Source organism: Nocardia arizonensis, from assembly GCF_001310275.1.
In the GTDB taxonomy this organism is placed as follows: domain Bacteria; phylum Actinomycetota; class Actinomycetes; order Mycobacteriales; family Mycobacteriaceae; genus Nocardia; species Nocardia arizonensis.
Genome location: NZ_LGYZ01000068.1, coordinates 56,422 through 112,612, shown reverse-complemented (window position 1 = coordinate 112,612; position 56,191 = coordinate 56,422). Strand labels below are relative to the sequence as shown.

Sequence of the window (56,191 nt, the reverse complement as noted above, 5' to 3'; positions counted from 1 at the left end):
TCATGCGCGAACTCGTCCGCGCCGGCTACATCGTCCCCGGAAACACCGACGAGAGTCCGTTCTTCGAACTGCTGCGCCCCACCGGACCGATGTTCCGCGTCTTCACCGACGAGGAGATTCGCATCTGGGAGGACTGGACCCGGTCACTTGCCGATCCGCACACGCCGTCGGAACCGGAAACCGCTGTCACCGCGCTGATGGTGCGAATGGTCGACACCATGCGCTCGCGGCAACGCGGCGCGGCGGGACATCGCGGGATCAGGCTGACCGGGGCCACACCCGAAGGCACGATCACCGCATCCGTCGCCGACTGGTTCGACCGGCCGACACCGCAACTGCTCGCCGCCCTCGCCGATCCACGCAACGGCTGGATCACACCGGGTGAGCCGGCTGCCAGCCGATTCGTCACCGAACTCGCCAGCGGCGACCACCCGATGGCACGCGCGCTCGGCGACGTGGCCCCCGGCACCGCCCACCGCACCTGGCGCGGCATCGTGGTCGACTGGATCGCCGCGGGCTGTCCGCTGCCCGCCCCTGCACCCAAAAGGGTTACCGCGGTCGTGCCGGAACCCGAAGCGCGGCCCGCGATCCGGGCGGGCGCGCCCGCGAGCGCCATCACCGCGAGCCTGCGCGAGGACAGCCGGACACGTCCCCGGATACCCGTGCTCGGACTGTTCCGTAACGAGACATGGACCGACGAATTCGACGGTGTGCCGGTGTACGGCAACGGTGCGCTGCACTGAAAGGATTTCGGCGACAACGGCATCGATGACGTCGACGCCGTTGTCGCCGTCGCGGATCGCCGCCCGCCCCGGTGTGGCGGACACGGCGTGTGCTCGAATGTTGCGATCACGATGATGTTTGGTCCCGACGTCGGGAAAACCGCCGTCGGGAGCGGATCGAGTCCGCCGCGCGAACCGACGGTGAGTGCGGGCGATCCAGCGGCAATGGTAGGAAAGGGGACGTGTCCGTTACAGGCGAAGGATCCGGGACGATCGGCAGCAGGTCTCGTGCGGTAAACGAGGTCGTGGATCTGGTCAGCAAGCTGATCAGATTCGACACCTCCAATACCGGCGATCCGGCGACGACCAAGGGTGAGCGCGAATGCGCGCAATGGGTGGCCGAGCGCCTCCACGAGGTCGGCTACACCACCGAATACGTCGAATCCGGCGCGCCGGGGCGGGGCAATGTGTTCGCCCGGCTGAAGGGGGCGGACCCGAACCGGGGCGCGTTGCTGATGCACGGGCACCTCGACGTGGTGCCCGCCGAGGCCGCCGACTGGAGCGTGCACCCGTTCTCCGGCGCCGTCCGCGACGGCTACGTATGGGGCCGCGGCGCCATCGATATGAAGGATATGGTCGGCATGATGCTGGCCGTCGCGCGTCAGTTCAAGGTCGAGGGCACCGTGCCACCGCGCGATATCGTCTTCGCTTTCCTCGCCGACGAGGAGGCGGGCGGCACCTGGGGTTCGCAGTGGCTGGCCGACAACAGGCCCGAACTGTTCGACGGCATCACCGAGGCGGTCGGGGAGGTCGGCGGCTTCTCGCTGACCGTGCCGCGCCCGGACGGCACCGAACGCAGGCTGTATCTGGTGGAAACCGCGGAGAAGGGGCTCGGCTGGATGCGGCTGCGCGCCAAGGCCCGCGCCGGTCACGGATCGTTCCTGCACGAGGACAACGCCGTCACCATCCTCGCAGACGCCGTGGCGCGCCTCGGCAAGCACACCTTCCCGCTGGTGCTGTCGGATTCGGTGGCCGAATTCCTCGCCGCGGTCTCGGAGGAGACCGGACTGCGCTTCGATCCGCACAGTCCCGATATCGAAGGACAGCTCGCCAAACTCGGCACCATCGCACGCATCATCGGCGCGACCCTGCGCGACACCGCGAATCCGACCATGTTGCGGGCGGGCTACAAGGCCAATGTCATACCGCAGACCGCGGAGGCGGTGGTGGACTGCCGGGTGGTGCCGGGCAGGCGCGCGGCCTTCGAACGCGAGGTCGACGAACTGATCGGCCCCGACGTGGAGCGGGAATGGATCACCGCACTGGACTCCTACGAGACCACCTTCGACGGTGATCTGGTCGAGGCGATGAACGCCGCGATACTCGCCAACGACCCGCGCGGCCGCACCGTGCCCTATATGCTGTCCGGCGGCACGGACGCAAAGGCGTTCGCCCGCTTGGGGATTCGCTGCTTCGGTTTCGCACCGCTGCGACTGCCGCCGGACCTGGACTTCACTGCGCTGTTCCACGGTGTGGACGAGCGGGTGCCGGTGGACGCCCTCGAGTTCGGCACCCGGGTTCTGGAACACTTCCTGCTGCACAGCTGATCCGTTCATCCCCCGTCCGTTACCCGACTTCCGGAAGGAAACGATGACCAACAACCCCTACGACGCGCTCCCGGAGGTTCCGGGGTTCACCGTCACCTCCGACGACCTCACCGACGGCGCGACACTGAAGAACGAACAGGTCAGTGGCGTGTTCGGCGCGGGAGGCAAGGATGTCTCCCCGCAACTGTCGTGGCACGGATTCCCCGCGGAGACCAAGAGTTTCGCCGTCACCGTCTACGATCCCGACGCCCCGACCGCCTCGGGTTTCTGGCACTGGGCGGTCGCCGACATACCGGCCTCGGTGACCTCGCTGCCTGCGGGCGCGGGCACCGCGGGTGAGGGTTCCGAGGGCGGTGCGCTGCCCACCGGTGCGATCGAGTTGAAGAACGACGCGGGCTACGCGGGCTACGTCGGCGCGGCGCCGCCCCCCGGCCACGGACCGCACCGCTACTTCATCGTCGTGCACGCGGTGGATGTGGAGAGCCTCGGCATCGACACGTCCGCGACGCCCGCCGTTCTCGGCTTCAACCTCTTCTCCCACACCCTGGCCCGCGCGGTCATCGTCGGCACCTACGAACAGTAGGCATCCGAACGCGGTGGTCCCGAGTCCGCCGGGCTCGGGACCACCGCCGTTCTCCCGGTCTCAGACGTTGACGACGGTGTCGGGCACCGGATCGGCGTAGAGGGACACGATCTGTTCGGAGTACTTGGCCGCGATCGGATTGCGCTTGAGCTTCATCGTCGGGGTCAACTCGTCGCCGCCGGGCTCCCACGGCGCGCCAACCACGGTGAACCGCTTGATCTGCTCGACTCGCGAGAGCTTCTTGTTGCCGGCCACGACCGCGGCCAGCACCTCGTCGAGGATCTCCTTGCGCGTGGAGAGCGCGGCCAGATCGTCCGCGGGGGCGTCGAGTTCCTTGGCGCGGAGGGCCGCGGTGTCGGGATCGAGCACGATGAGCGCCGAGATGTAGGGCCTGGCCTCGCCGATGGCGACCACCTGACCGATCAGCGAGGACGCGGCCTTGACCGCGTTCTCGATATTGGTCGGTGACACGTTCTTGCCCGACTCGTTGATGATCAGTTCCTTCTTGCGGTCCACGATGCGCACGTAGCCGTCGGCGTCGATGGTCGCGACGTCGCCGGTGGCGAGCCAGCCGTCGGAATCGAGCGCCTCCTTGGTCTTGTCGGGCTGCTTGCGGTAGCCGGGCGTGACGATCGGACCGCGCACGAGCAGTTCACCGTCCTCACCGAGCCGCAGTTCCAGTCCCTCGACCGCGCGGCCCACCGAACCCGGTCGCGGCTTGTCGAGTTCGGTATAGGTCGCCACGCCGGTGGTCTCCGACATGCCCCACACCTCGCTGACCGTGAAGCCGAGGCCGAGGAAGTACTCCAGCGTCTCGGCGGGAATCGCCGCCGCGCCGGAGGCCGCCACCCGCAGATCCTGAAGGCCGAGTGCCGCACGCAGTTTCGACAGCACCATGGCATCGGCGAGCTTGTGCTGCACACCGAGCAGCGGATTGCCGCCCTTGCCCGCGAGATCGGCGCGCGCCTTGGCGATTCCGGTCTCGATCGCCCAGTTGGCCAGCGCCTTCTTCACCGGACTGGTCTCGGTGGCGAGTTTGCCGTCGATACCCGCCTTGATCTTCTGCCACACCCGCGGCACGCCGAAGAAGATGGTGGGACGCGCATCCGGCAGCGCCGCGGCGATTTCGCGCGGATCGGGGACGCAGGTGATGAGGATGCCGGTCAACAGGCTGATGGCGTGGCCGGAGATCCGGTCGGCGACGTGCGCGGCGGGCAGGTACGAGATCGCGCGATCGTCGAAGCCGACGGCGAGCGGACCCTTCACCAGCGCGATGATCTGGGCCACGACGTTGCGTTGGGTGATCTCCACGCCCTTGGACGGGCCGGTGGTGCCCGAGGTGTAGATCAGGGTCGCCAGATCGTCGGCGGTGACGGCCTTCCAGGCGGCCTCGAAGTCGAAGTCGAAATCGGCCGCGGGCGTGGCTTCGAGGTCGGCCAGGCCGATGGTGCCCTCGGCCTGGCCGTCCACCAGGATGATGTGATCGACGGGAACGTCGGCGCCCTTGATCGCGTCGAGGAAGGCGGTCTCGGTGACGACAACCTTGTTGCCCGCGTTGGTGAACAAGTGGGTGATCTGTTCGGGGGAACTGGTGTTGTAGATCGAGAAGGGGACAGCGCCGAGGTGCAGGATCGCGGTGTCGACCAGGTTGAATTCGGGGCGGTTGGTGAGCATGAGGCCGACCGTGTCGCCGTGGCCGACACCGAGTGCCGCGAAGCCCGCGGCCAGCGCCTCGACCCGTTCGGCGTACTGCTTCCAGGTGATCTCCAGCGTGCCGCCGACGGTGCGCAGCGCGACCTGGTCCGGTCGCAGCCGAACGGTTTCCTGGAATGCCTCCGGCACGGTGTACACCGTCTTGCCGGATTCGTGGGCGAAACCTATCTCTGTTGTGCTCATCATCCCTGTTCCCGATATCTGTGTCGTGCGCTCACTCGATGGCCCGCGATCACGATAAAATGTGGCGCAACTTGTGTCATCGTCCCACGGTTCGCATGCCATCGAGTGGCGCGGCTCACTCATCCTAGCCAGATGCCGCTTGGCGGATGTCCGATACTTGCCAATTGTCGGTTTCGGTGCACAGGGGACAACCCGAAACGATCAGCAGTCCTCCCCGCCGCGTTGTCCACTCCGGGCGTTCCGAGGCCGTCGCGATCGTGATTTCCCGCGCGCGGACCCGTCGACGGACTCCTCCGACCACGAGGCGTCGATCGGCAGTATCGGCATGGGCAGGGTGGTCTCGGGCGAGGGCAGCTCACTCGCCCAAGGAGTCACCGAAGACGTTGGCAGCCAATGTCTTCCGTCTTCGCGTTTGGTGCGCAGATAGGCGCGGGCGCGGGCGCTGCGCGGGCGGGTCAGCAACGGTTCCACCACGACTCGGATACCCTCGGACTCCACTGCGCGCGCTTTGGCCGGATTGTTGGTCAGCAAGCGCACCCGGCGCAGTCCGAGTGCGGTGAGTCCGGCGGCGGCGTTGGCGTAGGAACGCGAATCGCGGGGGAAACCGAGGCGGTCGTAGCTGGTGAAGGTGTCCACATCGTGGCGTTCGCTCTCGCGCAGGCCGAGCGCCTTGGCGATGAGACCCGCGCCGCGCCCCTCCTGCTCGAGGTAGATCAGCACACCGGAGTCCTCCTGCTGGATGCGGTCCATGGCGAGGTCGAGCTCGGGACCGCAATCGCAGTCGTCGGATTGCAGTGCGTCGCCGTATAGGCAGCGCGAATGAATCCTGACCAGGCAGTCGTCGGCGATCCCACCGAAGATCAGCATATGGCCGCCGTCACGGCCATCGGGTAATTCCCCCACTCGCACCCGCAGCTCCCGGCCTTTTCGGGTCAGCCGGTGTTCGGTCTCGGCGAGATTCGACGAGGGTGTGGTCAATGCTCCTCCGCGCGAGGTGAGTGGGACGGACATCCGAACGATCCGACGAGACGATAGCGCCACCGCGCCTCGTCGTCGTGTCGACCCGGACCGGAGCGCCGACGGCGCGTCGCCTCAGTTCGCCGTTCTGTCGAACTTCACGATCCGATCGATCTCGGCGGCCTCGGGCATGGCCTCGGCGATATCGCCGAACGACTGTGTCGCGGTCATCGCCGCGGTGGCCCAATAGAAGTCCGCGAATTCGGCGGGATCACCGCGGGTCACCAGCCGCCGGGTCAGCGCGGCCATGAAAGCCGCACGCGCGCCGATGGATTCGTGCAATTGCGCGGCGTCCAGTCGCGGGATGTCGATGACGGTCTCGTCGGCGGCGCGTACCTGGCATTCGAGACCCTCGACGCGGCACACGGTGTCGATGCCGAGTGCCAGCAGTTGTCTGGCGAGATCGGGTTCGGCGTCGGAATCCGGTCGCGTGGTGAGCAATCCGCGCAATTCCGCGCGGCTGCCGATGACGTAGTCGATGCGGCGGAAGTACTCGTACAGGTACTGCGGCGTGTCGAGCGGCGGGGTCGGGTGTACCAGCAGCCAGGGCCGGTCGGCGACGTCGCGCAGGAGACGCAGTGCGCGGCGGATCACGTCGAGTGGCTGTTCGAAGGTCACGAGCACCGCGTCGGCCTCCAGGATCGCACTACGGGCGGCCGGGGTGTCGAGATCCTCGGGGCGCAGGTGCACCGCCTGATCCATATCGCCGATGGTCGCGTTCGCGCCGCTGCCGGTGACGATGACCGCCGCGACCGGCGTGGGTTCGTTCGGCACGATCTTGACCAGTTCGGTGTCCACGCCCGCCGCGCGCAGCTGGTGCAGGATCTGCCTGCCTGCGTCGTCGTCGCCGACCGCGGCGATGAGCCGGACCCGGAATCCGAGCCGGGCGGCCGCGACCGCCCTGTTCAGGCCCTTACCGCCGATATGGCGGGTGAACCGGCCGCGCGCCGGTCTACCGTCGGCGGTGGGAATCAGGTCGGTGGTGTAGTGGTGGTCGATGACGGCCGCGCCGAGCACGGTGACCACGCCGATCGCCGCGCGCGGTTCGGGCGGCGCGGGTTCCGGGTCGGCGGCGAGCAGTTCGGCCAGCGCGGTGAAGGCCCGCCGCTCCGGGCCCGCGCGCAGCGTCCGCGCCGTCGGAGCATTGGGAATCGTTGTGCCGCCGAGGAATTCGTGCAGCGTGTGCCAGTGCGCGGCGAGGTACTCGCGGCGTGCGCCGAGTTCGGGAGCGTAGAGGTGGTCGATATCGATGCCCGCGGGCGGATCGTCGCGCAGCAGGCCGAGCGACAGTGCGGCATCGGCGATGAGCCGGTCGGTGGGATCGAGTCGGCGCGCGGTCTCGCGGACCACCGAGACCACCGCCTGCCGTGGTTCGAGGCCGTCGCGATCGGCGCGATCCCGGACGATCCGCAGATCGAGCAGCGGTGCGATATCCACCTGGGTGTTGCGCAACCGGTCGGCCCCCGCCGCCAGTCCACGGTGTTTGCCCAGTCCGGTCAGGGTATTGCGCACGGCGGCCATGACCGAATCATGCGGCGCCATAGGCCGATCCACCCCTCCGCACGGCCGATATCGATATCTCCTCGCCCACGATAGGCGGTGGCGGCGGCGTTTAGCCACCCGTTTCCGGGTTAATCCCATCGATGTCATGCCAAATGACGAAGGTGAGGCGTCAATTGGCAGACCGGTAGTAGCGAAGTCACGCCGAACCAGGGACACTGGTAGCAGGCCGTGGGGTCGCCCACCAGGGACTCGGGAGGGTCTGGTGATGAGAGTAGTGCTCGTGCAGTGCGGTATCCGCCGACGCGGGGCAGTTCTCGCCGAGATCGTCAGCACCCAGTGTTATCGGCCGCCGAGCGATGCACGCACGGCGCCGGGCAGATGCGGAAATCCGCTGGAGCAGCGAGAGCTGTAGTACCGGAGGTCGCCATGACCGTATACACCACCTTTTGGACGATGACCAGTGATCTCACCCCCGAATACGCCTACCGGGGAACCGATTCGGGAGTGCGGAACTGGCGGCTGAGCTGGCTCGGCGACCGTCCGCTGACCGTGGAACAGGCGCGGGCGGGCCTGGAACTGGACGAACTGATCAGCAATCCCGCGCTCATCGACGAACCGGTCGCCCACGCGGCCATCGCCGAGCGATCCGAGGTGCTCGGCCTCGACTGGCGCGATGCGGTGCGCATGCTCGCCAGAGGCATGCTCGCCCGTTGCGACGGCGGCCCGGAAGATCCGGCACCGTCCGCAGATATGGTCGGCCCCGGCCTGTCCGCCCGCTGAGCCGCCCGGTCGCGCGTGGGCTGCCGGGCCACTTGACAGATTCGTGAAACCGATTCCGACGTGCGGATTCGAGGTTGCGCGAACGGTAGCCGGCGGAAACCGGGTGGCGAGGGAGGGCCGGGCGCGACAGACTTGGTGACGGGCGCCACGCCCACCGGTCAGGGAGGGCCGGTTCCACGATGATCCCATGCGATCGCAGCGCCCCGGCGCGTGCACATCGACGTGCGAATTCGCGGTCGATTCGCAGTTTCGTCCCGATGATTCGGCGGCGTGGCGTCATCCGCCGACGCGACGCACCGGATCGGCGGCCGATCGACCAGGCATTCATCCGAGCACACTTGCTCCCGGCGAAAGCACCCCTGTGGCTATATACACCACCGAAACGACCATGACCAGCGACATCAGCCCGGAAACCGCCCGCAGGGACAGCGGCGCGTGGCGGCTGAGTTGGCTGCCCGACCGCGCGCTGACCCGCGCCCAGGCGCGCGCGGGCATGGATGTCGACGAACTGCTGAGCGATCCGCGGCGGGTCGACGATCCGGCCGTGCACCAAGCCGTGGACGAGGTCGCCGCGCAGATCGGCCTGGCCGGCGAACAGATCGTCCTGCTGCTGGCCACCCGGATACTCGGCCGCACCGCCGCGGAACTCGAATCGGCGGCGCGGCGGCGACAGTCCGCGGTCACCGGCCACGGCCGCGGCGGTCACCGGCGCGTCATCCACCCGCCCCGGGTACTCGGATAGGACGGTTCAGGCGCGGGTGGCGTGTTCGGCGCCGATCGCCTCGGCGATCGAACCGAATCCCTGGTCGCGCAGTCGCTGGGCGAGACCGCGGTGGATGTGACGGGTCCAGAACAGGCCGCCGTAGATGAAGCCGGTGTAGCCCTGGAGAAGGGTGGCCCCCGCCAGGATGCGTTCGAACGCCTGGGCGGGGGTCTCGATCCCGCCGACCGAGATCAACACCACGCGGTCGCCGACGCGGCGGTACAGGCGGCGCAGCACCTCGAGAGAGCGACGCGCGACCGGCGGGCCCGACAGGCCGCCCGGGCCGATCGCGGCGACCTCGGCCGCGTCGGTGCGCAGACCGCTGCGCCCGATCGTGGTGTTGGTCGCGACGATGCCCGCGAGTCCGAGTTCGACGGCGAGATCGGCCACCGCGTCGATGTCCTCATCGGACAGGTCGGGGGCGATCTTCACCAGCACCGGCACCGACACCTCGTCGAGGACGGCCTCGAGCACCGGCCGCAGCGATTCGACCGCTTGCAGGTCGCGCAGACCGGGAGTGTTGGGGGAGCTGACGTTCACCACGACGAAATCGGCCAGCGGCCCGAGCAGTGCCGCGCTGGTCGCGTAGTCGGCGGGAGCGTCGGCGGGTTCGACCACTTTGGTCTTGCCGATATTGGCGCCGATGGGCACCGTGCTGCGACGCACGTGCAACTGTTCGGCGGCGCGGGCCGCGCCGCGGTTGTTGAAGCCCATGCGATTGATGAGGGCGCGGTCGGCGGGAAGCCGGAACAGCCGCGGCGCGGGATTGCCGGGCTGCGGCCGCGCGGTGACGGTGCCGACCTCGGCGAAACCCCACCCCAGCGGACCCCATACATCGACACCGTCGGCGTTCTTGTCGAATCCGGCGGCCAAACCGAGCGGCGTCGGGAACTCGACGCCGAACGCGGTGTTGCGCAGAATCGGATCGTCGACGACGAGCAGCCTCGTCAGCAACGCGCGTGTCGGCGCGAAACGCGCGACCGCGCGCATCGCGGCGAAGGCGAGGTGATGGATCCGCTCCGGCGGAACCAGGAACATCAGGCGCAGCACCAAGGCGTACATCGGCGGCGTCACATCCCCGGTTCGGGTTGGGGTGCGTGGGCGGACTTCCGTCTGCGTAACAGCACGCGGCGACTGCCGTCGGTGTAGGCGCGCACGCGCGACAGTTCCCAGCCGCCGAATTCGGCCTGGATGGCCAGCCGCATCGACGCGGTCACCCGACTGACGTCCTTCGGTAGTCGCAGCGGCACGTACTCGTAGTCCTCGCTGGTGGTGTCCCAGCTCGCCGGTAGTGCCCCGCGGGAGGTGTTCGGCGCCATCTACTGCCCTCTCTTCCGCTCGTCCGCGGGAATCCGCTGGATACCGTCCCCGGTCGCGGATCCGACGAACAGATCACCGGTACGGTCGTCGACGGTCACCGAATCGGGTTGGCGCACGGTGGCGAAGCGACCCACTTCCTTCGGTATACCGGTCGACAGATCGAATCCGAGGACCTCGTTGCTCTGCGTGCACGTCACCCATACGGTCTCGGACCGTCGATCATAGGCGAGCGCGTAAGGCGAAGATCCTACCGGGAATCGTTGACGCAACACGAGCGGTTCGGTCGTGTACACCAGCAACTCGTCGCCGTCGGTGTCGGTGACGATGACCCGCCCGAAGTGATCGGCGATCATCCGGGCCGCGCCGTCGCCCGCGCGCAGGGCGAGTCCGAGGCGGTCCCGGGCGGGGTCGATCTCGGTGATCGAGGTCTGGCGGCGGTCGAGGACGGTGAGCCGCCCGGGGGTCGTGGCGAGCGCGTCGGCCGAGACGAGCCCCGACACGGTGCCCAGCACCGCACCGGTCGCCGACAGCGTGCGGACCCGGCCGTCGGCGGTGCCGACGACGAGCGCGCCGTCGCGGCCGTTGGTCGCGGATACGGCGTCGCCGTCCACGGGCAGCGCGGTGACCGTACCGGAGGGGATCGCGATACGCAGCAGGCGGCCGCGGGCAGGGACGAGGACCTCACCGGGTCCGCCCTGGACGACTGTGGCGCCGGGCGCGGGCAGGACGACGGTGGTCGCGGCGAGACCGGCATCGGGGCGCGCGGATGCGGTGTCGATGACCGACAGGGCGGTGCCGTCGGCGCTCAGTGCGACCAGTTTCCCGCTGTCCGATTCGACCAGCAGTTCGCCGACCGCGGCGAACGGGGCCACCGTCCCGGAGGGACGCGCGGTCGGGGCGGGCGCGACCGCGGCGGTGACGGGTTCGCGGGTGGCGACATCGGGCGCGCCGTCATCGGCCGAACATCCGGCGAGCAATGCCAGCGCCGCCGCGCTCGCGAGCACGTGGGCGACCGAGCCGCGAGGGCGCATGCGGCGAACTCCTTCTACCGACGACCTGTGTCCCCATCATCTGACCATGTCGGGACGCCACCGCGGCGGACCGGGGTGCGGCGGCACGGCATGTCGGTGATACGGACTACCTTAGAATTGGATGAATGACCAACTCAGGGAGATCCGGATGAAAGCCGACCATCCATCGGGATTTGCCGTCGACGACATTACCGTTGGTCCGTTCGCTCACGGGTTCGGCACGACGGCGGACGGCAAACCGTATGCCTTCCGAACGGTCCGGTCGACCCTGGTCGTCGAAATCTACCGCGCCGACCTGGATGTCGAGGTACCCGGACCGGACGACGTGGTCGCGGTCGCCCGGGCGCGGGTCACCGACGTCGATCTCGATGACGAGCGCAGTGTGGTGGCCCTGGTTCGGGATATGATCCCGGACGCCGTGCCGGTCGAGGCCGCCGCGGACCGGGACGTCACGGCCGTGCGCGCCCTGCTGGGGCGGATCACCTCCGTCATCGATGGTATGTAGGAAGTGATGCAACCCATACGACTGGTCCGTATCGGCGCCATCGCCGTCGGCCTGCTGCTCGCCGTGTCGGCCTGCGGTCGGGATACGGACGAGGCCGCCGTCGACGCCGCGCGCTCGCGCGCGAACGCGTCGCTGTCCTCGTCGGTCGCCGCCTCGTCGAGCGCCGCGCACCGGCCGCTGCCGACCGCCGCCGAACTCGACGCCCAGATCAAGCGGGCGCTGGACCCGGGGCTGCCCGACAGCGAACGTACCGACCTCATCGAGGACGGTGACGCCTTCAAGACCGCCATTCCCGACATGTATCGGGCGTTGCAGGACAATCCGCACGCGATCTACGGCGTCACCGATCCGGTCTTCGACAACCGTGACGGCACCCTGACCGCGACCATGCGGCTGGACAAGGACGGCACCGGCACCGCGGTGCGCACGACGGTCGTGCACTTCGTGCTGCTCGACGGCAAGTGGAAGATCTCGCGCACCGATCTGTGCGGCATCCTGCGCTCGGCCGACTACCGTACCCCGGCCTGCGGATAGGCCGCGGCCGTGGTGAATCTTCGGGTGCCGCCCCGAACCCCCCGGCACCCGTCGCGCGGCCATTCCGCCTCGCTGCGCTGGGGACGGTTCGTCTACCGGCACCGCTACCTGGTGCTGTGTGTGTCGGCGCTGGCGGTGCTGCTGTCGGGCTGGTACGGGCGCGACCTGACCGGGCGATTGACCCAGGAGGGCTGGTTCGACGAGAGCAGTGAATCGGTCGCGGCCTCCGAACTCGCCGACGCAACCTTCGGCCGCGACACCGACAGCGATCTGATCCTGCTCTACACCGTCCCCGAGGGCCACACCGTGGACGATCCGCAGGTGCGCTCCGCCGTGACCGGCGCGCTCACCGATCTGCGCGCGCGGTTCCCCGACCGCATCCTCAAGATCGACAGCTATTGGGACAGTCCCTTTGCCGCCGATGCCACCGACGGCACCCGCACCCACGCCTTCGCCAGCGTGGGACTGCGCGGCGAAGGCACCGCCACCGTGGAGAACTACGCCGCCATCAAGGACGATCTCGGACTGGGCCCGCCGGGCTCGGGGCCGGGCGGCACCACGGTACAGGCCGCCGGACTGCAACCGATCCTCGCGGGTCTGAACACCGGTATGCAGGAGGACATCCACCGCGCCGAACTGATCGCGCTGCCGCTGGTCGCGCTGCTGCTGTATTTCGTCTTCGGCGGCGTGGTCGGCGCGCTGCTGCCGGTGCTCATCGGCGGCATGACGATCATGGGCACCGCGGGCATCATGCGCGGGCTCACCGGGTTCATCGATGTGAACGTATTCGCGAGCACGGTGATGACGCTGGTCAGCCTCGGCCTGGCCATCGACTACGGATTGTTCACTGTGACCAGGTTCCGGGAGGAGATCGCCGCCGGGCGCGACATCGAGGACGCCACCGCGCGCACGGTGGCGACCGCGGGCCGCACCGTGATGTTCTCCGCGGCCATCATCGCGCTCAGTCTGGGCGCGCTGTTCATCTTCCCCAACGGGGTGCTGCGTTCGGTGCCCTACGGCGGTATCAGTTCGGTGCTGCTGGCCGCGGTGCTGTCGGTGACCGCACTGCCCGCGGCTCTGAGTATCGCCGGACGCAATATCGACTTCCTCGGCTGGAAGCGGTTCTCCCGCACCAAGACCGAGGAACAGATCGACGCCGGATTCTTCTCCCGGTTGGCCCGCTGGTCGATGGCGCGGCCATGGGCGGTGGCGGTTACGATCGTGCTCGCGCTGCTGGCACTGGCGATCCCGTTCCGGCACATCGAATTCGGCGGCATCAGCGAGAAATACCTGGCGGCGGAGAATCCGGCGCGCATCGCCCAGGAGCGATTCGACGAACTGTTCCCCAGCTTCCGCACCGAACCGCTGAAACTCGTGGTGGTGGGCGCGGATCCGCGACAGCTGAGCGATATCCGCTACGAGGCCAATCAGATTCCCGGACTCACCGGCCGATTCGAACCCGGCGCGCCGACCAAGGACGGCGTGAACGTGCTCGCCGCCGGACTCGCCGACAAACGCGACGCCGACCGGGTCATCGCCGCGCTGCGCTCGATTACCGAACCGCCGGGCGTGCGGATCATGGTGGCGGGCGTGCCCGCCCTCGAGCGCGACAGCATCAACGGGTTGCTCGCGGGTCTGCCGCTGCTCGTGGTCCTGCTCGCTGTGGCCGCGGCGCTGCTGATGTACCTCGCGTTCGGGTCCATCGTGCTGGCGCTCAAGGCGGTGGTGATGAGCGCGCTCAGCCTTGTCGCCACCTTGGGCGTGCTGACCTGGATCTTCGTCGAGGGACACGGTGCGGGCCTGTTCCACTTCACACCCGGACCGCTCATGTTCGCCGTCTTGGCGCTCATCGTCACCGTGGTGTTCGGTCTGTCCACCGACTACGAGGTGTTCCTGCTGTCGCGGGTCGCCGAGGCGCGTGCCGCGGGCGCCGACCCGCCCGAGGCGATTCGCTACGGCGTCGCGCACACCGGCGGGGTGATCACCTCCGCCGCGGCGATCCTCATCGTGGTGACCGGCGCGTTCGGCTTCTCGGACCTGGTGCTTATGAAGTACATCGCCTACGGCATGATCGCCGCCCTGGTCCTGGACGCCACCGTCATCCGCATGCTCCTGACTCCGGCGGTGCTCAAATTGATCTGGCGCTGACCCGAGACCGAGGATGTGGCCGCTTCGATCGCGAAGCCGCCCCGTTGTCGACGTTCCCGCCCGAATTCGGATCGGCGCCGCGTCGCCGTGCGGGTGGTCGCCCTCCGACACCCGATCACCGACGTACCGGCAGAACCAGTTGCGCACCGGTGACCGGATGATCGAACACCTCGACCGGATGTCGGTAGACCCGACTGAGCAGGTCGGTGGTCAGCACCTCGCGCGGTGGGCCGTCCGCGGCGATCCGTCCGGCATCGAGCACGGCGACCCGGTCCGCGTAGGCGGCCGCGATACCGAGGTCGTGCAGCACCACGACGACGGCGGCCCCGGCCGCGGCGCGTTCGATGGCGAGTGCGAGCACCGCCTCCTGGTGGCCGAGATCGAGCGCGGCGGTGGGTTCGTCCAATAGCAGGGTCGTGGTGTCCTGGGCGAGCACCCGCGCGAGCGCCACGCGGGCGCGTTCGCCGCCGGACAGGGTCGGGAACGGGCGTGCGGCCAGATGTCCCACATCGGCGGCGGTGAGCGCGGCGTCGACGATCTCGTCGTCGCGATCGGCGAGATCGGTGCGCGCCCAGGGCGCGCGGCCCATTTCGACCACCTCGCGGGCGGTGAAGGGGAATCCGACGGTGTGACTCTGCGGCAGCACGGCCCGGCGGCGCGCCATATCCAGCGGTGTCCACCGATCCAGTGGAATCCCGTCGAGTTCGACGATGCCCTCGCGGGGCGGCAGCTCACCGGCGAGCGCGGCCAGCAGGGTCGACTTGCCCGCGCCGTTGGGCCCGACCAGGGCGACGACCTGACCCGCGACGACATCGAAGTCGACCGCGTCGAGCACCCGGCGCCCGGTGGCAGCGGATGCGCCGCGGCGTCGGATGCCGAGTCCGCGTGCGCGCAGCGTCACCGCACCGGGTGCGACGACATCGGGCAGCGCGTGCGCGTGACCGAGCGATGCGCCGAGTCCGCGCACGAACCCGATCACCGCGACCTCCTGCCGCCGTGGTCGCACCTCATGCCCAGCCTCCCGCGCGGGCCCGGGTCCGGCGCAGCAGCCAGAAGAAGAACGGCCCGCCGATGAGCGAGGTCAGCATGCCGAGCGGGAGGTCGGCATTGTCGACCAGCGAGCGCGCGGCCACGTCGGCGATGAGCAGCACCACCGCGCCGAGTACGGCGCTGAGCGGGATGAGCACGCGATGCGCCGGTCCGACGAGCATGCGCACCACATGCGGCACCGTCAGGCCGACGAACAGGATGATGCCGGTGAACGCGACCCCCGCCGTGGTCAGCACCGCGACGATGACGATGACCGTGCGCCGCAATCGCTCCACGTCGACGCCGAGGTGGCGGGCCGCCGATTCGCCGAGGGCGAGCAGGTCCAGCCGCGCGGCGACCAGTACGGCCGCGGCGATGCCGAGCACGGCGAGGGGAACGACCACCGCCACCGACTGCCAGGTCGCGCCGTTGAGACTGCCCAACTGCCAGAACACGATCTGATCGCGGGCCGCCGGAGAGGCCACGAAGAGCAGGAAGGCGATGAGTCCGCCCGCGAAGGCGTTGATCGCGACACCGGTGAGCACCAGGGTCACGACCTCGGTGCGGCCGTTGGCACGCGAGAGCAGATACACCAGCGCGGTGGTGAGCAGACCCGCGACGAAGGCGGCGGCGGCCACCGACCAGGCGGCGACGAAGGCGCCGCCGACCACGATGACCGTGCCCGCCCCGACCGCGGCCCCCGCCGACACACCGATGACGCCGGGTTCGGCGAGCGGATTGGCGAATACGCCCTGCAGGAGCGCGCCCGCGGTGGCCAGTGCCGCGCCGACGACGATGGCGAGCAGCACCCGCGGGAACCGTACCTCCCACAGCGCCACCTCACCCGCGGGATGGGCGGGCATCGGACCCCAGTCGAGTCCGATGCGGTGCAGCACGCTGCCCGCGACCTCGGCGGGCGTGGTCGGTATCTGACCGATCGCCGCCGAGACCAGCGCCGATAGCACCAGCGCGGTCACCGCGACGGCGAAGACGATCGTGACGCGCGAGCGGGTGCGGGATCTCGGTGGCGGACGGTGCGGATCGGGCGCGGCCGAGCCGGCTCCGGCGGGGGAGGTCGATTCGGCCGCGGTGGATTCGATCATGCCGGGCGGGTCCCGTACACGGCCTTGCTCAGCGCCTCGATGACGCGGCCGGTATTGGGACCGAAACTGAGCAGCACCGCATCGGACATGTCGACCACGCGCTTGTTGCGACCGGCGGGGGTCTGCGCGACACCGGGCACCTTCTCGAGTCCGTCGACGCCGCCGATGGACTGCAAACCGTTGGTCATGACCAGCAGCACATCGGGCGCCGCGCCGATCATGGCCTCGGAGGTGATGGCGGTGAAGGGTTCCGTCAATCCGGCGACCGTGCCCGCGTCACGCGCGCCAAGAGCCGCGATGAGCGCATCGGCGCCGGAACCCGGTCCGGCCATCATGGTGATCGCGGTGCTGCGCAGATAGAGGAAGGCGATGGTCGGCCGCGGATCCTGTGACGGCACCGCGGCGGTGGCGGCGGCGATCTCGTCGCGGGTGCGCTGGGCAAGCGCCCGACCGGCCGACGGCACCCCGAGAGCGCCCGCCACCGCTTCGATCTGCGGCGCGACGGCGTCCATCGTGCGTTTCGGATCGAAGTAGACCACGGTGACGCCCGCGGCGCGCAGTTGTTCGCGCACGGCGGGAGCGGCGCTGGTGGTGTCGGTCAGGAAGACGGTGGGGCGCAACGCGAGAATGGATTCCACGCTGAGCGACCCGTTGCCGCCGGTGACATTCGGCAGGTGCGCGGCGGCGGGAAACGATGCGGCGGTGCTGCGGCCGACGAGTTTCGGGCCGAGTCCGAGCGCCCACACGGTCTGGGCGAGGGTGCCGTAGCGGTCGGCGGCGATGATGCGATCGGCCGAGGTGACCGTGACGTCGGCGCCGTCGAAGGAGCGGACGGTGACGGGCAGCGCGGGCCTCGGTTCCGGGCCTATGGGCGCCGGATCCAGATTCTGGAGCACCGCGCCGGCCGGACCGGTCTGCTGGGTTCTCGTCGTCCCGGCGCCCGTGCCGCACGCGGTGGATCCGACGAGCAGTACGAGGATGAACATGGCGAGCAGGGGACGAATCGCTCCGGTTCGGGCGTGGGGTCGCCACCGCCTGATGCCGTATGAGACGCCGTACCTCGCACCGATCATGTAGGTAAGCCTAATCCGTGTCATTCCACGCGTGCGCTGACGTCGTCCAGCGCCGCCGCGATGGCACGCGGCAGTTCCAGGGTCTCGGCGGCGATGACGCCGGTGAGCTGGCCGATGTCGCGGGCGCCGACCACCATGCTCGCGATACCGGGTCGGTCGCGGATCCATGCCAGCGCCACCGCCAGCGGCGAGGTGCCGAGTCCGTCGGCGGCGGTGACCAGGGCCTCGACCACGCGGGTGGCGCGTTCGTCGAGTCGGTGACTGATCTCCTCGGCGGTGGCCTCGTCCGCGCCGCGCGAATCCGCGGGCACACCGTCGCGGTATTTGCCGGTGAGGATGCCGCCCGCCAGCGGCGCGGTGGCGATGATCCCGACACCGTGATGGGCGGCGGCGGGAACGAAATCCTCCTCCGCGCCCCGGGCCAACAGGGAGTACTGGGTCTGGGCGACCACGATCGGGGTGATCGCGGCCATGCTCGCCAACTGCCACGCACCGTATCCGCGGACCCCGGTGTAGCGCACCCGGCCCGAGCGCACGGCGTGGTCGAGGGTGGCCGCGATCTCGTCGAGCGGGGTGCGTGGATCCCAGGCGGCCACCATCCAGATGTCGAGGTGGTCGGTGCCCAGTTCCAGCAGCGTGCGGTCGAGCTGGCGCAGCAGGGTCCGGCGCGAGGCGTCCACCATCGCGCGCGCGGGGGCCGGCACACCGGATTCCTCGTCGGCGGGGAATGTGACGACGCCGGCGCTGACGCACAGGACGAACTCGTCGCGGGCGACGATGTCGCCGAGCAGATCGGCCAGTATGCGCTGGGCCGCGCCGCCGGAATAGGCCGGGGACGTCTCCACCAGGGTGCCGCCTGCCTCGGCGAAGGCGACGAGCTGACCCGCCGCGTCGTCGGGGTCGGTCTGGGAACCCCAGGTGTGGGTCGCCAGGCCGATCCGGGACACCCGTAGGCCGCTGCGGCCGACCGTCCGCTGTTCCATCACCGAGTCCGCGCATTCGTCACGGCGCAAGCGTAGTGTGCGGGCCCTACCGAAGTCCGTCTCCCGGGCCGGAAATGCCGACCGCGCGCGCGGCGGTCGCGAGGAACCCCGGGCGGGCGGTGCGATCGACCGATTCCGATCCGCCGCCGGGGCGCGATCGCGCGCGAGCCTGTACTGTCGCTGCGGGATTGCGGTGATGTCCGTGTCGAACGCTTCGACGCGGGGCCAATTGCGCACTCGGAACGGATATTTCGGGCACGTGTAGTACGTGTGCGGTACGCCGCGCCCCGGCGGCGCGCCGCATGGAATGGAGGAGAGTCAGTGGGCGAGTCGATGACCTGGATACAGGCGCTGGTACTAGGTCTGGTGCAGGGACTCACCGAGTTTCTCCCGGTCTCCTCCTCGGCGCATCTGCGTATCGTGTCCGCGGTGTTCTTCGGCGACGACGCGGGCGCGTCGTTCACCGCGGTCACGCAGTTGGGCACCGAGGCCGCGGTCCTGGTGTATTTCGCCAAGGACATCGCGCGCATCGTGCGCGCGTGGTTCGTCACCCTCGTGCTGCGCGTCCGCGAACGGTCAGGACACACCGTGCCGCTGGCCGAACAGCCGACCAGGAAACTGCCCGTGATCACCGGCGACTACGCCGCCGACCTACGAGGCGACGAGGACGCCCAACGCGAACTCGACTACCGCATCGGCTGGTACGTGATCATCGCCACCATTCCCATCGGCGTACTCGGATTCCTGTTCAAGGACCAGATCCGCACGGGCGCGCGCAATCTGTGGCTTGTGTCGTTCATGCTGATCGCCTTCGCGTTCGTCATAGCCGCCGCGGAATACTACGGCCGCAAAACCCGTCCGCTGGAGCAGATCACCACGCGCGACGGCCTGATCATGGGCTTCGCCCAGTGTCTCGCGCTGGTCCCGGGCGTGTCGCGGTCCGGCGCCACCTCGGCGGCGGGTCTGTTCCTCGGGTTGGAACGCGAAGCGGCGGTGCGATTCTCGTTCCTGCTCGCGATCCCGGCGGTCACCGCGTCGGGATTGTTCAGTCTGCCCGACGCGTTCGAACCCGCGGGCGAGGGGCTCAACGCCAGCGGCCCGCAGTTGCTGGTCGCCACCGTGATCGCCTTCGTCGTCGGCTATGCCTCGGTGGCGTGGCTGTTGAAATTCGTGGCGCGCCATTCGCTGGACTGGTTCGTGGGCTATCGCGTCCTGCTCGGCCTGACCATCATGGGTCTGCTGGCGACCGGATGGGTCAGCGCGACGTGAGCGGCGCCACGGCGGGCGCACCGCTGTCGGTGGCGGGGATTAGGCTGGTCCGATGACGGTGATCCTGTTGCGGCATGGGGTGTCCACCTCGAACACCGCCCGGACTCTGGCGGGCCGCAGCGTCGGCGTCGATCTGACCGAACGGGGCGCCGAACAGGCGCGCGCGGTCGCCGACCGACTCTCCGAACTGCCCGTGGAATACATCGTGCACTCGCCGCTGTTGCGCTGTCAGCGCACGATCGCGCCGCTTGCCGAGAAGTTCGGACTCGACCCGGAGTACGACGACCGGCTCGTCGAGGTCGACTACGGCGACTGGACCGGCAAGCCGATCGCCGATCTGCTCACCGAACCCCTGTGGAAGGTGGTGCAGCGTCACGCCTCGGGCGCGGTGTTCCCCGGGGGCGAGGGGCTGGCCCAGGTGCAGGCGCGGGCGGTCGCGGCGATCCGTGAACACGAGCGCGCCTTCGCCGAACGGCACGGTCGTGACGTGCTGTGGGTGGCGTGCACGCACGGCGATGTCATCAAATCCATCCTCGCCGACGCCCTCGGCATCCACCTCGACGGATTCCAGCGCATCGTGGTGGAACCCGCGTCGCTGAGCGTGATCCGCTACACCCCGACAGCGCCCTACGTGTGGCGGCTCAACGACACCGGCTCGGATCTGAGCGCGCTGATACCGACCCCGCGGCACGCGGGTGAGGGCGCGTCGTCCGCGCCGAGCGGCCCGGTTCCCGGCGGGGAGGTCACCGGTACCGGGAGTGCGGATAATGGGAATGCGGAGCGTTGAGATTCCTTGTGAACGAACGTTGTGTCATGGCGTGTCGGACTCCGGGCGTCGTGGGTAGTCGATCAGGTCACGTATCAGGAGGTGCAGATGGCACGAGCAATCCATGTATTTCGCACCCCCGATCGTTTCGTCGCCGGGACCGTCGGTGAGCCGGGCGATCGCGCGTTCTATCTGCAAGCCGTGCAGGAACCTCGGGTGGTCAGCGTGCTGCTGGAAAAGCAGCAGGTGAAGGTACTCGCCGACCGCATGGGCCTGCTCTTGGACGAGGTCGCGCGTCGATTCGGCGCTCCCGTGCCGCCACAGGCCGAGGACGTGAGCGACACAGCTCCGCTGCTTACCCCGATCGACGCCGAATTCCGGGTCGGCACCATGGGTCTGGGCTGGGACGCCGACGCGGGCGCGGTCGTGGTGGAACTGTTGGCCATCACCGAGACCGAGGTCGACGAGTCGGTCGTGCTCGACGACACCGAGGAGGGCCCCGACGCGGTGCGCGTATTCCTCACCCCGGTCCAGGCGCGCGAGTTCGCCCTGCGCTCGACCCGGGTGATCGCCGCGGGCCGCCCGCCGTGTCCGCTGTGCGGTGAGCCGCTCTCGGCGCGCGGGCACATGTGCGTGCGCACGAACGGATACAAGCGGGGCGAGATCTTCGGTACGGCCGAGTCAGAGGAGTGATGGGTGGCCGGCGGGCAGGAGCGCGAAGACAGCGACGATGCCGACGCGCAACGGTTGCGAACCGGTGAGCTGACCGTGTTCGGACGGGTGAACGTCGCGAGCAACGTCACCCTGGTCTGCGATATCGGCGACGGCCCCGACCCGCTGCGCCCGCTGCGGGTGGTGTACAAGCCGGTGCGCGGGGAGCGGCCGCTGTGGGATTTCCCGGACGGCACCCTTGCGGGTCGCGAGGTGGCCTCCTATCTGGTGTCCGAGGCGATCGGATGGGGCGTGATACCGGAGACGATCCTGCGCGAGGGTCCCTACGGGCCGGGCATGGTGCAGCGGTGGGTGGATTCGGTGGATCACCACACCGAGCCGCCCGAGCGACTCGACCTGGTCGACCTGTGCCCTCCCGGTGCGGTGCCCGACGGGTTCACCGAGGTGTTGCGCGCCCTCGACGGGTCGGGTGCGGAGATATCCCTCGTCCACGCCGACGATCCGCGACTGCGGCGCATGGCGGTGCTCGACGTGCTGCTCAACAACGCCGACCGCAAGGGCGGTCACGCGCTCGAAGGCGTCGACGGCCGGGTCTACGGGGTCGATCACGGCATTTGCCTGCATCGGGAGTACAAGCTGCGCACGGTGCTGTGGGGCTGGGCGGGGCAGCCGGTGGGCGAGGATCTGGTCGCCGATATCGAGACCTTCGCCGACGCGCTGCCCGGATCGGTGGCCGATGATCTGGCTCCGCACATCACCGACGCCGAGATCGACGCGCTGATCGCGCGGACCAAGGATCTGCTCGATCATCGGGTGATGCCGCTGCCGCAGGGGTCGCGCCCGATTCCGTGGCCCGCGTTCTGACGGTCGCCGTCGGATTCGCGGTAGCCGTCTGTGTCCGCGTGCGCGCCGCCGGACGTGGTGGATTCCGAAGCGCGGGCGAGCGAGCGCCACGTCGACGAACCGGTCCGCCGTTCTTCGATTCTCGTCGACGATAACGGTCGACTTTCTCGGCATACGGCGACGACGCAGGTACGCAAGGGTGTCCCGGGGCAAGTACGGCCGGTCGGAGCCGGGGCGGCGGCTCGCTATGTCGACCACACCTTTACCCTCGAATCATGCAGTCCTGGTCCGACACCGCCCTACCGGCCATTCCCGGAGCAGGGCCACCGTTGCGGTTGTTCGACACCGCCGACCGGCAGATCCGCCCGGTCTCCCCGGGGGCGACGGCCACCATGTACGTCTGCGGGATCACCCCCTACGACGCCACACATCTGGGGCACGCGGCCACCTATCTCACCTTCGACCTGATCAACCGGCTGTGGCGCGATGCCGGTCACGAGGTGCACTACGTGCAGAACGTGACCGATGTCGACGATCCGCTGTTCGAACGCGCCGAACGCGACGGCGTCGACTGGCGTGATCTCGGCAGCCGCGAAATCGACCTGTTCCGCGAGGACATGACCGCCCTGCGGGTGCTGGCTCCGCGCGACTACGTCGGCGCGGTCGAATCGGTCGACGAGGTCGTCGAACTGGTCGAGAAGCTGCTGGCGGCGGGCGCGGCGTATGTCGTCGATGATCCCGAATACCCGGACGTCTACTACCGGGCCGACGCCACCGAACAGTTCGGCTACGAGTCGGGGTACGACCGGGCCACCATGGAGAAGTTGTTCGCCGAACGCGGCGGCGACCCGGACCGCCCCGGCAAACGCGACATCATCGACGCCCTGTTGTGGCGTGCCGCCCGTCCCGGTGAACCGTCGTGGCACGCCCCGTTCGGGGACGGTAGGCCCGGTTGGCACATCGAATGCGCGGCCATCGCCCTCAATCGGATCGGTTTCGGCTTCGACGTACAGGGCGGCGGCAGCGATCTGATCTACCCGCATCACGAGTACTCGGCCGCGCACGCCGAGGCATTGGAGATCGGCCGTCGTTTCGCCCGGCACTTCGTGCACGCCGGACTCATCGGACTCGACGGCGAGAAGATGTCGAAGTCGCGCGGCAACCTCGTGCTGGTGTCGAATCTGCGCCGTGCAGGCACCGATCCGAACGCGATCCGACTCGGCCTGTTCGCCGGTCACTATCGCGCCGACCGCATGTGGACCGAGTCGCTGCTCACCGACGCCGAACGCAGACTCGACCTGTGGCGGCGCGCGGCCGCGCTGGAGTCGGGTCCGGTCGCCGAGGACACCGTGGCGCGGCTGCGACAGCACCTCGCCGACGACCTGGACACCCCGAAGGCGCTGGCCGCCGTGGACAACTGGGCCGCGCAGGCGCTCGAGTACGGCGGACCCGACCGGGCCGCGCCGGGCGCGGTGGCCGCGGCCGTCGACGCGCTGCTCGGCATCCGTCTCTGACGGGGCCTTGCGTCGCGATGTCGGAGGTGTTTCGGTGCTCGGGTGTGTGAGTTCTCTGTGCGCGGACTGATCGGGCGGCTGCCGGGTGCCGGGCGGCTCCCCGAGATCCGGCCGCTACGAAGTCCGGGCGAGCACGGATCGGAATCGACCGTCCTGGCCCGCCGCCGCTTCTTCGGCGCCGACGCGGTCGACGCCGGAACCGGCGCGCTGCGGCCCGATCGGGTGGTGCTGTCCTGGGTGGGCTGCACCACCTACGCGCTGGCCATCGCCGGTTCGGTGCTGCTGCTCGACGCATGGGTGCCGCGACTGACGAGTGCCGGGTACGTGCCCGCGACACCGCAGGATCTGGCGGATCTGATGCCCGAGGCGATTCTCATCGGGCACGGCCACTTCGACCACGCGGGCGATGCGGGCCGTATCGCGCAAGCGAGTGGCGCGGTGGTGTACGGCACCGCCGAACACTGCGCCTCGATCAGCGCCCAGGTGCCGGATTCGACCTTCGGGACCGTCGCGCTCGGCGACGCGGACACCGCGCCGGGCCAACGCCACGAATTCGTCATCGGCCCGATCGCGGTGACCGCCGTTCGCCACCTGCACTCGGCTCGCACCGCGCGCGATCGCGAGGACCCGGCCCGGCCCTTCTTCCCCGCGCCGCGGCTGTCGCCGATCCTGCGCCATCCGCCGCGACTCGGGTCGGTGCTCGAGACACTGCCGCGCCTGCGCGATGCGGAGGGCGGCGTACTGCTGTACCAACTGCGGGTGCCGGGATTCGCGCTGACTTGGCACGATTCGTCGGGTCCGTTGACCGAGCGGGCCCCGCACGTGCTCGAGGTGCTCGCCGGTCTGGCGCCGACGGATGTCCACATCGGGGCGGTTCACGGATACAACCAGCTCACCAATGGTCTGCGTGACCCGCGCCGCTATATCGAGGCGCTCGCGCCGTCGCTGTTCGTGCCGACCCACCACGACAACTGGCTGCCGGGACTCACCGCCCCGGCCGCCACCTACGATCGGGCACTGCGCGAGGAACTCTCCCGCGTCCCCGACCGGCCGGAATTGCGGGCACTGCACGATCGCGCCGACTATCTGCGCCCGGAGCGCCTCACTTTCCGACTCGGAGCGGGGTCGGACAACCCCGTTTCGTAGCCGTGGCGATATCGGGATGAGCGTGGTGATCGCCCTGAACGTGGTGTCGCCGAAGCGATTTCGGCGGTCATCGGAGTCCGGGCGCCGGATCGTGTGTGAGTGGTGTCGGGCAGGCCCGGTAGGCTGCTCGGCATCGCGCGAGAGGGGGAGGCACGTGGGGAACGAATATGGCAGGCCGAGCGGTGTCACGGCGATCGCGGCGGCGGTGCTCGCGGTGATCGCGGGAATCGGGTTCGCCGCGGGCGCGGTGTGGGGGCTACGGATGGCCGCCGATGCGGGGCACCGCCCCGCGGTCGACAGCGATCTGCCCGATCTGAGCGCCGTTGTCGTGGTGTTGGGTGTCGCCGTGGCCGCGGTCGCGGGTGTGCTGGCGGTGCTGTTCGTCATCGGCGCGGCTCTGCTCTTCGCGCGCCGGACCGCGGGGCAGGTGCTGATCGTCGTCGCGGCCGTACTGGCTGCGCCGAGTTCGGTGTTCGGCTTCGGCCGTAACGCGGTGGCGGAGCTGGCCGGGATATTCGCGCTGTGCGTGGTGATGGTGGTCCTGGCGGTCGTCCCCGCCACCGGGCGATGGGTGGCCGCCCGCTCCCGACCGGTGCGCCCGCCCGGTTATCGGTGATGCGCTGTCCGGCTCACGGCTGAGGCGGTTCGACCTGCGCCGGAGTCTTGTCCGGCCGCAGTCCGCGCCAGGTCGGATGGCGCAGAACGCCGTCCCGGGTCCATTCGCTGAAGGCGACCTCGCCCACCAGCCGCGGTTCGACCCACCTGACCCCGGAGAGTCCCGCGGCGTTCACCGGCGGCGTATCACGGTGCAGCGGAGCCAGTTTCGCCTGGAGGTCGGCCAGGGCGGCGCTGCTGAATCCGGTGCCGACATTGCCGATGTAGACCAGTTCGCCCGTGGTGTCGGGTGCGGCGAGCAGCAGTGACCCGATTCGGCCGCTGCGACTGCCCGCGCCGGGCTTCCAGCCGACGATCACGCCTTCCTGGTGGGTGACGTTCTTGACCTTGGTCCACAGCGGGCTGCGCCGTCCGGGCAGGTAGCCGCCGTCGAGCCGTTTGGCGATGAGACCCTCGAGGCCGAGGCGGCGGGTTTCGTCCAGTAGGTCCGGGCCGTGACCGCGCAGCCGTGGCGAGATGCGCCAGTGCGGCCCGTGCGGGTCGATCTGTTCGAGAAGTCCGCGCCGCCGCACATAGGGCAGACCGATGAGGGGGCGTTCACCGATGTGTAGGAGATCGAAGATGACGTAGGTGGCGGGGGTGGCCGTCGACATGGCGCGGATCTCGGCCGGATGGCGTTGGTGCATACGCGGTTGCAGTGCCTCGAAGGACGGCCTGCCCTTGTCGTCGAAGACGACGATCTCGCCGTCGAGGACACAGGGCGGGTCGATGGGAGCGAGTCCGGCCAGCTCCGGCCAGGCCACGGTGATGTCGTTGCCGTTGCGCGAGAGCAGCCGCAGCGTGTCCGTCACGTAGGCGATGGCCCGGATTCCGTCGAATTTCACTTCGTAGGCCCAGCGGTCATCGTCGCTGGGCAGCGGCCCGGGCGCCGCCAGCATCGCCGCGTAGCGCGGCAGTCCGGTCACCGGTGCGTCGCCGCCATCGCCGGTCCCTTCGTCGAGACGGTGCCGATTCGCATAGCTGGCAAATCTCTAGCATCGTACCGACCGGTCGGCGATATTCGGAAGTCTCCGCGGATCCCTCACCACACGAGACGGCCCGCGTGGCGGGCGGTCTCGAATGGCGAGGCCGCGAATCCGGGGCGGTCCCCGGTCGGGGGTGTCGAGTGTCGGCGCACGGCATCTACCTCCTTTCCGGTCGTGGGGGCGATATCAGCTGTAGAGCCGGGTGACGAAGGTGTCCATGTTCTCGTTCACGCGCGCGATCTTGGCCTCGACGGTGAGGTCCTCTCGATAGCGATTGCCGAGGGCGGGTCGGCGTATTCCGCGCGCGTAGAGCGAGCAGGCCAGGTCGGTGCACATGTAGGCGCCGACCGTATTGCCGCGGCGGCCGGAGTCACCGGCCTTGTTCGCGGTGAGCAGCGAGACACCGTATCCGCTGTGGTTGGTCAGGCAGATCGCGCACATCTGCGTGCGACCGGACCCGCCGGTCTCGTAGCGCAGCGCGATCCCGGCGAGTCCGTCGGCGCGCGGAGTGACCAGATAGCAACGACCGGGCAGCGACGGATCGCTCCAGCCGAGGAAGTCCAGATCCGCCCATGGGCGATCGTCGAGGTCGCGCGGTACGGGCAGTCGCCGGGCATCGCCCTTGGAACAATTGATGAACGACGACCTGATGTCGCGTTCGGTGACGGGGTCCATGACGGTCGATTCCTTTCGTCGTGGTGGGCAAACCCACCGGACGTTACGGATGTCGACGGCGTCGGACAATCAATTTTCGGGTCGGTCGTCCGAGGTGAGCGCGGCGATCGCGGGTGCGAACATCGTCTTCTTGATCTCGGCCATGGTGGCCGGATCCTTGGCGCCGAGCGGGGCGAGCATGGCGATGGCCGCGGTGGCGACCATGCCTTCGGCGGCGGTCGCGTCGACGATGTCGGCGGCCGAGGCGTCGACGCCGCCGTAGCGCCGCCCGGTCGTCATCGCTTCCACCGCTGCCTTCGGACTCAGTTTGGCCTGGATCAGCGCCGCCATCCCGGTGGTGAACGGTATGCGGATATCGACTTCGGGGAAGCAGAAGTAGCCGCGGTCGGCGCGCATCACCCGGTAGTCGTGGGCGATGGCGAGCATGGCGCCTGCGCCGAAGGCGTGGCCGGGCAGCGCCGCGGCCGTCGGCATCGGCAGGGTCAGCACCCGGGCGAAGAGTGCGTGCACGCGCCCGACGTACCAGGGCATGCGCTCGGCGTTTGCCGACAGCCAGTCCAGGTCGAGACCGTTGGAGTAGAACTTGCCGCTCGCCGTGGTCACCAGCGCGTGCGCGCCGTCGGCGACGACGGTGTCGAGACGGTCGTTCACCTCGTCGAGATAGTCCGGGGAGAAGCGGTTCTCGCCGTCGCCGAGGTCGAGTACGGCGATCGAGTCGTGATAGTTGAGTGTCGGCATCCGGGAATCCTGATCAGTTCGGTTGGGGATGGGGGTTGGGGTTGGGGCCGACCGCGAGGACGGCACGTACGGCGGCGCGCAGGTGTTCGCGGGCCAGGGGATCGGTGATGCGGTCGCGGCGCAGCAGGATGGCGGTGGGCAGGTCGACCAGGCAGGTGGTCATGACCTCGACCGCACGCCGGTCTCCGCGCCCCCACAGTCGCCGGGCCAGCCGGACCATCAGCCGCACCAGCGCCCGGTCGGCGTCGGCCAGTTCCTCGGCGAGCGTCGCGGGCAGCTTCTCGCCGATCAGCTGATCCCGCGACACGGTGAGCAGTAGCCGGGAGGAATACGGAAACCGCTCGGTGAACACCCCGGGCGCGTCGGCCGCGGCGACGATCGCCGCGACGGCGAGATCGTGATCCTCGCGCGGAAACGGTTCGGCCCGATCGGATTTCGGCGGATCGTCGGGGGCGGGCGCGGGATGGGCGTCGACCAGGCCGGTCTGGACATCGAGGAATCGCCGTGCGGCGCGTAACCAGGTACGCCCCAGCAACTCCGCACGCGAGCCGAAGGTGTGGTAGAGCGCGCCGTTGGAGAGGCCGGTGGCCTGCGCGACGGCGCGGATGGTGACCGCCGCCGGACCCGACCGCGCGGCGATGGCCTCGGCCGCGTCGAGCGCGGCGTCGGGATCGTGGGTCCGGGGTCTCGGCATGAACCGATAATAACAGAGCAACCGCTCTGTTATACAAATCGAGCCGTGTTGTCCACGCGCGCCGGGTATTTCGATCGGTTACGCACACTTGGCGGACTCGCCGAAGCGACCGTGTGGATTCGGTCGGGATCCCGAGTCCGCGCACCACGATCGGGTACTGTTCTGGGCTCTACCTCTGCCCGCCCGACAGAACGGCGCCCGAATGTCACGAGTGGTCACCAAGGAGCAGTACTTCGACACCGCGCTCGCGGTGCTGGCCGAACTCGGTTTCAAGGGCCTCAATATCGGCGTGCTGTGCCGTCGGCTCGGGGTTACCAGCGGTTCGTTCTACCACCACTTCGGCAGCTGGCAGGGCTTCGTGGACGTGCTGCTCGAGCACTGGGAGAACCGGCAGGTGCTCATCCTGCGCACGCTGAAGTTCAATCAGGGCAATCCCGACGACGACATCCGCGCCATGTCGGATCTCGCGGCCGGACTGCACCACCGCGCCGAGGCGGCCATCCGCGCGTGGGCGGGCAACGACGAAGCGGTGAACCTCGCGCTCAAACGGGTGGACGAATCGCGCCGCCGCACCGTGTACAAGGCGGTCAAAGGCGTTGTGGGCGAGGATGAGACCACCGCCGAGGTCACCGCGCTCGGTATGGCGATGCTCATCGGATATCAGCAGATCGCCGGCGGCGGCGAAGACCTTTCACTGAACCGGCTGCTCGCCCAGTACGCCCGGCTGATCTACTCGTACGCGACCGCCGAGTCTCAGCCGAGCAGTTCGTCCACGTAACACCAGCGCCATGCCTCGCCCGGCTCCACACTGCGCATGACCGGATGGCCGGTGGCCCGGAAGTGACCGGTGGCGTGATTGCCCGGCGAGGAATCGCAGCAGGCGATCTGCCCGCAGGTCAGACACATCCGCAAATGGACCCAGGTCAAGCCCTCGGCGATACATTCGTCGCAGCGGTCGGGCGCGTCCGGTTCGCGCAACAGCGGCGCGGCGCGCAGGTGACCGCAGCCTTCGGCCGATCCGGGCGTGGCGAGTGTCTCGGCGCGATCGTCCTCGGTCTCGTCGAAGCGGTCGATCATGGACTCCTCGAGATCGAGCCTGGCCAATACGCTCTGTAGGATCTCGTAGTCCACCCCACCCGAATCCCGCACGCGCAGCACGATTTCGCGCTCCGCGCGCAACATTGCCAGGCGCAGTCTGCGATATTCGGCGGTCGGGGTCGCCTGTTCGGATTCGGGCCTGCCCAATCGCTCCCAGGCCGCGTTGGTCTGCCAGGTGACCCGGTCGCGCAGGGATTGCACGACCGCCTCGGGCGTGTCGGGGGTGATCCTGATGTCCAGCTCGGCCAGACCCGCGGATACGGCCTGTTGCAGCAGGCTCGCCTCGAGCAGGGCGTCCTCGGCGCGACTCGGTCCGCGCAGTTTCAGCAGGCGCACCAGCCACGGCAGGGAGGTGCCCTGTAGCAGCAGTGTTCCCGCGACGACGACCAGGGCGAGCAGCTCGAGCACCGGCAGCTGCGGGGTCGTGTCGGGCAGCAGCAGGACCGCGGCGAGGGTGACCACGCCCCGCATACCCGCCCACGACACCACCGCGGGTTCGGTGAGCGGGGTGTCCTCGCGACCGAGTACCCGGAATACGAAGGTCCAGGGGAAGATCCACACCGGCCGGATCAGCACGACCGTCGCCAGGACCGCGACGGCGGTGAGCGCGAGTGTGTCGTGGCCGAGTCCGCTGCGCCACGCGCCGTCGACGATGGCGCGCACCTGGAGTCCGATGATGAGGAACACCGAGGATTCCAGGATGAACTGGATGGTGCGCCAGTTGGTGCGCTCGGCGATGCGCGAGGCCGCGCTCTGCCATTTCGGCGCGCCGTGGCCGAGGATGATGCCGCAGGTGACCACCGCGATGACGCCGGAGGCGCCGATCTCCTCGGCCGGCAGGTAGGCCACGAACGGGGCCAGGAACGACAGCGTGGTGTCGAGCACCGGATCGGTGATGCGCCGCCGCAGCGTCGCCAGCGCGACCGCGACCACGACGCCCACCAGCGCGCCACCGCCCGCGGCGACCAGGAAGTCCAGTCCGGCTCGCCACAGTTCGTAGGTGCCCGCCATGGCGGCGATGGCGGTGCGCAGGGTGACGAGCGCCGTGGCGTCGTTGCACAGCGATTCGCCCTCCAGAATGGTGACGATGCGGCGCGGCATACCGACTCGCCGCGCGATCGCGGTCGCCGCGACGGCATCAGGCGGCGCGACCACCGCGCCGAGGGCCACGGCCACCGCGAACGGCACCGGCAGCATCCACCACACGACCGCCGCGACCGCGAAGGTGCTGAACAGCACGAGTCCGACCGACAGGAGGGCGATGCCGCGGACATTGGCGCGGAAGTCCACCAGCGATGTACGGATGGCGGCGGTGTACAGCAACGGGGGCAGCAGGCCGAGCAGCACGATCTCCGGGTCGAGTTGGATCTCGGGCACGTACGGCAGATAGGACGCGCCGACACCGGCCAGCGTCAGTACGAGGGGTTCGGACACCCCGAACCGACGGGCCAGTGCGGCCAGTGCGGTCGCCGAGGCGACCAGGACTACCAACTCGATCGCGACGTGCACCGGTCGCATTCTTCCGCATCGGACGATCTTGGTCGCGGCGGTCGGAGGTTGGTCCGGCAACCTGCGGGTATACGGCCGGCGCACTCTCGATCGGTGGACGACACGCGCCCGGTCCTCGCGTTCGCCCGTGCGTGCGCGGGAAGAGGCGCATGCTGGTCGCCACACGAAGGAGGTAGGAGTCATGGAGGAATTCGCAGCGTGGCGGGCCGGCGGGCGACGGTTCACCCATCGTTCCCATCAGATCTTCTGGCAGGACGGAGGTAGCGGCGGCGACGGCGACACCCTGCTGTGTATCCACGGGTTCCCGACGGCGTCCTGGGATTGGCATGCGATCTGGCCCGGTCTGTCCGCCGATTTCGCGCGGGTGATCGCACCGGACATGATCGGTTTCGGCTGGTCGGCGAAACCGCGTCACTACGACTACACAATCGCCGACCAGGCCGATCTGCACGAGCAACTCCTGAGCGAACAGGGGGTTGGTCGGGTGCACATTCTCGCCCACGACTACGGGGACACCGTCGCGCAGGAACTGCTCGCCCGCGCGGAGGAGCGGGCGCGGACCGGGACGCCGGGCCTGTCGATCGAATCGGTGTGCCTGCTCAACGGGGGACTGTTCCCGGAGGCGCACCATCCGCGTCCGATACAGCGACTGCTGGCCGGTCCGCTCGGACCGCTCGTTGGCCGCCTCGGCGGTGAGCGCACCTTCGCGCGCAGTCTGTCGTCGGTGTTCGGCCCGAATACGAAGCCCGATGCCCGGGCCATGCGTCAGTTCTGGATCCTGTGGTGCAGCAAGCACGGGAAACGCAACGGCCACAAGCTGATCGGATATATGGCCGAGCGGCGGCGGCACCGCGAGCGGTGGGTGGGGGCGCTGCGCTCGGCCGCCGTGCCGCTGCGGCTGGTCGATGGTCTGCTCGATCCGGTGTCGGGTGCGCGTATGGTGCGGCGCTACCGGGAGTTGATTCCCCGGGCCGACGTGGTCGAATTGCCGGAGGTCGGTCACTATCCGCAACTGGAGGCGCCCGAGCAGACCTTGCGCGCGGTCCTGGATTTCCACGGCAGTCACGTCCGGTAGCGCGAGCGTACGGGCCCGCCGTCCGGTCCGTCTCGGCTACCGGGTCACGGTGCCGACGATGTGAGTTCGGCGGCGGGTGCGGCGCTCACGGTCACCCAGGTGCTGTTGACCGCCGCATTGCCGGACATGGTGTCGACCACCGTCGGGTCGTGCAGCAGATTCACATTGGCCCCCGGCTGTGCCGCCGCCACCGTCCAGCCGACCCCGGGTTCGTTGTGACCCCACCCGTGCGGCACGGCGACCGTGCCGCGCCGGATGTCGTCGCTGATCTCGAGCGGTACCACGATGGAGCCGTTCTTGGAGGTGACGGTGACCGGCGCGCCGTCGTCGAGTCCGCGGTCGGCGGCGTCTCCGGGATGCATGAGCGCGGTGCATCGCGGCTTGCCCTTGACCATGGTCGGCAGATTGTGCAGCCAGGAGTTGTTGCTGCGCAGGTGACGGCGCCCGATGAGGCGCAGGTCGAATCCGTCGGCGGGCCTGGTGTTGCCGGCTCCGCGGCGCGCGTCGTCGAGCAGTTGCCGTGCCGCGGCCACGAAATCCGCGGGCGCGAGCCGAACCTTGCGGTCCTCGGTGCCGATGATCGAGCGCAGCCGCGGACGCAGCGGCCCGAGATCGATTCCGCCCTTGCTACGGCGGACCTTGCCCACGGTGAGCCCGGACGGTCCCTTGCGAAGGACACCGTAGGGTCCGGTGGCGATGCCGAGCGCGGTCAGCCGCAGCGGGCTCATGCGCCGCAGGATCGCGTCGGCGGCGCGGCCGGTGATCCCGCGGGCGGGCAGTGGCAGGAGTTCGGTCACCATCCGCGCCATGATCTCCCAGTCCTCGAGGCCGTCGGCGGGCGGATCGAAGACGCGGCGGTTGTAGCGCAGGTTGTTGCGCACGCTGAACACCGGCATGACCACATCGAGCTCCTCGCGTTCCAACGGGGAGATCGGCGGCAGGATGATGTCGGCGTGGCGGGTGGTCTCGGTGATGTACATATCGACCGCGACATAGAATTCGAGGCTGTCCAGCGCCGCGGCGAGACGGCCGCGCTGCGGCGTGGAGAGTACCGGATTGCCCGCGTAGGTCACCATGGCGCGGATCTTGGTTTCGCCGTCGCCGAGTATCTGTTCGGCGAGCGCGCCCACCGGCAGTTCGGCGCGGAAAGATTTGAAGGTTCCGGTGTCGTCGGTCCAGTCGCCGTGGCTGATCGGCAGATACTTGCCCATGCGCCCCACATCCACCGGGGCGGTGGCGAACATCTGCCCGCCCGGGCTGTCCAGGTTGCCGGTGACCGCGTTGATGGTGTTGATCAGCCAGTGCGTGAGTGTGCCGGTCACCGTCTGGCACACACCGATTCGCCCGTAGATGACAGCGGCGGGCGCGGCGGCGTGATCGCGCGCGAGGCGCCGGATGGTCTGGGCGTCGACACCCGCGTGCGGTGCGGCCTGTTCCGGGGTGAAATCCGCGACCAGTGCGCGGATCTCGCCCCACCCCGAGCACTGCCGGGCGATGCTGTCCTGGTCGCACAGTTTCTCGGTCACGAGCACGTTCAGCATGCCAAGCAGCAGATAGGGGTCGCCGCCGGGGGTGACCGCGACGTGCTCGTCGGCCAGGCGCGCGGTCTCGGTGCGGCGCGGGTCGATGACGACGACCGTGCCGCCGCGCCCGCGGACGTCCTTGATGCGCTGTTTGGCGCCGGGCATGGTGGTGAGCGACCCGTTGGACACCGCGGGATTCGCGCCGATCACGACCAGGCGTCGGGTGCGGTCGATATCGGCGACCGGCATGAGCACGTTGGCGCCGAACATCCGCCACGCGGCGAACTCCTGCGGGAACTGGTCGATCGAGGAGGCGGTGTAGAAGTTCTTGGTCATCAGGACCGCGCGCAGCAGACCGCCGTAGAGCACCGAGGAACTGTGCGCGGCCGGATTGCCCAGGTACATGCCGATGGCGCTGGAGCCGTGTGCCTCGCGTACGGCGCGCAGTCGCGCGCCGACCTCGCGGAAAGCCTCGTCCCAGCCGATGGATTCGAAGCGGTCGCCGACCCGGCGCACCGGGGTGCGCAGCCGGTCGGGATCGTGGTGCAGCCCGCCCATGGCGGTCGCCTTGGGGCAGATGTAGCCCTTGGACAGCACGTCGTCGGGATTGCCCTCGATCCGGGTGACCCGGTCGTCCTCGACACTCACCAGGATTCCGCAGTGCGCCTCGCACAGGGTGCATTGCCGCGCAACAGTTGTCGTGCCCATAAGTTATCGCCTCTTCTTGCGGACTCGCTCGTCGTCAGGCTACCCGTCCCACTGTCCCGTACAGTCGCATGCGATGCAAGATTCCGTGCCGTCACTCCCGTCGGCGCCGAACCGACGAGGACATCGCCGATGACGACCACGCTTTCCGATCTCACGTTGCGCCGCGACGGTTTGAACCTGTCGGCCCGTCGCCACGGTGATGCGGACGCGCCGCCCATCCTGTTGGTGCACGGATTCCCCGACACCCCGCACAGTTTCGCCTCCCTGACCGCGCAGCTGGTCGCGGCGGGTTTCCAGGTGCTGACCCCGTGGCTGCGCGGCTACACCGTCGGCAGCTACGACCGTGCGGCCCGCTACGACATCGGCGCGGCCGCCGCGGATCTGGCCGCGTGGCACGAGCATCTGGGCTTCGGGCCCGCCCATCTGGTCGGTCACGACTGGGGCGCCATCGCCGCGATGTATCTGGCGAAGACCGATTCCGCGCGGTGGCGGTCGCTGAGTCTGCTGGCGATTCCGCCGATCGGCGGCTCCGGGGGCGCGCGTGCCGCGCTGCCGTATCTGGCGCGCCAGACGGTCATGTCCGCCTATATGGGGCTGATGCAGTCGGCCGCCGCGCCCGCGCTGCTCGCCCGCTCCGACGCGGCACTGGTACGCGCGATCTGGTCACGCTGGTCACCGGGTATGGCCGTGACCGACGCACTGTTCGAGCCGGTGCGCGCGGTCTTCACCGACCGGCGACTCGCCTGGGCCGCGACCCGCTACTACCGCGCCGCCTTTGCCGCCAACCGTGCCGAGACCCGCGAGTTCTACCGTGTACTCACCGGCCCCGCCGCCGATCTGCCGACCCTGGCGCTGGCCGGAGCCGATGACGGTTGCGTGCATCCGTCGCTGCAACGTGCCATGGCGCGGGAACTCGGTGTCGAGTCGGCCCACGTCCCAGGGGCGGGTCACTTCCTGCACGCGGAACGGCCGGGGGCCGTCGCGGAATTGCTGCTGACCCATCTGCGGGCGCACTGACCGGACACATGTCCTTCAAGGACTTCGTGAAGATGGACGGCACGAATCCCAACTATCAACTGCTGGTCTCGACGTTCACCCGCACCCTGGTCGCGGCGAAGGAGGATGTGGCCAGTGCCCGCAGTATGTGCGGTCTGGTCGAGTCGTTCCTGCTCAACATCATCAACCGGGGCAACGACAACCGATTCCCGGATTCGGTGCTCAACGGCCCGTTTAACGAGACCTGGATCGACCCCTGGGTCGCGTATCTGACGGGCAAGGGCGTGACCTTCGAGGTCGGGGCCGACGTGAAGTCGCTGACCGTGCGGGACGGGGCCATCGGCTCCGCGGCGGTCACCTTCGCCTCGGGGGAGACCTGGAATGTGGAGGCGGACTGGTTCGTCTCGGCCCTGCCGCCCAACGCGGTGTCGCCATTGATCACGCCCGAGATCGCCGAGCTGGATCCCGACCTGAACAAGGTCAAGGACATCACGCTCGACTGGATGAACGGCGTGCAGTTCTTCCTGCGTCGCGACAAGCCGATCGGCCAGGGCCATATCGGATTCATCGAGACGCCGTGGCGGCTGTCGGCGGTGCACCAGAACCAGTTCTGGAAGCAGAAGGTCGCGCAGACCTACGGAGACGGCTCGGTGGCCGACATCTTGTCGGTGTGTGTCGCCGACTGGAGCGCGCACGGCGTGCGGAATACGAAGACGGCGCGCGAGTGCAGTCCGTGGCCGCACCTGACCATCCGCGAATTCGACGGCGCCCGTGCGCTGGACAGTACCCGCTGGCGTGCGGGTCTGCCGAACCTGCTCGACCTCCGTGAGTAGGGGGCCGCGCGTGTGGGAAGCCGCTCGGTGTCCGCGATCCCGGCCCGTCCGGCCCGGATGAGCGTGCGCGGGCCGTCTATTCGGGCCCGTGGCCGCCGGGAATCGATGCCGAATCGTGACATCGCGACCGGATCGTGACCTGCCGCGCCTGTGAACCGGCGGCTACTCCGGGGGATTTCGCGCTCCGAGCGGTGGAAATCCCCGCGCGGGCGGCATGCGGATACCCGCGGCGCGCGGGTGCCGAGGGTTCCGCGTGAACGGCCGATCCGCCCGAATCGCCCCGGTGGGGGCCACGTTTCGGGCGGATCGGTACGCGTGGCGACGTCGGTTCGTGTCCTCGAAACCCGGTTGGCGGGGGTGGGATCGGTTCCGGTGTGCCGGGTTCGACCCGGATCGGGCGGTCAGTGCACGACGGTATGGGGGATGGCGACCCGGTCGGCGTGGGAGGCCGGAGATTTCCGCGCGGCTCCGGCGTCCCGGAGGATCGAGACGACGCGGGCCCAGGCGGGCCCTTGGGCGATGGCACTGGGTACCAGCAGGGTGAAGACCATGCAGCCCTCCTAATTCGAGAGATCGAGCGGTGTCGGATATTCCGACACCATTCACGGTAAACACCTGGCAATTGAAATGCCAGATATCCACCAGTGAATCATGATGCATCATCGTAACGATCGGTGGGTCGTGCCGCGAGAGGCGAGTTCGCAACGGGCGGCGGGGATCCAATGTCGACCCCGATGAGTGCGGTGCATCCGTTCGGTGTCCTTCCACGGTACCCCGACTCGCGTCGACGGCCGAAATATCCGCATACCGTTATTGTCACCGGCTATCTCCCGGACCGAACCCGCTTCCGCGATATCCAGCTCGTCGCCCGACGAAACGCGGAATTTACCCGCGGCGGCGGGCGGAGTCACGCCCGCCGCGACGGCGGGGCGAGTCCGCTTGCGGCGGAACTCCACACCGCGCCCGTGCGCCGTGACCCCAGTGTATTGCCTTGGAGCACAAGCCGATCAGTGGAATCGACCGGCGCGAACGGGCACGGCGACGTCGCGGATGCGCCGGCGGGGCGCGGTGGAAAAGACGGCCGACGCGCGTCGTGCCGCCCGTATCGGCGTGCCGCCCCCGCACGAGTCGGCGGTCGATACGGTGCGACGGCGCGCTGTGACGTGCGCGATGCTCGCGCCCCCGTCCGCGACGGCTCGCACACCACCCGCGATCGGGCCGCGAAATCTCGGCGAACCCCACCGATCCGAACCACCGGACCGGGCGAACACCGTCGCGTCCGACACCGCGGGGTCGCCTTCACGAAGGCGCGCACAGCCCTGATCGATCCGACAGCCGAGCAGCGCGATGCCCGCCACGCGCGGCTACCGCCGCGCGGCCGTCGCCGCGATGACGGAGCCGTGACGCCCCCGAGCACCGGCCGCGCGTGCGGTGCCATCGACCGGAACCCGGCGGCGTTCTCGGATGCCCGACCCCCGCCGCGGCGATCGTCGGGCGGTGGTGAAGCGGCTCAGGGAATCAAGGCCAATTGGCGCGACTGGGCCACGAGTGCGCCGGTGCTGTCCCAGATGTCGAAATCCTCTTCGTGGAAGCCGTTGACCAGGTGAGCGGTGCGCACTCGGCAGGCCAGCCAGCCGGGGGCGGGGCGGCGGCGGATGTGCACGGTCAACTCGATGGTGGAACTGCCGGACACACCGAGGTCGAAGACCGCGGGCGCGGCGGAATCGACCAGCAGCGCCAAGGCGATCGGGTCGGCGTCGCGTCCGTCGGCGAATCGCAGCCAGAAATCCAGCGCCGCGGTGCCGCCGGGTGCGCCGCGGAAGAAACCCGGCACCTCGGGCATGCGGAATTCCACGCGACCGGCGATGTTCGTGCCCGACAGCGCCACTCCGCGCAGCGGGTTCACGCACTCGTCGGGCGGGGGTAGTTGCGGTGCGGCGCCGGTCTCGGAGGTGAGGCCCTCGGCCTGGGCGAGATCGGTGAACGTGGCAAGCACTCGCACGATTTCGCGGTCCTCGCGCAGCAGGGTGGCCGCGCCGGTGCCGGTGCGCCTGCCGACCCGCGCGATTTCGGTGGTGATGCGGGCGGGCCCCGGAACGCCGGGGCGCAGGTAGTGCGCGGAGGCGGACAGCAGGTCGGGTTGGGGGATCTCGCGGCGCAGCGCCTGGAGGCAGGTGGCGAGCAGGTAGCCGCCATTGGCGGTGCCCGCGCCGGTGGTCCAGCGGTCCGACAGCTCGATCGCGTACTCGTGCGCGCCGACCGGCGTGCTTGCGGTATCGGTGTCGAAGGCGTGGTGCGTCGTCGTGGTCATACGGGCGTTCCTTTCGTTCCCGTCGATGATCATCCTCGCCGAGTCGGGGGTGTCGATTACCCGGGCGGTAAGTCCCGGTGGTTCCGGCATCGGCGAAGGCCGCGCCGTCCCCCGTCAACGGCCGCAACCCCGTTCGTGTGGATCGAAACCGGCGGTTCACGCCCCGGCCGGGCCGCGGACACCGCCGACTAGGATCGAGACGATGAGGACCCGAACGGCCGGCGACCTGCTGCGGCACTGGCGGCTCGAACGCGGACTCAGTCAGCTCGAGCTGGCCTCGCGCGCCGACATCTCGGCCCGGCATGTGAGTTTCATCGAGACCGGCCGCGCCACCCCGAGCCGTGCCATGATCGGCCACCTCTGTGATCGCCTCGACATTCCATTGCGCGAACGCAATCGGCTGCTGCTGGCCGCCGGATACGCCCCCGCCTACGCCGAATCCGCCCTGGACAGTCCCGCCATGCTCGCGGTGCGCACCGCCGTGCGCCGGATACTCGTCGGTCACGAACCGTATCCGGCATTGGCGATCGATCGGGGCTGGACCGTCGTCGACGCCAATGCCGGTGTCGGGCCGCTGCTGACCGAGGTGTCGCCGGACCTGCTGCGCCCGCCGCTGAACGTGCTTCGCCTGAGCCTGCATCCGGCCGGCCTGGCGCCGCGCATCGTCAACCTCGCCGAATGGCGCGGGCATCTGCTGGCCCGGCTTGCGCGTCAGGTCGAACTCACCGGTGCGCAGGGACTCGGGGAGTTGTACGAGGAATTGCGCGGCTATCCGGGCGGTGAGATCGAATCGCGTCTGCCCGAACCTGAACAGGCCGTGGTCCCGCTGCGGCTGCGCCACGGCGACGCCGAATTGTCCTTCCTCAGTGTGACCTCGGTATTCGGCACTCCCATGAATGTCACGGTCGCCGAATTGGCCGTGGAATCGTTCTTCCCGGCCGACGAGTCCACTCGGGCGGCGCTGTCCGAACGTTGAGCGCGGTGTCTACGCCGACAGCGCGGCGCGCGCGGCGGCCAGTGTCTGTTCCCGATAGCCGCCGCCGAATAGCACCGTGTGCACGAGCAACGGATGCAGTTGATGCAATGCCTGCCTGGCCTGCCAGGCATCGGCCAACGGCCGGATCTCACGGTAGGCGCCGAGGAGTCGACTCAGATGCGGTGCGCCGAACAGCGCCAGCATGGCCAGATCGGTTTCACGATGGCCGCCGTGCGCCGCGGGATCGACGAACCGGGCGCGATCGGTACTCCAGCGCACATTGCCCGACCACAGGTCGCCGTGGATGCGTGCGGGCGGTTCGGGCGGCCCGCCGAGCGTCTCGGCACGGTCGATGACCTGTTCCAGCAATCGGACCCCCGCGGGCCCGAGGTGGCGCGCCGCGCCGGGTAGATACGGCGCGAGCCGGTAGTCGGCGAACCAGCGCGCCCACGGCTGGGTATCGCGGGCCGGGGCGCCGCCGCGTCCGGCGGTCGCGGCGGCGGGCTGCCGCGACGCCGGGATCTCGGTGTTGTCCAGCGGGAGACGGGCGATCCAGCCCGGCCACGGCGCGCCGAAGGATTCGGGCGAATGCCCGTGCAGTTCGGCGAGATCGCGTCCGAGCTGTTCGGCCGCGGCGGGGGTCGGCGTGCCCTCCGGTAGCCAGGGCAGGACCAGCAGCCGCTCGTCCACGGCCAGCACCGGCGCCACCGCGTGCGGTATCGCCTCGGCCAGCCACCGCAGTCCCGCGGCCTCGGCGGCGAACACCTCGGGGTGGTCGGCGGTGTACTTGACGAAGACGTCGCGGCCGTCGGCCAGAATCGCCCGGTGCAGTGTCCACCCGTGGTTCGCGCCCAGGTCGGCGATGCCGCGCACCGTTCCGCCGAGCAGCTCGCCCAGTCGCACCGCCAAACTCATCCACACCTCCGTCGCCCGTGCCGACGACCGGTCCCGTCCCGGGCGCGGTCGTCACACCGTTGTGAGCGTACGCATGGTTCGCCGCCGCGTCCGCGGTATGGCCCACCCGGAATCCGGGCGGTCGGTGCGGCGCCGCGGTATCGGAATCAGCCGTTGACCTTGGCGATCACGTGTTCGGCGAAACGGGTCAGATTGCGGATCTTGGTATCAAGGGGTTCGGTGTCGTGTTCGGTGGTGTAGGGGTTGCGGAAACCGACGATGACATCGGTGACGCCCTTGTCCTCGAGACGCTTCACGCCGTCGACGGTGAACCCGTCCAGCGAGATGACATGGATCTCGAAATCCTCGCGGGTGCCGTATTCGGCGCGCAGGGTGTCGAGTTCGCCCAGCAGCCGGTCGAGTTCGACCGGGTCGCCGCCCGCGTGCATCCAGCCGTCCCCGCGCTTGGCGGCGCGCCGCAGTGCGGGTTTGCTGTGCCCGCCGACGAGGATCGGCAACGGCTCGGTCGGCACCGGGCTGATCTTGATGGGCGGAATGTCGTAGTACTCGCCGTGGAATTCGAAGTAACCGCCTGCGCACAGCCCGCGCACGATATCGATGCATTCGTCCATGCGCGCGCCGCGCTTCTCGAACGGGACGCCCATGATCTCGAAATCGTCGGGCCACGGGCTGATACCGACGCCGAACCCGAAGCGGTTGCCGCTCAGCGCGGCCAGCGAGGACGCCTGTTTGGCGACCAGCACCGGCGGCCGGATGGGCAGTTTCACCACGAACGGGGTGACCCGCAGCGTGGTCGTGGCCGCCAGGATCGCCGCGGACAGCACGAACGCCTCGATGAAGGGCTTGTCCTCGAGGAATTCCCGGTTGCCGTCCGGGGTGTAGGGATAGGTCGCGTCCGATTCCTTCGGATAGGCGATGCTGTCGGCCACCGTGATGGAGGCGTAGCCCGCCGCTTCGGCCGCCTGTGCCAGCGGTACGTAGTACGACGGGTCGGTCATGGCTTCGGCATAGGTGAATCGCATCTTCGATCGCCTTTCGTCCCAGTAGTTTTCGGCGGTGCCACCCGCCCGTTGGCTATCCCCACGGATTCCGGTGACCCCGCGGGGCCATGCCGTCGAACATCGCCTTCATCTGGGTAGACAGGTCGAGCAGTTCCACCCAGGTGCCGAGCGGGCCGCCGTCGAGATAGGCGTATGTCATTGCGCCGTCGCCGAATACGCCCTCGGCGAGGATCTCGCGTCCGGCGGTGCGCGCTCGCGCCAGTGCGCTGTCGAGATCGTCGACGACCCAGGCGACGTGGTGCAGGCCCGAGCCGTGTCGGGCGAGGTGATCGGCGTAGGGGCTGTCCCCAGAACCCGGTTCGATCAGTTCGAGCTGTTGTCCGCCCGCGTATCCGAGCGCCACCGCGGCGGTGTAGTCGGCGGGGCGGTCTCGGTAGCGGCAGCCGGAGCCGAAGTGGACCTCGGCGATGGTGAACCAGTCGGCGACGCCGTAGCGCTCGGTGAATTCCCGGGTCGCCGCGGCGATGTCCGGGACCACCCAGCACAGCTGGAAGATCGGGCCGCTCGCGATGGTCACCGGCGCGTCCCGCCGCCGATCGGCCCGCCCGCGCGCATCAGCCCTCGCGCCGCGTCCGGCGCCGTAACGGCGTGAACCGGAACGGCACAGACTGGAACGGCGCAGACTGGAACGCGTTCTAATTTCACCCTCCCAATTAATCATCACCGCTTAACCACGTCAAGGCCGCGACTGAGTACAGTGCGAGCTCATGCGCCTCGAGGATTCGCGGTCGGCGCTGCTCGACGCCGGTGAACGACTCATCGCCGTGCGCGGGGTCGACGTACCGCTGCGGGATATCGCCGCGGCCGCCGGGCAGCGCAACAACTCCGCGGTGCACTACTACTTCGAATCCCGAACGGGCCTCATCGAGGCCATCGTCGACCGACGCATGAACTGGCTCGAACACCGCCGACTGGAATTGCTCGCCGCGCACGAGGCCGACGGCACCGGGCACGACCTGCGCGCCCTGATCGCCATGCTGGCCGAGCCCATCGTCGAACTGCTCGGTCACGAAGGTGTCACCCATTTCGGACGTTTCCTCGAAGTCGTGCGCTCGCATCCGGTAGTCGCCGACGCTCGCCGGCTCGACGGCGCCGACCGCGCCGCGGTCCGCGTCATCACCACCCGGCTGACCGCCGCGCTGTCCGGGGTGCCCGTCCGGCGCCGCCGCGGACGCCTCGAGACCATGGCGACGGTCTTGTTCGCGCTGGTCGCCGATTACGAGCGCACCCTCGAGTCGGGGTTACGCCGCCGGGCCGCCGCCGACGCGGCCGAGATCGTGGACATGATCGTCGCGATGCTCACCGTGCCGGTCTCGGGCCGCTGAGCTATCCGGGGGCATCCGAAGAACTCGATGTCGTTGCGATTCTTCGCGATCCGGCCCTGACCCCGCGCCGGACAGGGTAGCGTCCGAGCCGGTTACCGGGAATCGTGGACCGCGACGAACGGAGACCAGGGCATTCCGATACGACACCGAGACAGATCGGCACTGATCGATGGACGACGCCGACCGCGCCCAAGCCAGAGTCTTCCTGCAGCTGTTGAGCACGCAGGCGAGAACACTCAGTCGCGAGATCGCCTTGACCGGCATCGCGAGTTCCACCACCCGGCGGCTGGAGACCGAACTACAGGATGTTCGCCGCTACATAGATCGCTTACAACACAGATTCCCCGACGCTGTCGCACCACGCTGAGCCGAAGGGACCGATTCGCCGAACCCGCTGTGGGGTTCGGCGGTTCGGTCCCCGGCCACCGTCCGGCTATGTGGTCGCGACCTTGATCTGGGCCTGGTCGACCTGGATGTCGCTGTCGGTCGGATTCGCTTCGGCCCGAACGGTGACGCGCGCGCGATCGATACCCTCGGCCTCGAGCGCCGCGGCGATATTGTTGCCGCGCGCCTCGGCCAACGCCTTCGCCTGTTCGGCGTCGTCGCTCTTGCCATAGGTAGTGACCTGGATGCGGGTGTCGTTGCCCTGCAAGGGAAGCGCGACCGCCTTGAGGGTGACCGAGTCCACGGTGCTCAGATCGGAACTGCCGCTCTCGAAGGAGATCGGCGCCGCCGCCAGCGCCGCGTTGATGGCGTTCTGGATGGCCTGCTGCGCGGCGTTCATGGCCGAGCTCACGACCGAGGAGACGGTGGTGGCCGCACTGCCGCGCGTGGCGTGCCCCGAGGTGGCGGCATGGGTCGTGGTGGTCGCCGACGAGGATTCGGAGTCGTTGTCGGACCCGCACGCCGTCGTCATGAGCAGCACCGCGGCCCCCGCGGCGATCGCGCATACATACCTGCTGGAGATCATCGCTCAACTCCTGAATTCGAGGAAGAATCCGTTCACGTCATACGACAATCATTCGGACTTTCACGACGAATCGGCCCTCGACGGCCGATCGCTCGTCCGTCGATCTTCGCATACCGGTGCCGCGAATTCGCGCTCCCACGGCGGGAAAACGAATGCGTAGGCGCGGAAATCGTGCGATCGGTAACGCGGTGACGATTTCACGAACGGATGCCGCCGCGGCCCGGAAACGAAGCGTTGTAGAAATGTCATGAACCCGGCGTAGCATCGCCTTCGACCATCCGATGCCGGGTCGGTCACCGTGGGTCCGGGTATTCCATGTGAGTCATCATCGGGATAGGGACGAAATGGTCACTTCGGCGACGGCGGCGCGAAAACATATACGCCGGAAGATATCGCGTGACGGTAGGAACGGCCAGGGACCGATGCCGTGAGCGCCCCCGACGACGCACCACTCACCGACGACGAACGCCGCGAACTGCTCCGGCTGCGTCGCGAGGTCGATGATCTGCGCCGCGCCCACGGCGCCGATACCGGGGCCCGTCCAGGGCACCCGCGCCTGCGCTGGACCGGCGTCGCCATCCTGCTCGCGCTGGCCGCCGCCCTCGCGTTCGCGGCCGTACCGGCCCGGTATCTGCACGGCGAACTGCTCGACACCGACCGATACGTGCGGACAGTGACGCCGCTGGCCGCCGACCCGGTCCTGCGCGCCGAACTCACCGACCGGCTGACCGACGAACTCATGGCCCGCCTCGATGTCGAAGCGGCCACCGCCGAGGCATTGACCACGCTCACCCGCGACGCACCCCGCGTACCCGCGGCCGTGGTCGGCCTCGCACCGGTGATCGCCGACGAGGCCGAATCCTTCGTCCGCGACCGGGTCGCCGCCTTCCTCGCCTCCGACCGGTTCGAGGCGCTGTGGATCCAGGCCAACCGGCAGGCGCACCGCACCCTCGTTGCGGTCCTCACCGGCGAGACCCGCGACGGCGTGCGGATCGACGACGGCACCGTCGCCCTCGACCTCGGACCGGTCATCGACGCTGTCCGAACCGATCTCATCGGCCGCGGCTTCTCCTTCGCCGAGAACATCCCCGACGTCGACGCCACCGTCGTGCTCATCGAATCCCCGCGCCTGGCCACCGCCCGCCGCCTGACCTCGGCGCTGGACACCTCCTCGACGGTCCTGCCCGCGGCGGCGCTGCTCGCCGCGGTCGCGGCCGTACTCCTCGCCCCGCGGGGGTCGCGGCGGCGCGCCCTCGTCCTCGCCGGTGTCGTCCTCGCCGCGACCATGGTGCTGCTCGGCATCGTGACAGCGATAGGCCGGGCGGTGTATCTGCGCGAGATACCGCCCGACGCGCTTTCCCGCGATTCGGCCGCGATCGTGTTCGACACCCTCGCGCGGCCACTGCGCACCGCCGTGCGCGCGGTGTTCGTCCTCGCGACGGTGCTCGCCGCCGTGGGATATCTGGCCGGACCGTCACGAACGGCGATCGCGCTGCGCCGCGGCTACACCGCCGCACTCGACGCCGTGCGAGCACCGAGACCGGGTCGCGTCCCGCACCGGATCGAATCCGCCGTCGCGGCTCTGCGTATACCGCTGCGCATCGCGATCGTCGCGGCCGCCGCGATCACCGTCGTGTTCTGGGACTACCCGTCGGGACTGGTCGTCACGGTGATCGTGCTCGTGGCCGTCGCGGCGTTGCTGCTGGTGGAACTGGTGGCCCGGCCCGCCCGGCCCCGACCGGAATGAGTGTCGATGGGAACCGATGCCCATACCCTGCTGCACGGACCGCTGTTCTCCGGCGTCCCCCTCGACCGCGCCACCGCCGCGGGCCGGATCAGCGCCTATATATACGGCAACATCCTGGTTCTCGCCGCGCTCGTGCCGATCGTCACCACCGCGGTGGACGTCGGCATCCTCATCGTGCTCGGCACCGCGCTGTCCACCTTCGTCGCCCACGTCTTCGCCGAGACCGTGGGCCGCAGCGTCGAGGAGGGGGCGAGCCTCACCCGCGCGGACCGGCTACGCGAATTGCGCAATTCGGTGCCGATTCTCACCTCCGCGGTGCTTCCGTCCGCGATTCTCGCGACCGGACTGATCGGCTGGCTGGAACCACGCACCGCACAGGTGATCGCCGAACTGGCCATACTCGTGCGCATAGGCGGCATCGTCTTCGTCATCCGCCGATTACGCGGGGAACGGCTGTCACAGGGGTCACTCGTCGCCGCGATCGTGCTGACCGTCGTCGCCGCGACGGTGGTGGCGGTCAAGGTCGTCCTGACGCACTGACAGGACAGCACGCACCTCCTCGACACCCCTGGAGCTGCGGGAGGTGTGCGGCGGGGCTCAACCCTGGCGCACCCGTCGGGCCAGTGCCACAGTGGCGGCGCGCAATTGGTCGATCCCGTCGAGTCGCTGTTCGTACCCGACCCGCGTGCGCGCCACACCGCGCGGCGTGGTGACCCGCAGATCCAACCCGTACCGATCCGCGCGTTCGCAGAGGGCTTCGGTCGCATCCGGGAATCCGCCGAGAACCCGCGCCATCTCGGCGAGCGCGTCGGCGTGGTCGGCATTGAGGTGCTCGATCGCCCCCGCGGCCCGCGAGACGACCGGATCGGGAGCCGCCGCCGCATAGTCCTGCGCCGTGGCCGAATCCATGCGCCCATAGCCTCCGACCCATCGGACCCGTCGCACGCGCAGCACCCACAGCGAGAAGTCGCTGTAATCGATGTAGTACCGCGCCGCGGGCACCGCGTCCAGATGCGCCGCGCGCGCCGCCTCGGCCTCCGTGCCGTGTGGGCGTTCCACCACGCCTGCCAGGGTGATGCGGGTGCCCGCCAGCGGATCGGCGGGCGGATTCGGTTCGACCACGGCGATGCTCGCGCGCGGATCGGCCGCGAGATTGCGTCCGTGTTCGGCCATGCGCGAGACGCAGAGCACCGGCTGACCGTCGAGCAGTCCGTAGGTGACGAACGACGCCCAGGGGTCGCCGTCCTCGCTCAGACTCGCCAACGTCGCGGTATTCGTCGACGCCGCAACGGTTCTGGCCTCCTCGGCGGCCGACGGGCGCGCCGGATTCACCACAGCGGCGGTCGGAGCAGGAACCGAAGGCGCGTCGCCCGGGTCACCATGATCGAGAGTCATCTGCCAATCCTCGGTCCGGCCGGGCCGAGCGCCCGGCGCATGCCGTCGATTCTCGCATCGGGCGGGCACGCGTCCGCCCGCGCACCCGGTCTTCGGGCTACAGACCTCAAGTTGCTCTCCGCTCATACCCTTTCACCGCGCGCCCGATCCGGTGAAAGGGAAGGGGTGGTCGAGAAGTTATCCGGCGTTTCGGCCGAGCTCCGGCGCGCTCCACGATTGGCACCATCCCGAGATCACGGAACGGCCCACCTCGCACTGGTCGGTGGGGGTGTGAACCGTCGGCCCGAAGATGCGAAACAAGTGCATGTCACAGCGGCGGGCCTATGCGGATCGGGTTTCGCCGGGGTGGGCCACTGGGCACTATTGTCATATCGGAGAAAGGCTCATGCGTGCGTCCCGTTTCCGGTATGTTAATAGATATTCTCATGTAGTCGATTCGGATGAGCCACGTGTGAGGCACGACCGCAACCATGACGATTGCCCGCCCTGACCGGGCGGCGCCACGCTGGTGCCGTCCGGCGGTGAAGACACGGAGTAGACCATGTTCACACGACGCAAGATCGGAACCGCCATCTGCGCGGCCGCCCTCGCCGCCGCGGTCGTCCACCTGAACGGCCCGGCTGTCGCGGGGGCGGCTCCGCAATGCCCCGGCACCTACGTTGTCGCCGTGCCGGGCACCTGGGAGACGTCCAACTCCGAACCGGAGAAGGGGATGCTCGGGATGATCACCGACAATCTGCCCGGCGATATACGCACCGATTACGTCCACTACGCCGCGACCGCCTTCCCGTGGGAGGGCGAAGTGTACGGCCGTTCCAGGCAGGAGGCCGCCGACAAGACCCGCGGCCTGGTCGGGGCGATGGCGCGGCAATGTCCGGGAACGAAGATCGCGATGCTCGGCTACAGCCAGGGCGCGGACGCCGCGGGCGACGTGGCGAGCGAGATCGGCACCGGACTCGGTGTGGCCCCGCCGAATCAGATCGCCATGGTCGGGCTGATCTCCGATCCCAAGCGGTCGCCCACCGACAATCTGATCGGCCCCGCCGTCGGCGGCGCGGGCGCGGGCGGCCCCCGGCTGGGCGGCTTCGGCTGGGTATCGCCGCAGACCTTCACCTTCTGCGCCGCGGGCGACCTGTACTGCTCCATGCCCGACGGCGACTTCGCCGGACGCATCGCGGGCCTGCTCGCCCAGCTCTCCAATCCCGACCCGGCCAAGGTCGGCGACTACCAGCGGCAAGCGACCGCCCTGCTCGGCGACGCACTCGCCGCCGGTGGACTCGGACTGCTGTCGGACCAGCTCAACAACGCCGCCTACGAACAGCGCAGGCGTCAGGTCGACGACTTCATCAAATCCGGTATCCACCAGAGCTATCCGAGCTACCAGGTCGGTGGGGGCGCGACCCCGATCTCCTGGCTGCGCAGGCATCTGATCGACGTCGCCGGATAGGTACGCGGGCCCGACCGGATCCGCGCCCGTTCAGTCGGGAACGCGGGTCACCGCGATCGCGGATTCGGTCAGACTGCCGAGATATAGCGTGCCCTCGTATTCGACGACCCCGGTCACCATGGAGAAATCGACGCCCGGGGTTTGCAGGTCGTGCACCACGGACCCGTCGAAATCCACTGCGAGCACCCACACCGTGCGCTTGGGTTTCGGGCGGGCCCACTCGGGCAGCGCCCACACCCCGCGGCGCAGGATTCCGGGCAGCGGGAGCAGACGATCCAGTATCGGATCGCGCGGCGCGGGCAGGGTGATCCACACGAGGCCGTCACTGCCGAGCGCCATATTGTCCGGGAACCCCGGCAGATTCTCGATGAGCATGTCCGAGGTGCCCGCCTTCGGACCGCTCAACCAGTACCGCCGCACCCGATAGCCGCCCGATTCGGCCACCAGCACGCAGCTGCGATCCGGTGCGAGCACCACGCCGTTGGCGAAAGACAGGCCGTCGACGAGGGTTTCGACCCGTCCGTCCGCATTTCGTCTCAGCAGTCGCCCCGTCTCGGAATGCTCGAGCAGGTCGCCGGTGTATTCGGTGAGCGAATAGCGCCGCGTCGAGGAGGAGAAGTAGATCGTAGCGTCCGAATCGCGAACGACATTGCTGGCGAAGGGGAGTGGCTCGCCGTCGACCTCGTCGACGAGAACCCGCAATGTCGCGTCGGGTCGCCATTCGAGCAGACCCCGCTCGAAATCGCAGATCAGAATGCTGCCGTCGGAATCGACGTGCAGACCGAGCGGACGCCCGCCGGTATTCACCAAAGGAGTCACCGTGGCTTCCACGGGTTCGATCCGCAGTATCGAGCCGTCCTCGATACCGGTGATCAGTGTCCCGTCGGGGGAGCGGACCACGTCCTCGGGGCCCGCGCCGGGCAACTCGATTCGGCGGAGCGGGGGGAGCGGCGGGTTACTGGATGTCTGCCGGACCCGCGAGGTAGCGGCGGGGGGAGTCCAGCGACGTGGTCGCATCGTCGGTCCGGCGGGCATGAGCTCAGGGTATCGCCGGATCGTCGCAGCGTAGATCGAAATACGCAAGATAAATCATCAACCTACGTAGATATGCGCATCAACGCATGAAATCCACCTCTCAGACACAACGAAGAAGAGAACCGCAGGGAAGGGACAGGGACCCGTCGGCCGAAATAATCGGATTCCGGGGACCGGGTCTGCCGCGCGTTCACGGCTGCTGGGTGATCGCGTACCAGAGCACCGCTAGTGTCGCGAGGACGAACAGCGGGGAGATGAGCCACGTCTCGACCTTGTTGCCGGTGCGTTCGATGACCGGGAATCGCACCCGCAGGTCGAAGGGCCAGAACAGGCGGCAGCCGCGGTCGGTGAGGCAGTCGCCGAGGATGTGGGCCAGTGAGCCGAGGCCGACGACGAAGGGCAGCCAGGAGGGTTTGTCGGCGAGCCAGTGGTCCATGGCGAAGGTGCCCGCGACGGCGAGTACTACGACGGAGCCCCAGGATCGGAAGCCGTCGCCACCGGGGCACAGGTGCAGCGCGCGTACGGCGAGGGCGAGCAGGAAGAAGACGAGTGCCAGGGTGAAGGGTCGGCCGAGCCAGTGCACGCCCGCCCAGGTTCCGTAGGTGGCGGCGGCGACGAAGGCGAGGGAATGGGTGGCGTGGCGGTGGCCGCCGGATACCTTCGAGATGATCGTGCACAGCAGATAGGAGATCGGTCCAAGTACGTGCGCGATGGATCCCTTGGGATGGTCGGCGTCGGGCAGCAGCGCCGCACCGGCGGTGAGGAACGTGCCGAGCAGCAGTTCGACCGGCCCGAGATGTCCGGTGCCGACCTGTACGGCCGGGAAGGTCAAGACGGTGACGGGCAACACCACCGCGGCTCCTGACCAGGCGAGCGCGCCACTGGTCGCATGCGAATGTCCGAGCACCGATCCACGTTAGCCGAGACGGTGCCGGTGACCGCGGTCGCGCTTGCCGCGAATCGCGTTGCCTGCGGCGGTGACTCGCGTTCGGTCGCCGCCGCACGGTCCGGGACCGTTTCCGGTGTCATGGCGGGTGGCCGGGTGGATGCGGCCTCGGGGTCGCGCTCGTAGGCGGGGACCGCTATGCTCTTGACCCGATACCCGACCGTGGGGCGAAACCGCTTGTCGGTCCGTGCATTTGACGTGAATGAACGTGTGTCGGGGGAATCAGGGGAAAGGGTGTATTTCCCCTGCGGACGAGCACGCGAGGATGGTAGTACGGACTTGTCACAGTCATCGAATCGGTCGGATGACGGTCTCGCGGAGTCGCCGCGACGTCCACGGCGGCGGTTGCCGCAGCTGACGTGGTGGACATGTCTGATAGCGACCTCGGGCGGGTCGTCGGCGGCGGTGTACTACGCGCCGGAGGATTTTCGTATTCCGCTGGGCATCGGGGCGGGTGCGACGTCGGTGGTGTTGTCGGTCGCGGTGTCGGCGGCGGTGTATTTCCGGCGCGCGGCGATCGATGCCCGCGGTGAGGGGGAGCAGACGCGGGTCGCGGCGCAGGAGTACGTGGAGTCGGCGACGGCGGAGTTGCGCGGTCAGCTGGCCGCGGCGCAGTCCGCGGCGGCCGAGTTCCGCGCCGACGCGAGCGGCAGTGAGAGTCGCCGGGTTGCGGCGATGGCGGCGTTCGCGGGTGCGGCGGGTCGGATGCAGGCGATGACGACGAGTATGTTGGCCGAGTTGCGGGAGATGGAGAACCGTCACTCGGACGCCGACGTGTTGGCGGATCTGCTGCAATTGGATCATCGGACGGCGCAGGCGGGCAGGCTCGCCGACAGTATCGCGGTGCTCTCGGGTGCGCGATCGGGTCGACGGTGGGCGAAACCGATTGCGATGCAGTCGATTCTGCGCGGAGCCATGGGCCGTGTCGCCGGCTATCAGCGGGTGCGGTTGCGGGCGGTGGCGAATATCGCGATCGCGGGGCACGCCGCGGAGGCGGTGATGCACGCGCTGGCGGAGCTCATCGACAATGCCTGTAATTTCTCGCCGCCGACGACGGAGGTGCACCTGTACGCGGCGGAGGTGCCCGCGGGTGTGGTGATCACCATCGAGGACAGCGGTCTGGTGATGAGCGAGTCGGCGTTGCGCCGCGCGGAGGCCGCGGTGAGCACGGATCGGTCGGGTGAGCGCGTGGCCGTGGCCCCGGATCTGTCGACCTTGTCGGGTACCCGGTTGGGGCTGTCGGTGGTCGGTTATCTGGCGCGCAAGCACGGTTTGACCGTGTCGTATCGGCCTTCGGCCATCGGCGGCACGGCCGTCGTGGTGGTTGTGCCGCGTGATCTGACGACCCGGGTCGACACGTCGGTGGTGGAGCCGCCGATCGCGCCGCCTGCGTCGAAGGCGGTGGCCGCCGCTCGTCCGGCGCCTGTCACGGTCGCGTCGGTCGCGTCCGGGTCGACGGGTACCGAATTGCCGAAACGGCGGCGCGGCAGCACGTTCGCCGCCGTGCATCCCGAAGGGCTCGTCGGTCGCGCCGCTGCCGTCGCCTCGCCCGCACCGTCGGAGCCCGCGTCCCTTGGCGCGTTCCAGCGGGCGATCACCGGCCGCGAGCCCATAGTTCCCGCCCCGTCCGCCGCTCTGGAGACCGATCGATGACCACTTCTGTGCCCGCCCAGCTGAGCTGGCTGCTGGAACAACTGCTCACCCGAACCCCCGGCACTCGTCATGCGCTGCTGCTGTCGAGCGACGGGCTGAAGATGTGCCATACCGAGCGGCTCACCGAGGACAACGCCGATCAGCTGGCCGCGATCGCGGCCGGTATCCAGAGTCTGGCGCACGGGGCGTCGATCGAGTTCGGTGACGGCCGTTCGGGTGTGCGGCAGTCGATGACCGAGTTCTACGGCGGCATCCTGTTCATCGTGGACGCCGGGATGGGCGCGCACATCGCGGTGGTCGCCGCGGAGGATTCGGATGCGGGGCTGGTCGGACACAATATGCGGGAGCTGGTCGAGCAGCTCGGTGATCATCTGGCCACCTCGCCGCGGGTCGGCGAGGTGAGTCTGTCGTGAGCAGACCCGGCCGCGACGAGGACCCCGATAGGCTCTACACCCTCACCGGCGGCCGCAGCCGACCCGACTTCGACCGATTCGACCTGGTCACGCTCGTGGTCAGCGAATCGGAGCCGACGGCGGGGATGAGTTCGGAGGACGCGGCCATTCTGGCCATGTGCCGGGCTCCCACGGCGGTGGTGGAGATCGCCGCCGAATTACGAATTCCTGTTGGTATCACCACGATCCTGCTGTCGGATCTGTTGCACGCGGGCAAGATCACCGTGCGTCACCCGACTGCGGCGACGCCCGACGATCCGGGTGCGCCGTGGAATGCGATGCCGGACACCTCGACCCTCGAGAAGGTGCTTGTTGGACTCCGCAGTCTCTGACCCCCGCCCGGAGCGCGCTGACGCGCCGTTGCATGCCGCGACCCGTCGGGCGATGAAGATCGTCATCGTCGGCGGATTCGGTGTCGGCAAGACGACGATGGTTCGTTCGGTGAGCGAGATCCGTCCGCTCGACACCGAGGCCACCATGACCCGGGAGGGTTTGCGGGTGGATGATCTGACCGGTGTGACCGGGAAGTCGACGACCACTGTCGCGTTCGATTTCGGGCGGATCAGCATCGATGCCGAGCATGTGCTGTATCTGTTCGGCGCGCCGGGGCAGGAGCGTTTCTGGTTCCTGTGGGATCGCCTGTTCAGCGGTGCGCTGGGGGCGATCGTGCTGGTGGATCAGTTCCGTATCGCCGATTCCTGGTACGCGATCGACCGGTTGGAGCATCAGCGGGTGCCGTTCGTGGTGGCGTGCAACGATTTCGGCGGCACGTTCGACGGGGATCGGATTCGTGACGCGTTGGATCTGGATCCGCGGGTGCCGTTGCTGGAGTGCGACGCGCGGTCGCGGGAGTCGTGCCGTGACGTGTTGATCACGTTGGTGGAGCATCTGTTCACGCGGCGCGGGGTTTCGGCGGTGTCGTCATGAGTCATCCGCAGATGAGTTCGCCCGCGGATCTGTCGCGCGGGCCGGCGCCGGTTCCGTTGAGCGGTCCGCGTTTCCATTCGGATCCGCATCGGCTGTATCACGATATGCGTCGTGAGCATGGGCCGGTGGTGGCGGTGGAGTTGCCGGGCGGGTTCCCGGCGTGGCTGGTGATCGGGTATCGCGAGATGCATCAGGTGACCAGTGATCCCGAGTTGTTCCCGCGGGATGTGGGGTTGTGGAACCAGTGGCCGAATGTTCCGCAGGATTGGCCGCTGCGGCCGATGATCGGTCAGCCGATGCCGTCGATCTACTTCACCGCGGGCGCCGAGCATCGCCGTCACGTGGCGATGGTGGAACCGGCGTTGGATTCGGTGGATCCGTTCGAATTGCGCCGCACGTGTGAGAATCTCGCGGATCGGTTGATCGACGGTTTCTGCGGTAAGGGTGAGGCCGACCTGGTCGCCGACTATGCCGAGCCGCTGCCGGTGCTGGCGTTGGCCTGGCTGCTCGGCTTCCCGGACGAGGACGGCCCGCAGTTGGCGTGGACGATGAAGACCCTCGCCGACGGTGGTGCCGACGCCCAGCTGGGCTATGCGCAGTTCGCGGGTCATATGCAGAAGCTGGTGGCCGACACCAAGGCGCGGCCGGGCGACAATCTGGTGTCGCGGATGTTGGCGCACGGCGGGTTCTCCGATGAGGAGTACATGCTCGACCTGATGGCGATCACCGCGGCGGGGCATCTGCCGACCTCGGACTGGATCGGTAATTCGGTGCGGCTGATGCTGACCGACGACCGTTTCGCCGCGGCGTTGGGCGGTGGCCGTCACAGTGTCGGCCAGGCCATGAACGAGGTGTTGTGGGAGGACACCCCGACCCAGATCCTGTCGGGTCGGTGGGCGGCGCGCGACACCCGGTTGGGCGACCGCGCGATTCGTCGCGGTGACATGCTGCTGCTCGGGCTGGCGGCGGCGAATGCCGATCCGCATGTGCGCCAACATGCTTCGGACTGGGTGGAACCGGCCTACAGCGGCAACTGCGCGCATTTCGCGTTCTCCCACGGTGAGTACCGTTGCCCGTTTCCGGCCCAGCAGATCGCGGAGATCATCGCGCGCACCGCTATCGAGATCCTGCTCGACCGATTGCCCGATGTCGATCTCGCGGTCGCGGCCGAGACCCTGGTGCGGCGGCCGTCGGCCTTCTTGCGCGGTATGACGTCGCTTCCCGTCCGTTTCACCCCGGTTCGTGCTGTTGGAGGTACTCCGTGACCCAGGTCTGTCCCCATGCCCAGCCCCTCGTCATCGATCCGATGGTGGCCGATCTCGCGGGGGAGACCGCGTATCTGGTGGCCGCGGATCCGGTGACCCGCATCGAACTGCTCGGGGTGCCCGCGTGGACGATCACCCGACACGCGTTGGCGCGGCAGCTGCTGGTCGATCCGAGGCTGGTGAAGGACATCGGCGCGTGGTCGTTGTGGCAGAAGGGAATCGTGACGCGGCAGTGGCCGCTGATCGGGATGATCGACGCGGGCCGGTCGATGTTCACCGTCGACGGCGCGGAGCACCGGCGGCTGCGGATCAAGACCACCCAGGCGTTGACCAAGCGCCGTCTGGACGCGCTCCGGCCGGATATCGAGCGGATGACCGCGGAGTTGTTGGACGATGTGGCGCGGGCGGGTCGTGACGGCGCCGTGGTCGATCTGAAGTCGGTGTTCGCCTATCCGCTGCCGATGCGGGTCATCAGTCAGCTGATGGGTGTCGATCGTGCCGATCACGCGATGCTGTTGACCTGGTACAAGGCGTTCTTCTCGCTGTTGACGCCGCAGGACGAGCGGTTGCGGGTCATCGATGAGCTCGACGGGTATTTCACCGAGTTGGTGCGCCGCAAGGCGGCTTCGCCGTCCGACGATCTGACCAGCGCGCTCATCCAGGCCACCGACGGCGGTGAACCGCTGACCGAGGAAGAGGTCATCGGTAATTTGAAGGCGCTGGTCGCGGCGGGTCACGAGACCACGATCGGGTTGATCCTGAGCGCGGTGCGCGCCCTGCTCACGAATACCGAGCAGTTGACGCGGGTCCGGTCCGGGGATGTGCCGTGGGCGTCGGCGGTGGAGGAGACGTTGCGCTGGGACGGGCCGGTCACGCACCTTTTGATGCGTTTCGCCACCGAGGACATCACCGTCGAGGGCGTGACGATCGAGAAGGGTGACGGTGTGGTCATGTCCTACCGTGCGATCGGGCGCGACAGCGCGGTGCACGGTGCCGACGCGAACGATTTCGATGTCACCCGGCCCACCGCCGACCGGCACATCACCTTCGGGTACGGCCCGCACATCTGCCCGGGTGCGGCGCTGGCGCGTCTGGAGGGCGGTATCGCGCTGCCCGCGTTGTTCGAGCGGTTCCCGAACCTGAATCTGGCGGTGCCGGTCGAGGAGATCCGCAATCTGCCGGTGCTGACCCAGAACGATCTGGCGGCGTTCCCGGTTCGTCTGGACGGCTGATCCACTACGGCGGGGTTTCCGCTATTCTGCCCCGGTCGCGTTTGTCGTACAGAGGAGTAGGTTCACGGTGAGTTCGGTGGTAGACGCGCCAGATGTCGCGTCCTACGTGGGGCATTATTACAGGATCGACGACGCGTTCGAGGTCGGACGGGAGAAGGTCCGGGAGTACGCGCGCGCTGTCCAGGACACCCACCCCGCGCATTGGGACGAGAACGCGGCCGCCGACCTCGGTTATCCC

Annotated in this window: 56 protein-coding genes (2 of these 56 running past the window's edge); 31 read left to right on the top strand and 25 right to left on the bottom strand. The window is 68.9% G+C overall.

What is annotated here, in order from left to right; all coding sequences use genetic code 11:
• The 3 genes from APZ21_RS14115 to APZ21_RS14105 form a co-directional block, all read left to right on the top strand.
• A protein-coding gene (locus APZ21_RS14115; RefSeq protein ID WP_054813751.1) for a LodA/GoxA family CTQ-dependent oxidase crosses the window boundary here: on the top strand, positions 1-743 show its 3' end. 2,737 nt of this gene lie to the left of the window's left edge; only the last 743 of its 3,480 coding nucleotides appear in the window; the start codon falls outside the window, past its left edge; the stop codon is at positions 741-743.
• 221 nt (positions 744-964) lie between these two features.
• Positions 965-2,329: a M20/M25/M40 family metallo-hydrolase gene (locus APZ21_RS14110; RefSeq protein ID WP_174553629.1), complete on the top strand. Its 1,365-nt coding sequence runs from the start codon at positions 965-967 to the stop codon at positions 2,327-2,329.
• Between the two features lie 43 nt (positions 2,330-2,372).
• Positions 2,373-2,912, top strand: a complete 540-nt coding sequence (locus APZ21_RS14105) for a YbhB/YbcL family Raf kinase inhibitor-like protein (protein WP_054813749.1) — start codon at positions 2,373-2,375, stop codon at positions 2,910-2,912.
• 60 nt (positions 2,913-2,972) lie between these two features.
• On the opposite strand, the gene APZ21_RS14100 is transcribed toward APZ21_RS14105, so the two are convergent.
• From APZ21_RS14100 to APZ21_RS14090, 3 genes are all read right to left on the bottom strand, one after another.
• Complete coding sequence (locus APZ21_RS14100) at positions 2,973-4,811, bottom strand: AMP-dependent synthetase/ligase (RefSeq protein WP_054813748.1); 1,839 nt, start codon at positions 4,809-4,811, stop codon at positions 2,973-2,975.
• Positions 4,812-5,009: 198 nt separating this feature from the next.
• Entirely contained in the window at positions 5,010-5,786 is a 777-nt protein-coding gene (locus tag APZ21_RS14095; RefSeq protein WP_239476620.1) for a GTP cyclohydrolase II, read from the bottom strand.
• Between the two features lie 114 nt (positions 5,787-5,900).
• On the bottom strand, positions 5,901-7,367 hold the full coding sequence (locus APZ21_RS14090) for a carbohydrate kinase family protein (protein WP_054813746.1): 1,467 nt from the start codon (positions 7,365-7,367) through the stop codon (positions 5,901-5,903).
• Between the two features lie 414 nt (positions 7,368-7,781).
• Between APZ21_RS14090 and APZ21_RS14085 the strand changes: the two genes are divergently transcribed.
• A complete protein-coding gene (locus APZ21_RS14085) occupies positions 7,782-8,108 on the top strand; it encodes a hypothetical protein (RefSeq protein WP_054813745.1) in 327 nt (108 codons plus the stop codon).
• A 388-nt stretch (positions 8,109-8,496) separates the two neighbouring features.
• Positions 8,497-8,850, top strand: a complete 354-nt coding sequence (locus APZ21_RS14080) for a hypothetical protein (protein ID WP_174553630.1) — start codon at positions 8,497-8,499, stop codon at positions 8,848-8,850.
• A 6-nt stretch (positions 8,851-8,856) separates the two neighbouring features.
• On the opposite strand, the gene APZ21_RS14075 is transcribed toward APZ21_RS14080, so the two are convergent.
• From APZ21_RS14075 to APZ21_RS14065, 3 genes are read right to left on the bottom strand one after another with little or no spacing between them, the layout of a single operon-like run.
• The gene (locus APZ21_RS14075) at positions 8,857-9,933 is read right to left on the bottom strand and encodes a quinone-dependent dihydroorotate dehydrogenase (RefSeq protein ID WP_054813744.1); all 1,077 of its coding nucleotides are present in this window, start codon (positions 9,931-9,933) and stop codon (positions 8,857-8,859) included.
• 8 nt (positions 9,934-9,941) lie between these two features.
• Positions 9,942-10,190, bottom strand: coding sequence for a DUF5703 family protein (locus APZ21_RS14070; protein ID WP_054813743.1), 249 nt, complete (start codon positions 10,188-10,190; stop codon positions 9,942-9,944).
• A complete protein-coding gene (locus APZ21_RS14065) occupies positions 10,191-11,222 on the bottom strand; it encodes a YncE family protein (RefSeq protein ID WP_054813742.1) in 1,032 nt (343 codons plus the stop codon).
• A 148-nt stretch (positions 11,223-11,370) separates the two neighbouring features.
• On the opposite strand from APZ21_RS14065, the gene APZ21_RS14060 reads away from it, so the two are divergent.
• The 3 genes from APZ21_RS14060 to APZ21_RS14050 are packed head-to-tail and all read left to right on the top strand — an operon-like array spanning position 11,371 to position 14,409.
• On the top strand, positions 11,371-11,727 hold the full coding sequence (locus tag APZ21_RS14060; protein WP_054813774.1) for a hypothetical protein: 357 nt from the start codon (positions 11,371-11,373) through the stop codon (positions 11,725-11,727).
• A 6-nt stretch (positions 11,728-11,733) separates the two neighbouring features.
• Positions 11,734-12,261, top strand: a complete 528-nt coding sequence (locus APZ21_RS14055) for a WKL family lipoprotein (RefSeq protein ID WP_054813741.1) — start codon at positions 11,734-11,736, stop codon at positions 12,259-12,261.
• Positions 12,262-12,270: 9 nt separating this feature from the next.
• Positions 12,271-14,409, top strand: a complete 2,139-nt coding sequence (locus tag APZ21_RS14050; protein WP_338048718.1) for an MMPL family transporter — start codon at positions 12,271-12,273, stop codon at positions 14,407-14,409.
• A gap of 115 nt (positions 14,410-14,524) precedes the next feature.
• On the opposite strand, the gene APZ21_RS14045 is transcribed toward APZ21_RS14050, so the two are convergent.
• The 4 genes from APZ21_RS14045 to APZ21_RS14030 are packed head-to-tail and all read right to left on the bottom strand — an operon-like array spanning position 14,525 to position 18,597.
• The gene (locus tag APZ21_RS14045; protein WP_054813772.1) at positions 14,525-15,376 is read right to left on the bottom strand and encodes a heme ABC transporter ATP-binding protein; all 852 of its coding nucleotides are present in this window, start codon (positions 15,374-15,376) and stop codon (positions 14,525-14,527) included.
• A gap of 40 nt (positions 15,377-15,416) precedes the next feature.
• Complete coding sequence (locus APZ21_RS14040) at positions 15,417-16,541, bottom strand: FecCD family ABC transporter permease (RefSeq protein WP_082393087.1); 1,125 nt, start codon at positions 16,539-16,541, stop codon at positions 15,417-15,419.
• Positions 16,538-17,614 (bottom strand): heme/hemin ABC transporter substrate-binding protein, encoded by a 1,077-nt coding sequence (locus tag APZ21_RS14035; RefSeq protein ID WP_054813740.1) that lies wholly within the window; start codon positions 17,612-17,614, stop codon positions 16,538-16,540. The genes APZ21_RS14040 and APZ21_RS14035 overlap by 4 nt, the downstream gene beginning before the upstream one ends.
• 20 nt (positions 17,615-17,634) lie before the next feature.
• The gene (locus APZ21_RS14030) at positions 17,635-18,597 is read right to left on the bottom strand and encodes an aldo/keto reductase (RefSeq protein WP_054813770.1); all 963 of its coding nucleotides are present in this window, start codon (positions 18,595-18,597) and stop codon (positions 17,635-17,637) included.
• A 321-nt stretch (positions 18,598-18,918) separates the two neighbouring features.
• Here APZ21_RS14030 and APZ21_RS14025 point away from each other — a divergent pair, with 321 nt between their 5' ends.
• The 7 genes from APZ21_RS14025 to APZ21_RS13995 all read left to right on the top strand — a co-directional run bounded on the left by APZ21_RS14025 (position 18,919) and on the right by APZ21_RS13995 (position 25,423).
• Entirely contained in the window at positions 18,919-19,866 is a 948-nt protein-coding gene (locus tag APZ21_RS14025; RefSeq protein WP_174553631.1) for an undecaprenyl-diphosphate phosphatase, read from the top strand.
• A 52-nt stretch (positions 19,867-19,918) separates the two neighbouring features.
• On the top strand, positions 19,919-20,653 hold the full coding sequence (locus APZ21_RS14020; RefSeq protein WP_054813739.1) for a histidine phosphatase family protein: 735 nt from the start codon (positions 19,919-19,921) through the stop codon (positions 20,651-20,653).
• Positions 20,654-20,740: 87 nt separating this feature from the next.
• Positions 20,741-21,325 carry a DUF3090 domain-containing protein gene (locus APZ21_RS14015; protein ID WP_054813738.1) on the top strand — a complete coding sequence of 195 codons (585 nt, stop codon included), beginning with the start codon at positions 20,741-20,743 and terminating at the stop codon, positions 21,323-21,325.
• 3 nt (positions 21,326-21,328) lie between these two features.
• Positions 21,329-22,168 (top strand): SCO1664 family protein, encoded by an 840-nt coding sequence (locus APZ21_RS14010; RefSeq protein WP_054813737.1) that lies wholly within the window; start codon positions 21,329-21,331, stop codon positions 22,166-22,168.
• Positions 22,169-22,422: 254 nt separating this feature from the next.
• Positions 22,423-23,661, top strand: a complete 1,239-nt coding sequence (gene mshC / locus APZ21_RS14005) for a cysteine--1-D-myo-inosityl 2-amino-2-deoxy-alpha-D-glucopyranoside ligase (protein ID WP_054813736.1) — start codon at positions 22,423-22,425, stop codon at positions 23,659-23,661.
• 42 nt (positions 23,662-23,703) lie between these two features.
• On the top strand, positions 23,704-24,807 hold the full coding sequence (locus tag APZ21_RS14000; RefSeq protein ID WP_054813735.1) for an MBL fold metallo-hydrolase: 1,104 nt from the start codon (positions 23,704-23,706) through the stop codon (positions 24,805-24,807).
• A gap of 154 nt (positions 24,808-24,961) precedes the next feature.
• A complete protein-coding gene (locus APZ21_RS13995; RefSeq protein ID WP_054813734.1) occupies positions 24,962-25,423 on the top strand; it encodes a hypothetical protein in 462 nt (153 codons plus the stop codon).
• 13 nt (positions 25,424-25,436) lie between these two features.
• On the opposite strand, the gene ligD is transcribed toward APZ21_RS13995, so the two are convergent.
• The 4 genes from ligD to APZ21_RS13975 all read right to left on the bottom strand — a co-directional run bounded on the left by ligD (position 25,437) and on the right by APZ21_RS13975 (position 28,554).
• On the bottom strand, positions 25,437-26,387 hold the full coding sequence (gene ligD, locus APZ21_RS13990) for a non-homologous end-joining DNA ligase (protein WP_239476619.1): 951 nt from the start codon (positions 26,385-26,387) through the stop codon (positions 25,437-25,439).
• A 246-nt stretch (positions 26,388-26,633) separates the two neighbouring features.
• Positions 26,634-27,122 (bottom strand): FBP domain-containing protein, encoded by a 489-nt coding sequence (locus APZ21_RS13985; protein ID WP_054813733.1) that lies wholly within the window; start codon positions 27,120-27,122, stop codon positions 26,634-26,636.
• A gap of 69 nt (positions 27,123-27,191) precedes the next feature.
• Complete coding sequence (locus tag APZ21_RS13980) at positions 27,192-27,860, bottom strand: enoyl-CoA hydratase-related protein (protein ID WP_054813732.1); 669 nt, start codon at positions 27,858-27,860, stop codon at positions 27,192-27,194.
• Between the two features lie 13 nt (positions 27,861-27,873).
• Complete coding sequence (locus APZ21_RS13975) at positions 27,874-28,554, bottom strand: TetR/AcrR family transcriptional regulator (RefSeq protein ID WP_054813731.1); 681 nt, start codon at positions 28,552-28,554, stop codon at positions 27,874-27,876.
• Positions 28,555-28,756: 202 nt separating this feature from the next.
• Here APZ21_RS13975 and APZ21_RS13970 point away from each other — a divergent pair, with 202 nt between their 5' ends.
• A complete protein-coding gene (locus APZ21_RS13970) occupies positions 28,757-29,332 on the top strand; it encodes a TetR/AcrR family transcriptional regulator (RefSeq protein WP_054813767.1) in 576 nt (191 codons plus the stop codon).
• On the opposite strand, the gene APZ21_RS13965 is transcribed toward APZ21_RS13970, so the two are convergent.
• Positions 29,308-31,170, bottom strand: coding sequence for a Na+/H+ antiporter (locus tag APZ21_RS13965; protein WP_174553632.1), 1,863 nt, complete (start codon positions 31,168-31,170; stop codon positions 29,308-29,310). The genes APZ21_RS13970 and APZ21_RS13965 overlap by 25 nt on opposite strands.
• A 172-nt stretch (positions 31,171-31,342) precedes the next feature.
• Between APZ21_RS13965 and APZ21_RS13960 the strand changes: the two genes are divergently transcribed.
• The gene (locus APZ21_RS13960; RefSeq protein ID WP_054813730.1) at positions 31,343-32,236 is read left to right on the top strand and encodes an alpha/beta fold hydrolase; all 894 of its coding nucleotides are present in this window, start codon (positions 31,343-31,345) and stop codon (positions 32,234-32,236) included.
• 44 nt (positions 32,237-32,280) lie between these two features.
• Here the strand turns inward: APZ21_RS13960 and APZ21_RS13955 are convergent, their stop codons facing one another.
• Entirely contained in the window at positions 32,281-34,467 is a 2,187-nt protein-coding gene (locus tag APZ21_RS13955) for a molybdopterin-dependent oxidoreductase (RefSeq protein WP_054813729.1), read from the bottom strand.
• A gap of 129 nt (positions 34,468-34,596) precedes the next feature.
• Here APZ21_RS13955 and APZ21_RS13950 point away from each other — a divergent pair, with 129 nt between their 5' ends.
• Complete coding sequence (locus tag APZ21_RS13950) at positions 34,597-35,484, top strand: alpha/beta fold hydrolase (RefSeq protein WP_054813728.1); 888 nt, start codon at positions 34,597-34,599, stop codon at positions 35,482-35,484.
• An 8-nt stretch (positions 35,485-35,492) separates the two neighbouring features.
• A complete protein-coding gene (locus tag APZ21_RS13945) occupies positions 35,493-36,296 on the top strand; it encodes an NAD(P)/FAD-dependent oxidoreductase (RefSeq protein WP_054813727.1) in 804 nt (267 codons plus the stop codon).
• A 401-nt stretch (positions 36,297-36,697) separates the two neighbouring features.
• Here APZ21_RS13945 and APZ21_RS34020 read toward each other — a convergent pair whose 3' ends face one another.
• Together APZ21_RS34020 and APZ21_RS13935 are read right to left on the bottom strand one after the other, a co-directional pair.
• The gene (locus APZ21_RS34020; RefSeq protein ID WP_156371063.1) at positions 36,698-36,847 is read right to left on the bottom strand and encodes a hypothetical protein; all 150 of its coding nucleotides are present in this window, start codon (positions 36,845-36,847) and stop codon (positions 36,698-36,700) included.
• Between the two features lie 959 nt (positions 36,848-37,806).
• Complete coding sequence (locus APZ21_RS13935; RefSeq protein ID WP_054813765.1) at positions 37,807-38,607, bottom strand: thioesterase family protein; 801 nt, start codon at positions 38,605-38,607, stop codon at positions 37,807-37,809.
• A gap of 202 nt (positions 38,608-38,809) precedes the next feature.
• Here APZ21_RS13935 and APZ21_RS13930 point away from each other — a divergent pair, with 202 nt between their 5' ends.
• On the top strand, positions 38,810-39,583 hold the full coding sequence (locus APZ21_RS13930; RefSeq protein ID WP_054813725.1) for a helix-turn-helix domain-containing protein: 774 nt from the start codon (positions 38,810-38,812) through the stop codon (positions 39,581-39,583).
• Between the two features lie 9 nt (positions 39,584-39,592).
• Here APZ21_RS13930 and APZ21_RS13925 read toward each other — a convergent pair whose 3' ends face one another.
• From APZ21_RS13925 to APZ21_RS13915, 3 genes are all read right to left on the bottom strand, one after another.
• Positions 39,593-40,498, bottom strand: a complete 906-nt coding sequence (locus APZ21_RS13925; RefSeq protein ID WP_054813724.1) for a fructosamine kinase family protein — start codon at positions 40,496-40,498, stop codon at positions 39,593-39,595.
• Between the two features lie 146 nt (positions 40,499-40,644).
• Positions 40,645-41,520, bottom strand: a complete 876-nt coding sequence (locus tag APZ21_RS13920) for a TIGR03619 family F420-dependent LLM class oxidoreductase (protein ID WP_054813723.1) — start codon at positions 41,518-41,520, stop codon at positions 40,645-40,647.
• 52 nt (positions 41,521-41,572) lie between these two features.
• Positions 41,573-42,076 carry a VOC family protein gene (locus APZ21_RS13915; protein WP_054813722.1) on the bottom strand — a complete coding sequence of 168 codons (504 nt, stop codon included), beginning with the start codon at positions 42,074-42,076 and terminating at the stop codon, positions 41,573-41,575.
• A gap of 190 nt (positions 42,077-42,266) precedes the next feature.
• On the opposite strand from APZ21_RS13915, the gene APZ21_RS13910 reads away from it, so the two are divergent.
• Positions 42,267-42,884 (top strand): TetR family transcriptional regulator, encoded by a 618-nt coding sequence (locus APZ21_RS13910; protein WP_054813721.1) that lies wholly within the window; start codon positions 42,267-42,269, stop codon positions 42,882-42,884.
• Between the two features lie 433 nt (positions 42,885-43,317).
• On the opposite strand, the gene APZ21_RS13900 is transcribed toward APZ21_RS13910, so the two are convergent.
• On the bottom strand, positions 43,318-43,854 hold the full coding sequence (locus APZ21_RS13900; protein WP_082393085.1) for an OmpA family protein: 537 nt from the start codon (positions 43,852-43,854) through the stop codon (positions 43,318-43,320).
• A 427-nt stretch (positions 43,855-44,281) separates the two neighbouring features.
• Here APZ21_RS13900 and APZ21_RS13890 point away from each other — a divergent pair, with 427 nt between their 5' ends.
• Both APZ21_RS13890 and APZ21_RS13885 read left to right on the top strand, forming a co-directional pair.
• Positions 44,282-45,601, top strand: a complete 1,320-nt coding sequence (locus APZ21_RS13890) for a hypothetical protein (protein WP_054813717.1) — start codon at positions 44,282-44,284, stop codon at positions 45,599-45,601.
• Between the two features lie 6 nt (positions 45,602-45,607).
• A complete protein-coding gene (locus APZ21_RS13885) occupies positions 45,608-46,141 on the top strand; it encodes a hypothetical protein (RefSeq protein ID WP_054813716.1) in 534 nt (177 codons plus the stop codon).
• Between the two features lie 57 nt (positions 46,142-46,198).
• On the opposite strand, the gene APZ21_RS13880 is transcribed toward APZ21_RS13885, so the two are convergent.
• On the bottom strand, positions 46,199-46,996 hold the full coding sequence (locus tag APZ21_RS13880) for a HugZ family pyridoxamine 5'-phosphate oxidase (protein WP_054813715.1): 798 nt from the start codon (positions 46,994-46,996) through the stop codon (positions 46,199-46,201).
• Between the two features lie 541 nt (positions 46,997-47,537).
• Between APZ21_RS13880 and APZ21_RS13875 the strand changes: the two genes are divergently transcribed.
• Entirely contained in the window at positions 47,538-48,443 is a 906-nt protein-coding gene (locus APZ21_RS13875; protein WP_054813714.1) for a cutinase family protein, read from the top strand.
• Positions 48,444-48,473: 30 nt separating this feature from the next.
• On the opposite strand, the gene APZ21_RS13870 is transcribed toward APZ21_RS13875, so the two are convergent.
• The gene (locus APZ21_RS13870; RefSeq protein WP_239476618.1) at positions 48,474-49,478 is read right to left on the bottom strand and encodes an SMP-30/gluconolactonase/LRE family protein; all 1,005 of its coding nucleotides are present in this window, start codon (positions 49,476-49,478) and stop codon (positions 48,474-48,476) included.
• A gap of 190 nt (positions 49,479-49,668) precedes the next feature.
• Positions 49,669-50,385, bottom strand: a complete 717-nt coding sequence (locus APZ21_RS13865) for a metal-dependent hydrolase (protein ID WP_054813712.1) — start codon at positions 50,383-50,385, stop codon at positions 49,669-49,671.
• Between the two features lie 384 nt (positions 50,386-50,769).
• Here APZ21_RS13865 and APZ21_RS13860 point away from each other — a divergent pair, with 384 nt between their 5' ends.
• The 7 genes from APZ21_RS13860 to APZ21_RS13830 all read left to right on the top strand — a co-directional run.
• Complete coding sequence (locus tag APZ21_RS13860) at positions 50,770-52,077, top strand: sensor histidine kinase (RefSeq protein WP_054813711.1); 1,308 nt, start codon at positions 50,770-50,772, stop codon at positions 52,075-52,077.
• A complete protein-coding gene (locus APZ21_RS13855; RefSeq protein ID WP_054813710.1) occupies positions 52,074-52,490 on the top strand; it encodes a roadblock/LC7 domain-containing protein in 417 nt (138 codons plus the stop codon). The genes APZ21_RS13860 and APZ21_RS13855 overlap by 4 nt, the downstream gene beginning before the upstream one ends.
• Positions 52,487-52,861: a DUF742 domain-containing protein gene (locus APZ21_RS13850; protein ID WP_054813709.1), complete on the top strand. Its 375-nt coding sequence runs from the start codon at positions 52,487-52,489 to the stop codon at positions 52,859-52,861. The genes APZ21_RS13855 and APZ21_RS13850 overlap by 4 nt, the downstream gene beginning before the upstream one ends.
• Before the next feature lie 52 nt (positions 52,862-52,913).
• On the top strand, positions 52,914-53,456 hold the full coding sequence (locus APZ21_RS13845) for a GTP-binding protein (RefSeq protein WP_156371062.1): 543 nt from the start codon (positions 52,914-52,916) through the stop codon (positions 53,454-53,456).
• Positions 53,453-54,721, top strand: coding sequence for a cytochrome P450 family protein (locus APZ21_RS13840; RefSeq protein ID WP_054813707.1), 1,269 nt, complete (start codon positions 53,453-53,455; stop codon positions 54,719-54,721). The genes APZ21_RS13845 and APZ21_RS13840 overlap by 4 nt, the downstream gene beginning before the upstream one ends.
• Positions 54,718-55,953: a cytochrome P450 family protein gene (locus APZ21_RS13835; RefSeq protein ID WP_054813706.1), complete on the top strand. Its 1,236-nt coding sequence runs from the start codon at positions 54,718-54,720 to the stop codon at positions 55,951-55,953. The genes APZ21_RS13840 and APZ21_RS13835 overlap by 4 nt, the downstream gene beginning before the upstream one ends.
• Before the next feature lie 67 nt (positions 55,954-56,020).
• Positions 56,021-56,191, top strand: partial view of a fused (3R)-hydroxyacyl-ACP dehydratase subunits HadA/HadB gene (locus tag APZ21_RS13830; protein WP_054813705.1) — the start only. The gene runs 858 nt beyond the window's last position; 171 of the gene's 1,029 nt are visible here — the first part of the coding sequence; the start codon lies at positions 56,021-56,023; the stop codon falls past the right edge of the window.

Excerpts from the sequence above, each read along its gene's own strand:
- APZ21_RS13840 (WP_054813707.1), top strand. The coding sequence starts at position 53,453 with ATGAGTCATCCGCAGATGAGTTCGCCCGCGGATCTGTCGCGCGGGCCG.
- APZ21_RS14040 (WP_082393087.1), bottom strand. The coding sequence starts at position 16,541 with ATGATCGAATCCACCGCGGCCGAATCGACCTCCCCCGCCGGAGCCGGC.
- APZ21_RS13970 (WP_054813767.1), top strand. The coding sequence starts at position 28,757 with ATGTCACGAGTGGTCACCAAGGAGCAGTACTTCGACACCGCGCTCGCG.
- APZ21_RS13975 (WP_054813731.1), bottom strand. The coding sequence starts at position 28,554 with ATGCCGAGACCCCGGACCCACGATCCCGACGCCGCGCTCGACGCGGCC.
- APZ21_RS14075 (WP_054813744.1), bottom strand. The coding sequence starts at position 9,933 with ATGTACGCCTTGGTGCTGCGCCTGATGTTCCTGGTTCCGCCGGAGCGG.
- APZ21_RS13955 (WP_054813729.1), bottom strand. The coding sequence starts at position 34,467 with ATGGGCACGACAACTGTTGCGCGGCAATGCACCCTGTGCGAGGCGCAC.
- APZ21_RS13945 (WP_054813727.1), top strand. The coding sequence starts at position 35,493 with ATGTCCTTCAAGGACTTCGTGAAGATGGACGGCACGAATCCCAACTAT.
- APZ21_RS14060 (WP_054813774.1), top strand. The coding sequence starts at position 11,371 with ATGAAAGCCGACCATCCATCGGGATTTGCCGTCGACGACATTACCGTT.
- APZ21_RS14065 (WP_054813742.1), bottom strand. The coding sequence starts at position 11,222 with ATGCGCCCTCGCGGCTCGGTCGCCCACGTGCTCGCGAGCGCGGCGGCG.
- APZ21_RS13880 (WP_054813715.1), bottom strand. The coding sequence starts at position 46,996 with ATGACTCTCGATCATGGTGACCCGGGCGACGCGCCTTCGGTTCCTGCT.
- APZ21_RS14090 (WP_054813746.1), bottom strand. The coding sequence starts at position 7,367 with ATGGCGCCGCATGATTCGGTCATGGCCGCCGTGCGCAATACCCTGACC.
- APZ21_RS13935 (WP_054813765.1), bottom strand. The coding sequence starts at position 38,607 with ATGACCACGACGACGCACCACGCCTTCGACACCGATACCGCAAGCACG.
- APZ21_RS14035 (WP_054813740.1), bottom strand. The coding sequence starts at position 17,614 with ATGATCGGTGCGAGGTACGGCGTCTCATACGGCATCAGGCGGTGGCGA.
- APZ21_RS13925 (WP_054813724.1), bottom strand. The coding sequence starts at position 40,498 with ATGAGTTTGGCGGTGCGACTGGGCGAGCTGCTCGGCGGAACGGTGCGC.
- APZ21_RS14070 (WP_054813743.1), bottom strand. The coding sequence starts at position 10,190 with ATGGCGCCGAACACCTCCCGCGGGGCACTACCGGCGAGCTGGGACACC.
- APZ21_RS14085 (WP_054813745.1), top strand. The coding sequence starts at position 7,782 with ATGACCAGTGATCTCACCCCCGAATACGCCTACCGGGGAACCGATTCG.
- APZ21_RS13980 (WP_054813732.1), bottom strand. The coding sequence starts at position 27,860 with ATGCCGACACTCAACTATCACGACTCGATCGCCGTACTCGACCTCGGC.
- APZ21_RS13845 (WP_156371062.1), top strand. The coding sequence starts at position 52,914 with ATGAAGATCGTCATCGTCGGCGGATTCGGTGTCGGCAAGACGACGATG.
- APZ21_RS14105 (WP_054813749.1), top strand. The coding sequence starts at position 2,373 with ATGACCAACAACCCCTACGACGCGCTCCCGGAGGTTCCGGGGTTCACC.
- APZ21_RS13910 (WP_054813721.1), top strand. The coding sequence starts at position 42,267 with ATGCGCCTCGAGGATTCGCGGTCGGCGCTGCTCGACGCCGGTGAACGA.
- APZ21_RS14100 (WP_054813748.1), bottom strand. The coding sequence starts at position 4,811 with ATGATGAGCACAACAGAGATAGGTTTCGCCCACGAATCCGGCAAGACG.
- APZ21_RS13985 (WP_054813733.1), bottom strand. The coding sequence starts at position 27,122 with ATGGACCCCGTCACCGAACGCGACATCAGGTCGTCGTTCATCAATTGT.
- mshC (WP_054813736.1), top strand. The coding sequence starts at position 22,423 with ATGCAGTCCTGGTCCGACACCGCCCTACCGGCCATTCCCGGAGCAGGG.
- APZ21_RS13870 (WP_239476618.1), bottom strand. The coding sequence starts at position 49,478 with ATGCCCGCCGGACCGACGATGCGACCACGTCGCTGGACTCCCCCCGCC.
- APZ21_RS34020 (WP_156371063.1), bottom strand. The coding sequence starts at position 36,847 with ATGGTCTTCACCCTGCTGGTACCCAGTGCCATCGCCCAAGGGCCCGCC.
- APZ21_RS14030 (WP_054813770.1), bottom strand. The coding sequence starts at position 18,597 with ATGGAACAGCGGACGGTCGGCCGCAGCGGCCTACGGGTGTCCCGGATC.
- APZ21_RS13885 (WP_054813716.1), top strand. The coding sequence starts at position 45,608 with ATGGGAACCGATGCCCATACCCTGCTGCACGGACCGCTGTTCTCCGGC.
- APZ21_RS13960 (WP_054813730.1), top strand. The coding sequence starts at position 31,343 with ATGGAGGAATTCGCAGCGTGGCGGGCCGGCGGGCGACGGTTCACCCAT.
- APZ21_RS13950 (WP_054813728.1), top strand. The coding sequence starts at position 34,597 with ATGACGACCACGCTTTCCGATCTCACGTTGCGCCGCGACGGTTTGAAC.
- APZ21_RS13900 (WP_082393085.1), bottom strand. The coding sequence starts at position 43,854 with ATGATCTCCAGCAGGTATGTATGCGCGATCGCCGCGGGGGCCGCGGTG.
- APZ21_RS14020 (WP_054813739.1), top strand. The coding sequence starts at position 19,919 with ATGACGGTGATCCTGTTGCGGCATGGGGTGTCCACCTCGAACACCGCC.
- APZ21_RS13930 (WP_054813725.1), top strand. The coding sequence starts at position 38,810 with ATGAGGACCCGAACGGCCGGCGACCTGCTGCGGCACTGGCGGCTCGAA.
- APZ21_RS13965 (WP_174553632.1), bottom strand. The coding sequence starts at position 31,170 with ATGCGACCGGTGCACGTCGCGATCGAGTTGGTAGTCCTGGTCGCCTCG.
- APZ21_RS13855 (WP_054813710.1), top strand. The coding sequence starts at position 52,074 with ATGACCACTTCTGTGCCCGCCCAGCTGAGCTGGCTGCTGGAACAACTG.
- APZ21_RS13920 (WP_054813723.1), bottom strand. The coding sequence starts at position 41,520 with ATGCGATTCACCTATGCCGAAGCCATGACCGACCCGTCGTACTACGTA.
- APZ21_RS14080 (WP_174553630.1), top strand. The coding sequence starts at position 8,497 with ATGACCAGCGACATCAGCCCGGAAACCGCCCGCAGGGACAGCGGCGCG.
- APZ21_RS13875 (WP_054813714.1), top strand. The coding sequence starts at position 47,538 with ATGTTCACACGACGCAAGATCGGAACCGCCATCTGCGCGGCCGCCCTC.
- APZ21_RS14055 (WP_054813741.1), top strand. The coding sequence starts at position 11,734 with ATGCAACCCATACGACTGGTCCGTATCGGCGCCATCGCCGTCGGCCTG.
- APZ21_RS14015 (WP_054813738.1), top strand. The coding sequence starts at position 20,741 with ATGGCACGAGCAATCCATGTATTTCGCACCCCCGATCGTTTCGTCGCC.